The organism is Pseudoduganella sp. GCM10020061, from assembly GCF_042683405.1.
Taxonomy (GTDB): Bacteria; Pseudomonadota; Gammaproteobacteria; order Burkholderiales; family Burkholderiaceae_D; genus Telluria.
Map to the genome: position 1 here is coordinate 1 of NZ_JBHUJS010000012.1, position 57,671 is coordinate 57,671.

Below are 57,671 nucleotides of genomic sequence, written 5' to 3' on the forward strand. Positions count from 1 at the left end.
TATCTGCCGAACTACCTGGGATGGCGCTGGGCACTCGACAAGCATCGCATCGAAGATCCGCTGGTGATGTTGCGCGCCACAGTTGGCGTGTTCCCACACTTAACGTGGACATAGCCAAAAAAAACGGGCCGAGGCCCGTTTTCTTGTTTGCGCTTTCGATCAGCGCTTGTCGATCGACTGCACGTCGCGGGGCGCGGCGCCGATGAACAGCTGGCGCGGACGGCCGATCTTCTGCTCCGGATCGGAGATCATCTCGTTCCACTGGGCGATCCAGCCGATGGTGCGTGCCATCGCGAAGATGCCGGTGAACAGCGACACAGGGATGCCCAGCGCCGACTGCACGATGCCCGAGTAGAAGTCCACGTTCGGGTACAGCTTGCGCGACACGAAGTATTCGTCGTTCAGGGCGATCTTTTCCAGTTCCATCGCGAGCTTGAACAGCGGGTCGTCCTGCAGGCCCAGTTCGTTCAGCACTTCGTGGCAGGTTTCGCGCATCAGCTTCGCACGCGGGTCGAAGTTCTTGTAGACGCGGTGGCCAAAGCCCATCAGCTTGACGCCGGAGTTCTTGTCCTTGACCTTCTCGATGAAGGCAGGGATGTTCTCGACCGAGCCGATTTCCTTCAGCATGTTCAGCGCCGCTTCGTTCGCGCCGCCGTGTGCAGGGCCCCACAGGCAGGCGATGCCCGCTGCGATACATGCGAACGGGTTCGCGCCCGAGGAACCGGCCAGGCGGACGGTGGAGGTCGATGCGTTCTGCTCGTGGTCCGCGTGCAGGATCAGGATGCGGTCCAGTGCGCGCACCAGGACGTCGTTGACCTTGTACTCTTCGCACGGGTTACCGAACATCATGCGCATGAAGTTCGCCGAGTACGACAAGTCGTTGCGCGGGTAGACGAACGGCTGGCCGATCGAGTATTTGTAGGCCATCGCGACCAGGGTCGGCATCTTGGCGATCAGGCGGATCGCGGAGATTTCGCGCTGGTGCGGGTCGTTGATGTCGAGCGAGTCGTGGTAGAACGATGCCAGCGCGCCGACGGTGCCGACCAGGACCGACATCGGGTGCGCGTCGCGGCGGAAGCCACGGAAGAAGAACTGCATCTGCTCGTGCACCATGGTGTGCTTGGTGACGGTATCGGTGAACTTTTCTTTCTGCGCGGCGTTCGGCAGTTCGCCGTTCAGCAGCAGGTAGCAGGTCTCGAGGAAGTCGCAGTTCACCGCCAGCTGTTCGATCGGGTAGCCGCGGTACAGCAGTTCGCCCTTGTCGCCGTCGATGTAGGTGATCGACGAGTTGCACGATGCGGTGGACATGAAGCCTGGGTCGTAGGTGAACTTGCCGGTCTGCGCGTACAGCTTGCGGATGTCGATGACGTCAGGGCCGATCGTGCCTTTGTAGATCGGCATGTCCAGCGATGGGCTGCCATCGGAGAACGACAGCGTGGCTTTGGTATCAGAGATGTTCATAACACTTCCTTCTTGGGAGTGAGGCTACTAAAAATAAACGTTATGGAAATCAGGCCTGGCGCAGGCGGGCAAGCAGCGCGCGCACGTGCGGCACATCCAGCTCGCCTTCCGGCTCCGCGCGCGACAGCAGCAGGTCCATCAGCGCGTTGTCGGACAGGTCCAGCAGGCGGGTGAGCGCGTCCACCTCTTCGTCCGACATGCCCTCTTCATGCGCATCGAGGAAGCGCGTGAGGATCAGGTCGTTCTCGAGCAGGCCTCGGCGGCTGCGCCAGCGCAGGCGGGCGCGATTTGCCGGGTCGGATTGGTGTGCGTTCACTGCCTGGTTCCGTTTCTGGTCAACATGATACTCCGCGCTGCCGGTTCGGGCAGTACGGTACTTCTACTGTATTCACACACGATCGCCATCCCCGCGCGGGCGGGGACGACGGTTTGCCTTAGATGGCGCGGCGGACCAGCAGCTCCTTGATCTTGCCAATCGCGCGGTTCGGGTTCAGGCCCTTCGGGCACACGTCCACGCAGTTCATGATCGAGTGGCAGCGGAACAGGCGGTACGGGTCTTCCAGGTTGTCCAGGCGCTCGGCGGTGGCTTCGTCGCGCGAGTCGGCGATGAAGCGGTAGGCCTGCAGCAGGCCGGCCGGGCCGACGAACTTGTCCGGGTTCCACCAGAACGACGGGCACGAGGTCGAGCAGCACGCGCACAGGATGCACTCGTACAGGCCGTCGAGTTCTTCGCGTTCCGCAGGGGTCTGCAGGCGTTCTTTCTCGGGCGGGATCGAGTCGTTGATCAGGAACGGCTTGACCGAGTCGTACTGCTTGAAGAACTGGGTCATGTCGACGATCAGGTCGCGGATCACCGGCAGGCCTGGCAGAGGACGCAGCATGATCGGCTGCGTCAGCTCGTTCAGGTTGGTGGTGCAGGCCAGGCCGTTCTTGCCGTTGATGTTCATCGCGTCGGAACCGCACACGCCTTCGCGGCAGGAGCGGCGCAGCGCCAGCGAGTCGTCCACGTCGGACTTGATGCGCTGGAGCGCGTCCAGCAGCATCTTGTCGGTGTCCTGCAGCTCGACCGTCAGGTCCTGCATGTATGGCTTCGTATCCTTGTCCGGATCGTAGCGGTAGATGGAAAATTTAACAGTACGTGGCATATCAATGACCTTAGAAGGTACGTGCTTTAGGCTTGAACGTGTCGACGGTCAGCGGCTTGGTGACGACTGGCTTGTACTCGAGGCGGTTGCCTTCGGAGAACCAGAGGGTGTGCTTCATCCAGGTTTCGTCGTCGCGGTTCGGGTAGTCGCGGTGGGCGTGCGCGCCGCGCGATTCCTTGCGCGCCACGGCCGACGAGATGGTCGCTTTCGCGGTCTCGATCAGGTTGTCCAGTTCCAGCGCTTCCACGCGGGCGGTGTTGAACACCTTGGACTTGTCCTTGAACGAGACGTGCTTGCGGCGCTCGTCCAGCACCATGATTTCTTTGTAGCCCTGCTCCAGCAGTTCGTCGGTGCGGAACACGCCGCAGTACTTCTGCATGGTCGAACGGATGTCGTTGGCCACGCCCTGCACGCGCTCGGAACCGGTCGAGGTTTCCAGGCGGTTGAGGCGCTCCAGCGCCTGGTCGGCGGCGTCCGCAGGCAGAGGCTTGTTGGCCTTCTGCTTGAGGTTCTGCGCGACGACGTGGTTGCCGGCCGCGCGGCCGAACACCACCAGGTCGAGCAGCGAGTTGGTGCCCAGGCGGTTGGCGCCGTGCACCGACACGCAGGCGCATTCGCCGATCGCGTACAGGCCGTTGACGACTTTCTGCGAACCGTCCGCGGAAGGTGCGACGACCTGGCCGTGGATGTTGGTCGGGATGCCGCCCATCTGGTAGTGGATGGTCGGGACGACCGGGATAGGTTCCTTGGTCGCGTCCACGTTGGCGAACTTGTGGCCGATTTCGAGGATCGACGGCAGGCGCTTCATGATGGTCTCGGCGCCGATATGGCGCAGGTCCAGCAGCACGTGGTCCTTGTTCGGGCCGCAGCCGCGGCCTTCCTTGATTTCCTGGTCCATCGAGCGCGAAACGAAGTCGCGTGGCGCCAGGTCCTTCAGGGTCGGCGCATAGCGCTCCATGAAGCGTTCGCCGTTCGAGTTGATCAGGATGCCGCCTTCGCCGCGCACGCCTTCGGTGATCAGCACGCCCGCGCCGGACACGCCGGTCGGGTGGAACTGCCAGAACTCCATGTCCTGCAGCGGCAGGCCGGCGCGTGCCGCCATGCCCATGCCGTCGCCGGTGTTGATGAAGGCGTTGGTCGATGCGGCGAAGATGCGGCCTGCGCCGCCGGTGGCGAAGATGGTGGTCTTCGCTTCCAGGATCATGCATTCGCCGGTTTCCATTTCCAGCGCCATCACGCCGATCACGTCGCCTTCGGCGTCGCGGATCAGGTCGAGCGCCATCCACTCCACGAAGAAGTGGGTGCGGGCGCGCACGTTGCGCTGGTACAGGGTGTGCAGCAGCGCGTGGCCGGTACGGTCGGCCGCCGCGCATGCGCGCTGGACCGGCTTCTCGCCGAAGTTGGCGGTGTGGCCGCCGAACGGACGCTGGTAGATGGTGCCGTCAGGGTTGCGGTCGAACGGCATGCCGAAGTGTTCGAGCTCGTACACGACCTTTGGCGCTTCGCGGCACATGAATTCGATCGCGTCCTGGTCGCCCAGGTAGTCGCCGCCCTTGACGGTGTCGAACATGTGCCAGTACCAGTCGTCCTCGCTCATGTTGCCGAGCGAGGCGCCGATGCCGCCCTGCGCCGCCACGGTGTGCGAGCGGGTCGGGAATACCTTGGACAGGACCGCGACGTTCAGGCCGGCTTCAGCCAGCTGCAGCGAGGCGCGCATGCCGGAGCCGCCGGCGCCGACGATCACCGCATCGAAGCGGCGGGTTGGGATTGCAGATTTGATTGCTGCCACGATTAATAACTCCACAGAATCTGCGCGGTGTAGAAGGCGCAGGCGATCAGGTACAGCAGGGTTGCCGATTGCAGGACCAGGCGCAGGCCGGCCGGCTTGATGTAGTCCATCCAGATGTTACGGATGCCGACCCAGGCGTGGTAGAACAGCGCCAGGAAGGTCACCATGGTGAACAGCTTGAACCACTGCTTGGCGAACAGGCCGGCCCAGGCTTCGTAGCCGAAGGTTTCGGCGGTGAAGAACTGGTACAGCAGGATGAGGGTGAAGACCGCCATCACGATCGCAGTCACGCGCTGCGCCAGCCAGTCCTTGACGCCGTAGTGCGCGCCGACGACCAGGCGCTTCGGGCCGATACCGTTGTTATTGTGTGCCATCTCAGAATACTCCAAACAGTTTCAGTGCTACCAGCAGGGTCGTGATCGCGGTCAGGACCAGCACGGTGCCAGCGCTCTTGCGCGCGGACTGCTTGTCCAGGCCGATGTGGGTATCCATGACCAGGTGGCGGATGCCTGCGAAGAAGTGCTGCAGGTAGCCCCAGGCCAGCACCACCAGCACCAGCTTGGCGACAGGGTGTTCGATGACGCCGCCCATTTCGGCGTACGAGATCTCGGAACGGATGCTCAGCTCGAAGAGGTAGAGCAGGAACGGCAGGGCCAGGAACAGGACCGCGCCGCTGATGCGGTGCAGGATCGAGACGATGCCTGGCACTGGCAAGCGATAACGCATTAGATCCGTAATGTGGATGTTACGGATTTGAGGCCGCTCTTTTGTTGCGGTTTTCACGGCTTCGGACATACAGACCTCCCCATCTATGACTGCAAAAATGATGTAACCCGCAATTTTCGCCGATTTTTCCCTGCTGCACCAAGCGATCGGGACATGACGAACGAAAAACTTTGAGTTCCTTAAGACAACGTATTCAATTCACAACAGGCCGGCGGCCGTCAGGACAACTCGCTCAGGTAGTGGTGGTGGGCGGTCAGGTACAGGCCGCGGCGCAGCTCGACGGCCTTGTCACCGTAGGTGAACGAGACGCGCTCGGCGCACAGCAGCGGCGACCCTTCCGCGACTTTCAGGTGCTGGGCAGCGCCGGCGTCGGCCGCGATCGCGCGCAGCTTCTCGGTGGCGCGGATCATGCGCGTGCCGAACTCGGATTCGAACAGGCCGTACATCGGCCCCTTGTACTCGATCAGGCGCTCGGCGGTCAGGCCCTTGAACATCTGGCCGGGCAGCCACAGCTCCTCCAGGATGGTCGGCTCCTTGTCGAACGCCATCACGCGCTTGATATAGACGACCGCGTCGCCGGACTTCAGTTCCAGCAGGCGCGCCACTTCCGCCGGCGCGCGCATGCGTTTGACTTCGAGGATGCGGCTGTCGGGATGGTGGGGCACGCCCTCGTCCGGCACCAGGCGCAGGAAGCGGAAATGGGCACGCTCCTCGTGGTGGGTGGAGACGAAGGTGCCCTTGCCCTGGCGGCGCACCACCAGGTTCTCGGCGGCCAGCTCGTCGATCGCCTTGCGCACGGTGCCCTGGCTGACCTTGAAGCGGCCGGCCAGCTCGACTTCGCTGGGAATCAGTTCGCCCGGCTTCCACTCGCCCGATTGCAGGCTCTGCGTGATGAGCGCCTTGATCTGCTGGTAGAGCGGAGAAAAAGTCGGTGAAGCCGCGCCCGCTGCCGGGGTGTTCTGGTTATTCGTGGTCGGAACTTGGCTCATAGACCGCGATTTCACCACAAATACCTATGCGCGTCCAGTCGGCGGCCGGGTCAAAAGATGTCTTATATAAGACATATGATATGAATTGACAGATAGTGCTTGCGCGCCTACACTCGCGGTCGATCCGGGCGCCGTGCGCGTGTCCACCACAACGTCATCCCCGCCTCCGCGGGGACGATGTGGCGCACAGTGCCGCCGATGCGTTTTTGGTATCATAGATATCTTGACCAGGCCCCGCGTGGCCGCCAGACCAGTTTTCTTTCCCACTTTGGAGATTCATCATGGCTAAAACCCCAATGCGCGTCGCTGTGACCGGCGCCGCCGGCCAGATCGGCTATTCCCTGCTGTTCCGCATCGCCAGCGGCGACATGCTGGGCAAAGACCAGCCGGTCATCCTGCAGCTGCTGGAAATCGCTGACGAAAAAGCGCAGAAGGCGCTTAAGGGCGTGATGATGGAACTGGACGACTGCGCATTCCCGCTGCTGGTCGAAATGACCGCGCACTCGGACCCGATGACCGCGTTCAAGGACGCCGACGTCGCCCTGCTGGTGGGCGCACGCCCACGCGGCCCGGGCATGGAACGCAAGGACCTGCTGGAAGCGAACGCGCAGATCTTCACCGTGCAGGGCAAGGCACTGGACGCCGTCGCTTCGCGCAACGTCAAGGTCCTGGTGGTCGGCAACCCAGCCAACACCAACGCCTACATCGCCATGAAGTCGGCCCCTTCCCTGCCGGCCAAGAACTTCACCGCGATGCTGCGCCTGGACCACAACCGCGCCCTGTCGCAAGTCGCTGCCAAGACCGGCAAGCCGGTCGCTGCGATCGAAAAGATGATCGTGTGGGGCAACCACTCGCCAACGATGTACGCGGACTACCGTTTCGCCACCATCGACGGCCAGTCGGTGAAAGACATGATCAACGACGACGCATGGAACCGCGACACCTTCCTGCCAACCGTGGGCAAGCGCGGCGCCGCGATCATCGAAGCGCGCGGCCTGTCGTCGGCGGCATCGGCGGCCAACGCGGCCATCGACCACATGCGCGACTGGATGCTGGGCACCAACGGCAAGTGGACCACCATGGGCATTCCGTCGGACGGTTCGTACGGCATCCCTGAAGGCACCATGTTCGGCTTCCCGGTCACCACCGAGAACGGCGAATACAAGATCGTCCAGGGCCTGGCGATCGACGAGTTCTCGCAAGAGCGCATCAACCTCACCCTCAAGGAACTGACCGAAGAGCGTGATGGCGTTGCCCACCTGCTGAAGTAATCACCTGCCTGTCGTCCCCGCGCAGGTGGGGACGACGCTTTAACCGGTTTTTTCCCATGCACCCAACCGAGGTCTTGTTCCAGAATAAACGGCAGCCGCTGCTGCTCCCCGCCTGCGACCACTACGCCGGCTCGGAGAAGCTGATGCGCAAGTCGATGGCTCTGCAACAAGAGCTTGGCCCCGTATTCGACATCACGTTCGACTGCGAGGACGGCGCCGCCGCCGGCGCCGAGAAGGAGCACGCGCAGCTGGTCGCGCAGCTCCTCAACAGCGACGACAACCGCTTCAACCGCATCGGCGTGCGCGTACACGACGTCAACAGCCCGCACTTCGAGCACGACATCGAAATCATCATCGGCGCGGCCGCGGCGCGCATCGCCTACGTGGTGGTGCCGAAAGCCGAGTCGCTGGAAGACGCCGCCCGCGCCGCAGACGTGATCCACGCCCGCGCCGTGCGCGCCGGCCGCTCCCACATGCCGGTCCACATCCTGATCGAGACCCACGGCGCCCTGCGCGACGCCTACGACATCGCCGCCCTGCCGGCGGTCGAGTCGCTCTCGTTCGGCATCATGGACTTCGTCTCCGCGCACTACGGCGCGATTCCTGCCGCGGCGATGCGCACCCCGGGCCAGTTCACCCACCCGCTGGTGGTGCGCGCCAAGCTGGAAATCGCCGCCGCCTGCCATGCCCACGGCAAGGTGCCGTCGCATAACGTCACCACCGAGATCAAGGATTCGGCGGTGGTTGCCAACGACGCCCAGCGCGCCGCGGCCGAATTCGGCTACACCCGCATGTGGAGCATCCACCCGGACCAGGTCAAGCCGATCCTGAAGGCATTCACCCCGCGCCTGTCGGAAGTGGCCGAGGCCACCGCCATCCTGCAGGAAGCCATGACCGCCAATTGGGGACCAATTGCGCAACATGGCCGCTTGCACGACCGCGCGAGCTACCGATATTATTGGACCGTTTTGCAGCGTGCAAAACTGGCCGGACTGCCGCTGCCCGACGCAGCTGCCGCGCTGGTCAACCATGAACGTCCAACGGAACCTGCCTGATGTCATCCCTCCTCTCCAAGCCTCTCGCAGCCATCGCGCTTGCGTTTGCCGCCTCCGCGCTGTGCGCGTCCGGCGCCGCCCATGCCGTTGAACAGAAGCCTGCCGCCGTCAAGAAGAAGTCCGGCAAAAAGAACGCCGAGCCAGCCGCCGAACAGGGCCAGGATGCGGACGAACCGGACATCAGCGGCGCCACCGCGGTCGAGTACAAGTGCGAGCTTGGCAACACCCTGACGATCTACGAGAACAGCAGCGACACGGCCACCATCGCGCTGCGCTGGAAGAAAAAGCTGATCCGCCTGACGCGGGTCGGCACCACCACCGGCGCGCTGCGCTTCGAGAACCCGCTGCGCGGCCTGGTCTGGATCGGCATTCCGACCAAGGGCATCCTGCTCGACTCGAAGCTGGGCCGCCAGCTGGCCAACAACTGCAAAAACCCTGAGCAAGCGTCCCAGGGCTGACATCAAGATTTAATCGAATAACAAGTCCTAACGAAGGAGAGTTCATGTCCCGCAATACCCTCAACACGCTCAAGGATTTCAACCTTGCCGGCGGCAAGAAAGGCAAGTTCTACTCGCTGCCTGCCCTCGAGAAGAGCCTTGGCGTGAACATCTCGCGCCTGCCGGTATCGATCCGTATCGTGCTGGAATCCGTGCTGCGTAACTGCGACGGCAAGAAGGTCACCGAAGAGCACGTCAAGCAGCTGGCCAACTGGGGCGCGACTGCCGAGCGTACCGACGAGATCCCGTTCGTGGTGGCGCGCGTGGTGCTGCAGGACTTCACCGGCGTTCCCCTGCTGGCCGACCTGGCCGCGATGCGCAACGTCGCCGCCAAGATGGGCAAGAACCCGAAGAACATCGAGCCGCTGGTCCCGGTGGACCTGGTGGTCGACCACTCGGTCACCATCGACCACTTCCGCGAGCCGAAGGCGCTGGACCTGAACATGAAGCTGGAATTCTCGCGCAATAACGAGCGCTACCAGTTCATGAAGTGGGGCATGCAGGCATTCGACACCTTCGGCGTCGTGCCGCCGGGCTTCGGCATCGTCCACCAGGTCAACCTGGAATACCTGGCGCGCGGCGTGCACAAGGCCGGCGACGGCGTGTTCTACCCGGACACCCTGGTCGGCACCGACTCGCACACCACCATGATCAACGGCATCGGCGTGGTCGGCTGGGGCGTGGGCGGCATCGAGGCGGAAGCCGGCATGCTGGGCCAGCCAGTCTACTTCCTGACCCCGGACGTGATCGGCGTGAACCTGACCGGCGCCCTGCGCGAAGGCTGCACCGCGACCGACCTGGTGCTGACCATCACCGAACTGCTGCGCCGCGAAAAAGTGGTCGGCAAGTTCGTCGAATTCTTCGGCGAAGGCACCCGCACGCTGTCGCTGACCGACCGCGCCACCATCGCCAACATGGCGCCCGAATACGGCGCGACCATGGGCTTCTTCCCGGTGGACGAAGCGACCGTCGACTACTTCGAAGGCACCGGCCGCACCGCGGAAGAAATCGACGCGTTCGCGAGCTACTTCAAGGCGCAGAACCTGTTCGGCGTCCCTGCTGAAGGCGAGATCGACTACACCCGCGTGGTCAACCTCGACCTGTCCAGCGTGACCCCGTCGCTGGCCGGTCCGAAGCGTCCGCAGGACCGTATCGAAATCGGCAACGTCAAGAACAACTTCATCGAACTGTTCTCCAAGCCGACCACCGAAAACGGCTTCAACAAGAACCCGCTCGACCTGCACAAGACCTACACCACCACCAACGGCGTGGACGTGAAGAACGGCGACGTGCTGATTGCAGCGATCACCTCGTGCACCAACACCTCCAACCCGAGCGTGCTGCTGGCCGCCGGCCTGCTGGCCAAGAAGGCCGTGGAAGCCGGCCTGTCCGTCGCTCCGCACATCAAGACCTCGCTGGCGCCCGGCTCGCGCGTCGTCACCGAATACCTGCAAGCGGCCGGCCTGCTGACCTACCTGGAACAGCTGGGCTTTGGCGTCACCGCGTACGGCTGCACCACCTGCATCGGCAACGCCGGCGACCTGACCCCGGAACTGAACCAGGCGATCATCTCGAACGACATCGTCGCCTCGGCAGTCCTGTCGGGCAACCGCAACTTCGAAGCGCGTATCCACCCGAACATCCGTTCGAACTTCCTGGCATCGCCGCCGCTGGTGGTCGCCTACGCGATCGCCGGCAACATGACCCGCGACCTGATGACCGAGCCGGTCGGCGTGGGCAAGGACGGCCGCGACATCTACCTGGGCGACATCTGGCCGACCTCGCAGGAAATCGGCAAGCTGATGAAGTTCGCGATGAACTCGGACACGTTCAAGAAGAACTACGCCGACGTCAAGGGCAACCCGGGCAAGCTGTGGGAAAACGTCTCGACCACCGAAGGCCAGGTCTACAACTGGCCTGAGTCGACCTACATCGCCGAGCCGCCGTTCTTCGAAGGCTTCGAGATGAAGCCGAAGCAGGCAGCCGGCAACATCAAGGGCGCGCGCGCGCTGGGCGTGTTCGGCGACTCGATCACCACCGACCACATCTCCCCGGCCGGCTCGATCAAGGAAGACGGCCCGGCAGGCAAGTGGCTGCTGGCGCACGGCGTCCAGAAGGCGGACTTCAACTCCTACGGCTCGCGCCGCGGCAACCACGAGATCATGATGCGCGGCACCTTCGCCAACGTGCGCATCAAGAACAAGATGATCCCGGCCAAGGCGGACGGCTCGGCAGTCGAAGGCGGCATCACCATCCACCAGCCGACCGGCAAGCAGATGTCGATCTACGACGCGGCGATGCAGTACATCGGCGACGGCGTCCCGACCATGGTGTTCGGCGGCGAAGAGTACGGTACCGGCTCCTCGCGCGACTGGGCGGCCAAGGGCACCCAGCTGCTGGGCGTGAAGGCGGTCATCTGCCGTTCGTTCGAGCGCATCCACCGTTCCAACCTGGTCGGCATGGGCGTGCTGCCGCTGCAGTTCGTCGGCGACGATTCCGTGCAGTCGCTCGGCATCACCGGCGAAGAGACCTACGACCTGGTCGGCCTGGACGGCGAGATCAAGCCGCAACAGCTGTGCACCCTGGTCATCCACCGCAAGGGCGGCGAGAAGCAGGAAGTCACCGTCCTGCTGCGCATCGACACCCCGATCGAAGTGGACTACTACAAGCACGGCGGCATCCTGCCGTTCGTCCTGCGCCAGCTGCTGGCCGCGTAAGCGCCCTGCCCCGCAGACAAGAACGCCGGCTCAGCCGGCGTTTTTTTTGGGCTTGGCGGCTGGGGACCGTCCCCGCAGGGACCGCCTTCCGGTTTTTGGCCCGCGCCCTGCCTGCCCCGAAGATCCGGACACAGTCCCTTTCGGGACAGTCCCCCAGAATCAACTACAATATGGATTGTTAAGCTAACATCCCTCACCGAGAAAGAAATATGCGTCGTCCATCCAAAGATTCATCCCTCAAACTGTCTGCCGAAGGCCAGCGCCTGGCAGGCCTTGCACAGGCCATCGTGCAAGCCGCTAGCCGCGTCGAGGAACGGTCCTTGGAACACCACCTCGACAGCTCGCTGCAACGCCTGCTGCGCTCGGGCCACCAGGACACCATCGACAACGCCCTGAACAACCTGTTCAAGGACGACCTGCCCGCCTACGACGTGCTGATGGAGGGCGTGGAAGCGGTCAGCGAATCGTCCTTCCTGCTCGAACAGGAAGACGGCACCGAAAAGCGCTACGACGCCCTGCTGGTGGCCGCGCCGATCCTGGCCTGGACCCGCTTCTCGATCGCGTCCGGCCCGGTGCCGGCCGACCTGCTCTCGACCCTGTCCGCGCACTTCGCCGCCCACCTGCTGTCCGAGGGCACCCGCATGGCGATGGCGCCGATGCTGTTCTCGATCGACCAGCTGCCGCGCTCGCACTCCGAAACCTACGCCATGACGCACAAGCTGGCGCAGGCCGCGTACAAGCACGCCGCCGTCAAGCTGCAGCTCAAGGCGCCTGAAACGGCGCCCTTCCTGGCCGACACCCGCTACCTGCTGGTCGCCGTGGTGGTGCCGCACGGCGCCCCGATCTTCCGCTGGCAGGAGCCGGAGCACCAGGCCAGCTTCCAGGCCGTGCGTGCGAACTGCCTGGAGCAATGGCAGACGCAGGCCACGCCGAACGTCTCGCGCCTGATGCCGGGCTGCGGCGTCGAACTCCTGCTGCCGGAGGCGTACTACGTCGCCTGCCGCGAAGCCGACAAGCTGATCCGCCCGATCTCGATCCGCGCCGCCGTGCATTATCTGACCAACACGCTGGGCGTCGAGCCGAACGAGCTGCGCGCCGTGGTGGCCGGCTTCGGCGAAGAGGAAAGCGAAGCGCAGGTGGACGAATACCGTGTCGCCTTCACCATGCGCCAGAGCACCGATGTCGTCTATGGCATCGTGTGGCCGCTGTACGGCCAGGAGGATGAGGAAGGCACGCCGATCGAAGGACTGGTCGCGCTGGGCGAACTGGGCACGCAGCCCACGCCGTACGAAGAAATCGTGGCCTGCCTGAACGAGGCCGGCGTCATGCACATCAAGCGCCACAACGAGCGCTTCGTCGCCGAGTACTGCGACGACTGCGGCGCCCCGCTGTTCGCCGACCCTACCGGCGAACTGGTGCATCCCGAAATGCCGGAAGACGCGCCGGTCGGCTCCGAGCACTTCCACTAAGAGGCCAGGGGACTGCGCCGCTGTCCTTGCTGTTCTGGCGGAATCGGCCCAAACATGGCCGATTCCGCCAATTCCATCACTACTCGAGCCCGAGCCCGAACCGTTCGATCAGCCCCGCCTTGTTGATCCTGGCCGACACGATCATCGGATCCTTCTCGAACACATAGCGGTACCGGTACTGCCGCGACTCGCCCTCGTCCTTCACCGACAGCAGCGCGACCGAACGCAGCGCACCCAGTTCACGAATCCCCTTGCTGAAGTACTTCATCGCCGGCGTGAGCTTCGCCACCTGATCGTCAGTGAAGCCCTTCGGAAGCTTGTCCGCAGCGATGTCGGCGATCACCTCACGCAGCTGCGCCGTGAAGGCCGGATTGCTGTCCGCGATCGGCTTGGCCGGCACCGTGGCGAGCGCGGGAATATAGTGGCTCGCCACTATCTCCGCAAGCTTGCCCGGACGCGCATTGGTCGAATTGGCCAGCACGATGACCGTCAGCTTGTCGTCGACGAAGCGGTTCATCGTCGAGAGGAAGCCCTGCCATGCGCCGCCGTGGGAGATCAGCTTGTGGCCATTGTGTTTGGTGACGAACCAGCCGAACCCGTAAGTGGTATGCGATCCGTCGTTCAGCTTCGCCGGCGTGTACACGGCCTCCTGCAACTGCTTGCTGAGGATCTTCCCGCTGTGTAGTGCCTGGTCCCAGATGGCCAGGTCGCGCGCGGTCAGGTACAAGCTGCCGTCAGCCGTGGTGTTCAGCTTGGGCGCAACCCAATTCTGGTTCTTCAGATTCCCGTCCACGAACTCGTAGCCGGCAGCGCGGTGCGGGATGATGTCCGCCTCGTTGATCACGCGCGTGCTCATGCCGAGCGGTTCGAAGATGCGCTCGCGCAGCTGGTCGCCATAGAACTTGCCGCCCACCTTGTTGCAGATGAAGCCCAGCAGGTGGTAACCCATATTGCTGTACGAGAATTTCTCGCCGGGCGCGAACAGTACCGGAATGGTCGCCTCCAGCGCGATCAGCTCCTCGTCCGTATAGTCCTTGCGCATGTCAAGCTTGTCGTACGGGTCGCCCAGGCCCGAGGTGTGGGTCAGCAGGTGGCGGATGGTGATGGCCTTCCATGCGTCCGGCGTATTGGCCAGGTGCTTCGCCACCGGATCGTCGAGGGTCAGCTTGCCGTCCTGCGCCAGCAGCAGCACCAGCGCCGCGGTGAACTGCTTGCCGACTGAGCCGGACTGGAACACGGTCCTGGCGCTGACCGGCACCCTGTGCTCTATGTTCGCCAGTCCGTAGCCCTGCTCCCGGATGATCTTGCCGTCCTTGACGACGGCGATACCGACGCCCGCCACGTTACGGCGCTTGATCTCCGCGTTGATGGCGTCGTCCAGCGCATCGGCGTGCGCATTGCTCATCGCCGCGCAGGCGGCCAGCGCCAGCATGGCGCGGGCCTGCATCCCCATTTTTAACATTGTTATTGTCCTTATTTGTTTTAACGAATGGCGGCAATGACGCGCTTGGCCAGTTCCGCCGGATTGCCCGCGTGCCAGCGCCAGACGATGACAAGGTCATGGTCCGGCGAGACGACGATGGTATTGCTGCCCGCGCCCAGCGCCGCGTAGGCGTTCGCCGGAAGGCCCGGCAGGTTCTTGCCCTTCGTGTTCAGCCACCACAGGTAGCCGTAGTCCGGGCCGTTGGCGCTCGGCGTCAGCGCGTCCTTCACGTACGCCGGCGGCAGTACCTGCCTGCCGTTCCACGTGCCGCCGCGCAGCCACAGGTAGCCGAAGCGCGCCATGTCCCAGGAATTGATCCACATGCCGCCGCCCCAGCGCGTACCGCCGCTGACCGACTCGACCCGCTTGCCGCCATGCTCGACGTAGCTGTTGTGGTACGGGACCCACTTCCAGGAATTCGACGCGCCGATCGGGTCCATTACTTCCTGCTCGAATACCTGCGGCACGCTCTTGTCCATCGCGCGCAGCAGCGACAGCGCAAAGCGGTTGATGCGCACGTCGTTGTATTCGTAGAAGCTGCCCGGCGCCTTGCGTTCGCGCGGCTTGCGCTCTCCGGCACCGAATGCCGCAGTGCCGACGAAGTCGTCCTTCTTGCCCCACATATCGCCTTCCCACTCCGATTCCTGCTGCAGGTGCATCTTCCAGGTGATGCGGCCGTTGTGCGGGGACGCGTAGCCGCCGTCGGCGACGCGCCTGGCGACCGGCTCGTCCACCGCGATGCGGCCGTCGCGCACGCCGATGCCGGCGACGGTGGCGAGCATGCTTTTGGCGACCGAATAGGTCGGATCGACGGCCGTGGTCTCCCCGAACTCGGCGACCACGTAGCCCTTGTAGATCACCACCCCGTTGGTGCGCGCGCGCTTGGTCGGCATCGAACCGAGCAGCGTACCGAAAGTCTTTTCCTGGTCTGAGAAGTCGATGGCGCGTTCGGTTTCGCGGGACTGCGCATACGAAATGGCGGCTGCCAGCGCTGCCGGATCCATACCCATCTCGGCGGCGGATTTCCTCGCCCACGTGCCTTCAGGCGGAAAGTACGGCGCCTGGGCGGAGGCGGTGAAGGTGAATGCGGCGCATGCTGCGATCAGGCTCGTCTTGATGTACATGACTTCTCCAAAAAATGGGGACAGACCCCATTTTCGAAATGGGGTCTGTCCCCATTTCGGGGTTACCAGCGGGTGTAGGGGTGGCGCATGAGGTTGGAGTTGAAGTAGCGGGCGTCGTGCGTGACTTCGGCGCCGATCCACACGGGGCGCTCGAAGGCTTCGTCCTCCGTACGCAGTTCGATTTCGGCCACGACCAGGCCGGCGTTCGCGCCCAGGAATTCGTCCACTTCCCAAATATGGCCGGCGTGCGCGATGCGGTGACGGTACTTTTCGATGAGGGGCTGTTCGCACAGGCGGTCGAGCAGTTCGTTGGCCTCGTCCAGCGGGATGGGGTATTCCCATTCGCCGCGCGTGGCGCCCGTGCTCTTGCCCTTGATGGTGAGGGTGCCCTGCGAGCCCTCGACCCGCACGCGCACGACGCGCGACGGGTCGGAGCACAGGTAGCCCTGGCGCAGCAGGACACTGTCGCCCTGCCCGCGCCAGCCCTCGCCGGCGAGAAGGAACTTGCGTTCGATCTCGACGCCCACCGTCAGTCCAGCGACAGCAGGATCGGCTGCAGGATGGCCTTGCCCAGTTCGATGGAACGCGCGCCGTTCCAGCCGACGTGGTGGTCAGGCAGGTTGGCGTTGTCCTTGAACGGCATTTCCAGCGTCAGCGACAGGCACTTGAAGGTGTGGCCGATGTACTTGGACGCCAGCGTGAGCAGCTCTTCGTTGTACTTGCTCGCTTCGTAGCCGAACACGTTCTGGAAGTCCGGGCTCGATTCCATGTAGTGCTGGACGAACTTCTGCTGGCGCGCCATGCGCTCGGGCGTGAAGTCGGTCAGCATCTCGTTGCCGGCCACGAAGTTGTACGGCAGCGCTTCGTCGCCATGGATGTCGAAGAACATGTCGACGCCGGTCTCGTGGATCTTCTCCTTCACGCACAGCACTTCCGGGCTGCGCTCCTTCGATGGCGTCATCCACTCGCGGTTCAGGTTCGCGCCGGCCGCGTTGGTGCGCAGGTTGCCGCGCACGGAGCCGTCCGGGTTCATGTTCGGGACGATGTAGAAGACGGCGCGCTGCAGCAGCTTGCGCGATACCGGGTTGGCGTTGTCGAGCAGCGCATCCATCATGCCTTCGACAAACCACTCGGCCATCGTCTCGCCGGGATGCTGGCGCGCGATCACCCAGATTTTCTTTTCCGCCGCAGGATTGCCGATCACGACCAGGTTCATGTCGCGCCCATCGACCGTGCTGCCGATGTCGTGCACGCGCGCGACCGGGTTCTCGGCCACTTCGCCCAGCAGGCGCAGATGGCGCTCCCACGAATACGGCTCGAAGTACGCGAAGTACACGCTGTCGAGTTCCGGGGTGAAGTGCACGGTCATCACGTTGCCGTCGAAGCTGGTCGGCACGCGGAACCAGTTCTCGGTGTCGTAGCTCGCGCACACGCTGTAGCCGTCGAAGCCCGGCGCATAGGTCGCCTTGCCGGCGTTCAGGAAGCGGATCGTGCAGGCCTGTCCACGCGCACCCTGGAGGCGGAAGTGGAACCACTGATGGATGTCCGCATGCGAGTCGGAGCGCAGGTTCAGGTCGATGGCGTCGGCCTTTTCGGCCTTCACGACTTCAATCGACCCGGAGTCGAAATGCTGGCTGATCTTGATTGGCATGGCTGTCCTTTTTGTTTACTCGGCGTCGAGGTCCACCAGTTCGCTGGCGTAAGCGGAGAAGAAGCGGCGCATCAGTTCGATGTTGGTCCGGTTCAGCAGGATGGTGAGGTCAGGCTTGCGCGACATGTCCATCGTGATGCGCAGCGCGTCCTGGAACTGCTGGCAGTTCACGCTCATCACGCGCGGGGTATCGAGGTCCCAGTCTTCGCGGTACAGCTCCGGCACCTTGGCCGGCGGCGGCAAGTTGGGATCCTGGTTGACCGGCAGGTGACGCAACATCCAGAACACGACCGATGCCGGGATCAGCACGCAGACGTCCTGGCCCCCATGGAAGGAAAATTTTGCAAGCAGGAGGTTGCCCACGGAATCGAGGGCCATGTACATACTCTTGACTTCACGGAACACTACTTTTGCCACGATGGTCCTTCGGTAGATATTTTGAAAAAAGCGCTTCGGATTCTACCGCATAGTTTTGGCCCCGGGCACGATTTGAAAAGCAAAAGGGGAGCTTGCGCTCCCCTGTGTCATGACGTTGCCGCCCAGTCCCCCGCGGACCTGCGGCACGTAGTCAGTGCTTAGCGGTTGCCGCCGGATTTGTTGCCACCGCCGGAACCACCGCCCGAGCCGCCTTTGCCCGATTGCTGGCTGCCGCCGCCATGGCTCATCGAGCCTGCGCGACGTGCTTCCTCGGAAGTGAACTCGTGTGCAGTACCTTTTTCGTGAGCAGCCTTGCCGCCCTCCGAAGCGATTTCGCGCTGGCGTGCAGGGTCCATCGATGCAAAGCCGCGGTTGCTGGTGCCGCTCTGCTGGCTACCGCCCTTGCCCTGGCTGCCGCCCTGGTTACCGCCACTTTGCTGGCTGCCGCTGCGCTGGCCGCCGCCTTTATTGCCACCTTGGTTACTTGCCATGGTTATCTCCCATAATTGTTTTTCCGCCTGTGCGGAAGGTGATTTTCCGACCGCCAAAACGAACTCGACTGCTCGCGATGACGATCAGGCAGGACCATGTTAGTGAGCAGGGACAGGTGCAGGTATAGGACGCTACGCGATGCTCATGTAGGACTACTGGTCAGATTTTCGTACCCAAATTCAACACCGTAGAGCGGAGGAAATGCTGAGCCACTCAAAGTCAATGACCGCAGACAGGGTGGGCCCGCTCCTACAACCCTGTGGTCCCTGCGCCGATACTGCCGGACGCTCCTGCGGAGCATCATCGATGTGTGGACGCCGTACAGGCGTCGATTCAACCGGAGGGAACAAAAGATGAATTCGAACCAACGCAGTCAGGAGAACAACCAGACGGACAATATGGCGAACGAGAAATCGGTGTCGTCCGCACGCGGCGGCACGACCGAAAATTACAGCAAACAGTCCAGCGCCGAAGGCACCGGGATGCCCGGCGGCGGCAACAAGCAATCGGGCACCAAGCCATCGCAAGGCGCGGCACAGGGCGGGTCGCAACAGTCGCAGGGCGACATCGGATCGTCGCAGACCGAGCGCGGCGCCGGCACCGGCGGCGCAGGCCAGTCGCAGGGCGACCTGAGCGCCCAGCAGTCGCGGGTGGGCGAACAGGGTTCGCAGCAGTGGCAAGGCGACGCCGGCTCGCAGCAAAACAAACAGGGTTCCGGCCAGCAGCCGCTGGCCGACGGCCTGTCGCAGCAGTCGCAGGATCGTCCCGACCTGAAAACGGGCGGGCAGAACAAGGGCGGCTCGACCCTGTACGGCACCGGCCAGGGCCAGCATGCACAAAGCAGCGGCGGCCACGAGGGTGCCGATACCAGGCAGGGCCAGGGCAGCGGCCAGGGCAAGCGCGTGGTGAAGGAAGGCGCTGGCATGCCGGCGCAGGGTGACGTCGGCCGCTCGGCGCAGGAAGGCGGCAGCGGCAGCGGCCTCGAAGGCACCGGCCAATCCACCGGCACCAGGGAGTCCGGCCACCAGAATGCGCAGCGCGAGGTGGGGCAACAGTCCAGTGGCCCGGGTGGGCAATCGCACGGTGGCGGCCAGATGGGCCGGTCCTCGCTCAATAAGGGCGGTGACCGGTCGAGCCAGTCATCGCAGCAGCAAGGCGGCGCTGGACGCGACTCGTCGGCGGGCGGCTCGCAGCTCAGCGGATCGAGCGACAGCGCCAATACCGACAGCACCGGGCGTGCCGGCTCGCAGACGGGCCAGCAGTTCGGCCAGCAGCTCGGCAATGAACAGTACGACGATGTGGGCAACCAGCGCTACTCGAACGACTCGGCTGGCGGCATGCCGCGCAGCCCGGGCGGTTCGCGCATGAGCGCGGAGCAGGACATGAATGACGATACCGGCCTGTCGAACACGGCGAACCGCCAGGAGATCGACATGGGAACCAAGCAGGAGCAGCAAAGCAACGTGGGACGCCGCTCCGACATGACGCCTGATTAAACGGAGGGGACTGTCCTGCGAGGGACCGTCCCCTGAGCTTAACCGGAGCCGAGCTTGCTCGACGAAACAGGGGGCCCTGGAAAGGCCCCCTTTTTTACGCGGACGTGTAGGCCGTTTTCACGGTAGTGAAAAACTCGACCGCGGCACTACCCTGCTCGCGCGCACCATAGCTCGACCCCTTGGTGCCGCCGAACGGCACGTGATAGTCGACGCCGGCGGTCGGCAGGTTCACCATCACCATGCCCGCCCTGGCGTTGCGCTTGAAGTGCGTGGCGTGCTTGAGCGAGGTGGTGCAGATGCCCGCGGTGAGGCCGAACTCGGTGTCGTTCGCCAGTTCCAGCGCGTGCTCGTATCCCTTCGCCGGAATCACCGACGCCACCGGGCCGAAGATCTCTTCGCGCGCGTGACGCATCTGCGCGCTGCAGTCCGCGAACAGCGCCGGGCTGAGGAAGTAGCCGTCCGTGGCGCGCTGGAGGCGTTCGCCGCCGGCCACCAGGCGCGCGCCTTCCGCTTTCGCGATCTCGATGTAGCTGAGGTCCTGCTCCAGCTGCGAACTGTCCACGACCGGACCGATATCGATCCCCTCCTCCAATGCGTGCCCCACCTTGAGCGACTGCATCTTGCTTGCCATCGCGTCGACGAACCTGCCGTAGATGGACTCGTCCACGATCAGGCGCGACGATGCCGTGCAGCGCTGGCCGGTCGAGAAGAACGAGCCCTGGATTGCGGCATTGACCGCCACCTCCAGGTCGGCGTCCGCCAGCACGACGAGCGGGTTCTTGCCGCCCATCTCCAGCTGCACCTTGGCGCGGCGCCTGGCGCATGCGAGCAGCACGCGCTCGCCCGTGCCGGTCGAGCCGGTAAAGCTGATGGCGTTCACGCGGCTGTCGTTGGCCAGCGCTTCGCCGACGATGCGGCCGGGCCCCATCGCCAGGTTGAACACGCCGGCCGGCAGGCCCGCGCGGCTGATGATCTCGGCCAGCTCCCAGCCGCAGCCAGGCACCAGGTCGGCCGGCTTGAACACGACGGTATTGCCGTACGCGAGCGCCGGCGCGATCTTCCAGGCCGGGATCGCGATCGGGAAGTTCCACGGGGCGATGATGCCGACCACGCCGACCGGCTCGCGGGTGACGTCCACTTCGACATTGGGGCGCACCGACGCCAGCCGGTCGCCGCGCACGCGCAGCGCCTCCTGGGCGAAGAACTTGAAGATGGCGCCGGCGCGCGCCGCCTCGCCGATGGCCTCGGGCAGCGTCTTGCCCTCCTCCCGGGCCAGCAGGCGGCCCAGCTCGGCCTTGCGCGCGATGATCTCGGTGCCAATCGCATCCAGCGCGTCGGCGCGCTGCTGTACGCCCGACAGGGCCCAGCTCCTGGCGGCGCCGTGCGCGGCCGCGATGGCCAGCTCGGCCTCGGCCTGGCCGGCGCTGGCGTATTCGCCCACCACCTCGCTGCGGTCCGAGGGGCTGCGCGTCGTGGTCACGTTGGCGCCATCGCGCCATTCTCCGCCGATATAAAGCTGCTTCATGGGTGTGTCCTCTTGAGGTGCTGGATGCAAGTCCGGCAGTGTATCAAATGCCTGCCCACATGATTCAGGCAAGCCCCGCAAATTACACTCGTCGGTTTGTGCAGCCAACATTTTAGTGATTAAGCTCCCCCTCAGCTTGCTCCTGCACGCCGGCGACATACACTCAAAATGATCGACCGGCCATGACAAAGTCCCGTCGAGATGCGTAACACCCCAGACGCCGGCGCCGCTAACGCAACGCTGGCGGAACCTTTCGCACTGGAGAACTATCATGTTAAAACAAGCCTCCCTCATTGCTGCAGCTGCCGCGGGCCTGCTGTGCACCGCCACACCATCCTTCGCCCAGGATTACCGGCAGGTCCCGCAAGCCAGCTCCATGCAGAGCAGCGAAGTGATCACCGTTCGGCCGACCAAGCGCAGCTTCTTCATGCCGGCCCAGGATGTCGCCGAAGTCAGGGGCGAATACCTGATGGAGGACGGCAGCACCGCGATGGTCAAGAACCGCAGCCGCAAGCTGATCGTCGACTTCGACAACCGCCAGACCGTACTGCACGCAGTGGGCGCCTATGTGTTCGAGTCCGACCGTGACGACATGACGCTGGTGTACACCAAGGATGGCCTCGGCGCCGATATCATTGTCCTCAGCTATATCCCGCAACGTACCGTTGCAGGCGGGCCGCGCGAGCGTATCCTGCTCAGCTCCCGTTAGGGTTTTACGGGTCCGCGCCACGCCGGATTGTGCGCACCGGATCCGGCGCGAGTGCGACAATGCCTGCATTCGCCAGGACAGGTGCAGCATGGATACCGACCGAGACAATGAAGTCACCGTGTGGTGCGGCAGCATCGAGTTGGGCGGCTCGCTCGGGCTGCCCCAGGACGCCAATGGCGTGATCCTGTTTGCGCACGGTAGCGGCAGCAGTCGCCACAGCCCGCGCAACAACCAGGTCGCGCGCACCCTGCGCCAGCACGGGCTGGGAACCCTGCTGCTGGACCTGCTCACTCCCGAGGAAGACCGCGACGCGCGCAAGCGCTTCGACATCGCCCTGCTGACCGAGCGGCTGCGCGCCGCGCGCGAATGGCTGCGCGATGAACCGGATACGTCCAACCACCGCGTGGGACTGTTCGGCGCCAGTACCGGTGCCGCCGCTGCCCTGCAGCTGGCCGCCGCACTCGGCCACGACATCGCCGCCGTGGTATCGCGCGGCGGCAGGCCGGACATGGCGGGCGAAGCGGAACTGGACAAGGTCAGCGCGCCGACGCTGCTGATCGTGGGCGGTGAGGATGGCGTGGTGATCGACCTGAACCGCCAGGCCTTTGCTCAGCTGAACCACTGCGAAAAGGAACTGGTGATCATTCCGGGCGCCACGCACCTGTTCGAGGAACCGGGCAAGATGGACCAGGTGGCGGCGCTGGCCACCGACTGGTTTGCGCGCCACTGCCGCACACTCATCTAGCCCCAGGACCGACCGGACCCGGGAGTACGTGCGGCTACTAGAGCGGCGCGGCCATACGGGTGCCGGCCGTCAGCATCTCCACCAGTACCGCCGAATCCACCGGCTTGACCAGGAAGGCGTCGAAACCCGCTTCCAGCGCCTTCTCGCGATCCTCAGGCTGGCAATAGCCCGACAGCGCGATTGCATATGGCTGGCCGGCGCCACGCTGTTCGCGCAATTGCCTGATCAGCGCGTAACCGTCCAGGCCGGGCAGTCCAATGTCGCAAATCAGGAGGTCATAGTCCCCATCGAGGGCCAGCTTCAGCCCTTCCGCGCCGTCGTGCACCATGCGTACCTGGTGGCCGTGGCTGGACAGGAAGGCGTCCAGCGTGACGCAGGCATCGACATTGTCTTCGACCAGTAACACCCGGCAGCAGCGCCAGGGCTTTTCTTCCACCGGAGCGGCCTCTGCCACTTCGACCGCGCCGCGCGCCAGCGGCAGCACCACGGTGAACTCGCTACCCTGGCCGGGGCCGGGGCTGGCGGCACTGACTTCGCCGCCGTGCATGTGCACGACGTTGCGGACCACGTTCAGTCCCACTCCCAAACCGCCTTCCGAACGCGCGAGCGAGCGCGGCCCCTGCGTGAACAGGTCGAAGATGTGGGGCAGTACATCGGCCGCCATGCCGGTGCCGTTGTCCTTCAGGCAGACGCACACGCGCTCGCCTTCCACGTGGGCGGACACCACGATCTCGCCGCCGTCCTGGGTGTACTTCGAGGCGTTGGCGAGCAGGTTGGAGAACACTTGCGTCAGCCTGACCCGGTTGCCGTCCAGGACGACCGGATCCGGCGGCACCGCCAGGATCAGCTTCTGGCCGCGTTCCGCGATGCGCGGGGCAATCGTTTCGACCGCCCGTTCGATGAGGTCGGACAGCACCACCGGCTCCAGGGTCAGCGTGATCTTGCCGCTGCTGATGCGGGCGGCGTCGAGCAGGTCGTCCAGCAGGCGCGCCATCTGTTCCACCTGGCGGCTGATGACGCGCTGCAGGCTGCCCAGTTGGGGCGGCAGGTTGGGAGTGCGCTCGAGCAGCGTGGCGGCCATGGAGATCGGCGCCAGTGGATTGCGCAGCTCGTGCGCCAGCATCGCCAGGAATTCGTTCTGGCGGCGATTGGCCTCCTCGGCCTCGTCGCGCCGGTTGTCCGCGCTGATACTGGCCAGCACCAGGTGCTCGTTGGCTTCGCGCAGCTGGGCGACGCGTTGAGACAGTTCCGACTGCAAGGCCAGCTGCTCGCGCAGCGCCGACACTTCGCTGGTCAGCGCCGCCACCGTTGCGCGCAGTTGCGCTACCGGCACCGCCTCATCATCGAGGGAACGCCGCTGCTCACTTCTCTTAGTATCGCCCGACGGTCCCATAGCTGGCCTACCCCTTCCGTGCGGTATGCGTCGGCCGGCCTGACAACAAGCCTTCGAATCTGTGTGGCGACGCGCCGATTTCGATGCCCTTGTCGGTGATGACGTATTCGCGCAGGTCGGTGCTGTGCGCGCTGCCGCGCACCTTGATCACCGACATCACCTTGGCGATGCGCCCCTCCAGCTCCACGTACCGCATGATGAGGATCGCATCGGTCAGGAACGAGACGTTGGCCTCGCTAAAGCGCAGCTCGGTGAACATGTCGATCTGCCCCACCGTTGCGATCACGGTGACGCCGAGCGACGAGAGTGTCGCCAGGATGCTGAAGACGGTGGTGCGGAAGTCCTCGCGGAACTCCGGCGCCAGGTGCAGTTCGAATTCCGACAGCGAATCGATCACCACTCGTCTCGCGCCGATGCGCTTGATCTCGTGCACCAGCTCGTCCAGCATTTGTTCGACCGTCAGGTCGAGCGTTTCGCTGTCGATGACCGAGACGTGACCGGATTCCACCAGCCGCGCCAGGCGCACGTTGCGCATGCGCGAAGTACCCTTTTCGAAGTAGATCGCCACGCTCTTCTCGCCCTGGCGCGCGCCTTCTTCCAGGAAGCTGTTGCACAGGATGGTCTTGCCGCAGCCGGAAGAACCGCTCACCAGCAGCGAATGCCCGCGTGGCAGTCCACCGCCGAACATCTCGTCCAGCGTGGCCACGCCAAGCGACACGCGCTCGGTAATGTGGTCCTTGCTGGGCCCCGTTTTCAATCGTGGAACCACGCGCGGATACACGCGCAGGCCATCGTCGGAGATACGGAAGCTGTGGGCGCCTGTCATATGGCCTTGCCCGCGCATCTTGATGACGCGCATCTTGCGCACCACGGCATTGCCTTGCTGGACCTGGGCCAGCGAGATGACGCCATCGGCGACGGTCATGATCGGATTGGCCTCGACGTCGGCGTGCAGGTACTCCCCGATCAGGAATGTGGTTGCCTGCCAGCTGGTCATGCGGGTGCCGAGCTCCTGGACGAAATACTGCAGGTCGGCGATGCCTTCATTGCCCGCGCGGCCAGTCTGCACCACGGAACGGAACGAATCGACAAACACCAGGCTGGGGCCGAAATCCTCGACTTCGCGCATCACCCGTTCGAGTACGCCGCCAAAATCGCCGCTGCGCAGGTCCTCGGCCAGGTTCACGTAGCGGATCGACTCGCCGACCTTGTCCAGGTCGAAGAACGAGAATTGCTGCTGGTAGCGCAGCATCTTGAGCGGAGGTTCACCCAGCACGGTGAAGAACAGCGCCTTGCATTTCGGGCCGGCAAGCGAGAACATCATCTGGTGCGCCAGCGTGGTCTTGCCGCTTCCCGGCGCGCCGGCAATCAGGTTGAACGAGAATTCGGGCAAACCGCCCCCGAGGAGCACGTCAAGGCCCGGCACGCCAGTCTCCAGGGTTCCCAGTGATACTTTGTCGCTCATGATTGTTCCCGTACCTTCGCATTCTCAGGAGCGCCGCTCCACGCGGCGTTGAGAAGTCGAACTGTTAATGCTTCGCCGATCAGGCCAGAAAGCAGCTTGGTGAAAGTAATGAGTAATGCGGTGTTGGCTTCCTCCGCTTGGCCGGGCCCGACTGCAGCCAGTTGGTCCTTCAGTGCCTGGAGCAATTCGTCCGCCGTGGACGACGCGTGCGATGCGTCCAGCCAGTCAAATCGCACCGATTCGATCCGTACGGTGCGCCTGTACAGTGCGGCAAAGCCGCTGTCCCCTATCAGTGGGCTGAGATGCGCTGACAATTGTCGCCAAGGCTGGACCACTGGACCGTCCATGGCCTGACCGTAAGCGCTGCCGGCAGTCGCCTGTGCAATCAGCGCCTGCCGCTTGTCGTCATTGGAATCCATTTACGGTGTCAGAATAATAGGAGTGTCCGAAAATCGGTAGTCGGGGAAAGTGCTACAAAAGCAGCGTGAATTATAGCCGTTTGGCAAGCGGGTGGGATTTTCAATCGTACAGCCCCCGGATCAGGGGTGCAAGGTCCGGTCTTGACACATTCCGGCGCGGCCAGGCGGTTCTCTTACGCGCCCTCAAGAAGAATGGCAGTGACGCCAGGAACATGGCAAAAACGAAATCTCGTCTGCTATAATCCGGCTGCGTCGGGGCGTAGCGCAGCCTGGTAGCGTACTTGCATGGGGTGCAAGGGGTCGGAAGTTCGAATCTTCTCGCCCCGACCAATGAATCACGGACAAAGGCCAGCCTTCGCGCTGGCCTTTGTTTTTCATCCTGGGCAAGGCGCGCCGCCCTTCCGTTATACTCCCGCGCAGGCGATCACGCCCCCTCCTTCAATAGAAAGAACGACATATGATGGAACTCCTTTCCGACCCGCAGGTGTGGGTCGCTTTCGCCACGCTGACCGCGCTGGAACTGGTGCTCGGCATCGACAACATCATCTTCATCTCGATCCTGGTCGACAAGCTGCCGGTGGAACGCCGCGAATTTGCGCGCAAGCTGGGCCTGTTCATGGCCATGTTCATGCGCATCGGCCTGCTGCTCATCCTGTCGTGGATCGTCGGCCTGACGCAGCCCCTGTTCACCCTGCCCTTCTTCGATCGCGGCGTTTCCGGACGCGACCTGGTCCTGATCCTGGGCGGACTGTTCCTCCTCTATAAGAGCGTGGGCGAGATCCACGAATCGCTGGAAGGCGCGGAAGGTTCCGCATCGAGCGCCGTCAAGGCGACCTTCACCGCCGTGATCCTGCAGATCATGGTGGTCGACCTGGTGTTCTCGCTCGACTCGATCATCACCGCCGTGGGCATGGTGGACGAGATCGCGGTCATGATCGCCGCCGTGATCGTCTCGGTCGGCCTGATGATGCTGTTCGCCGGACCGATCGGCCGCTTCGTGTCGGACCATCCGACGGTCAAGATGCTGGCACTGGCGTTCCTGGTCGTGGTCGGCGTGGTGCTGATCGCGGAAGGCTTTGGCCACCACGTGCCGAAGGGCTATGTGTACACCGCGATGGCGTTCTCGCTGGTGGTGGAGATGCTCAACATCCGCCTGCGCAAGCGCGCCGCCAAGCCGGTGCACCTGCGCTCCGAGTACGTCGAAGAAGGCAAGCTCCCGGAGTAAGCGGTTGCAAAGGGACTGTCCCCGCAGGCCGCTTGCGGGCAGTACCGTCCCTCGATCTTGAGCCTGCGATACCTGAGAGCCTGCCAAATGCAAAGGGGACAGACCGCAAGGACTGTCCCCTTTTTCATTGGTTCCGGGCAAAAGACCGGGGTCCCCGGCCGGGGCGGCCCCTTCCCCGCCTATTTCCAGTCGCCGCGCAGCGCGAGCACGCGTTCACGCAGGTATTCGGGCGTCGCTTCCTGCGGCGCCACCGGCGCACCGACCGCCAGCGCCAGCTTCGAACGCAGGCCGCGCGTGAACGAGCGCTCGAACACATTGGTCTTGTCGCGCGTAAGCAGGCTGCCCCACAAGCCGCGCAGCGCCATCGGAATGACCGGCACCGGCGTGCGTTCCAGGATCTTGGCAATGCCGCCCCTGAACTCGGCCACGTCGCCGGTGGAGGTCAGGCGCCCCTCCGGGAAGATGCACACCAGGTCGCCGTCGTGCAGCGCGTGCGCGATGTCCACGAATGCCTTCTCCATCAGCCATGGATCTTCCTTCGCCGGCGCGATCGGGATCGCGCGCGCGGTGCGGAAGATCCAGCCCAGCAGCGGCAGTTTGAAGATGCGGTGGTCCATCACGAAGCGGATCGGGCGCGGGCTGGCGGCCCCGATCACGATCGCATCGACGTAGCTCACGTGGTTGCACACCAGGACCGCCGGCCCCTCGTCCGGGATGCGGTCGGTGTCGATGGTGCGCACGCGGTGGATGGTGTGGATCAGCAGCCAGGCCAGGAAGCGCATCAGGAACTCCGGCACCAGCGAGAAGATGTACAGCGCCACCAGCGCATTCAGGATCGCCGTGGTGAGGAAGATCTCCGGAATGGTGAAGCCGGCGCTGAGCAGCACCATCGCCACGCCCGCCGACGCCACCATGAACAGCGCATTGAGGATATTGGTGCCGGCGATCGTGCGCGAGACATGCTTGGGATCGCAGCGCGTCTGGATCAGCGCGAACAGCGGGACGATGAAGAAGCCGCCGAATACGCCGAGCAGGACGATGTCGGCCAGGATGCGCAGCGCGCCCTCCTGCGCCAGGAAACCCGCCACGCTGACGGCGGCGGTGTTGGTGTACGCCAGGCTGGCGAAGTACAGGTCGATGCCGAACACCGACAGGCCGATCGAGCCGAACGGCACCAGCCCGATCTCGACCTTGCGGCCCGAGAGCTTCTCGCACAGCAGCGAGCCGACGCCGACGCCCACCGAGAACACGGTCAACAGCAGCATGAACACGCGCTGGTCGCCGTGCAGGTAATCCTTGGCGTACACCGGAAACTGCGCCAGCACCATCGCGCCGTAGAACCAGAACCACGAGTTGCCCATCATGGACAGGAATACGGTGCGGTTCTGTCGCGAATAGGACAGGTTGCGGACCGACTCCGTGATCGGATTCCAGTTGATCCTGAGCTCGGGCGCAGGCGCGGGCGACAGCGGAATGCCGCGGCTGGCCAGCCAGCCGATGACGGCGGTGATGAGCGCGCCCGCGGCCACCAGTTCCACGCCCATCTCGCCATACGCCACCAGCAGCGTGCCGGTGACCTGGCCGAGCAGGATGCCGACAAAGGTGCCCATCTCGATCAAGCCGTTCCCGCCCACCAGCTCTTCCTGCTTGAGGTGCTGCGGCAGGTAGGCGTATTTGACGGGACCGAACAGCGTCGAATGCACGCCCATGCCGACAATCCCGGCGATTAGGATCCACAGCGTGTGGGTCAGCCAGCCGACCGCGCACACGCCCATGATGGCGATTTCAAGCGCCTTGACGAAGCGCGACAGGCGCGCCTTCTCCACCTTGTCCGCGATCTGGCCGGCGGTGGCGGACAGCACCACATACGGCAGGATGAACAGCCCCGGGATCAGGTTGCTCAGCATCGAGGGACTCATCGTCGTCCAGCTCAGCGCGTCGTACGTCAGCACGACGATCAGCGCAGTCTTGAACAGGTTGTCGTTGAACGCGCCGAGGAACTGGGTCCAGAAGAACGGGCCGAAGCGGCGCTGCGTCATCAGGCTGAATTGGCTGGTATGGCTCATGAAGCTCCCTGCATAAGATTTGTTATTTCTTGGTTACGCCATCAGCGGCGGCGCAGCGCCTTGAACGCTTGCGGAACCCATGGCCGCACCGCCACCATCAGGCTGATCGCCTTGCGGTCTTCCAGCGGCAGCCTTGCCTCGTGCTGGTGCTGGTGCGCGAAGTCGCTCGCCACCTGCTTCAGGCGCTCCAGCAGCGCCGCACTGCTCTGCTTCGTCAGCATCATGTTCACCAGCTTCATCATCTCGAACTCGCCGTCGAAGCGCGAGTTCAGGTAATCATGTGCCGCCTCGCGCCGGAAGTAGCCCTGGATCGGCCCGTCCGCCAGCCAGCTGAAGGTGCGCGAGATCAGCAGCTTCACCCGGTTGTTCGGCAGCAGCTCCAGGAAGCCGATCTTGTCCAGCCGGACCAGGTAGCCCGTCACTTCCGCCTCGGTCAGGTCGTACTCGCGCACGATGTCGGCGTAGCCGATGTGGTTCATCGCCGAGACAGCCACCACCAGCAGGCGCGGATCCTCGATCAGCTCCTTCTCCTGCGCCAGCGTCAGCTGCGACACCAAATTCGGCTCGCGCTGCGCGGCGCTCAGCTCGTCGAACTCGATGCCCGCGGCCAGCAGGATCTCGTCCAGCCGCTCCAGCGTGAAGTTCCGCTGCGAGAACATGCGCTTGACGCTGGCCTCGGACATGCCGATCTTTGCCGCCAGCTCCGCGTAGGTGACGCCGCGCGCCTTCAGCAGCCGCTTCAAGGTGTCGACAAGTGTAATCGCGTGCGCCATGACCAGTCCATTTTGAATTTGAGTATCGGATACTAATACTTTTATGATGTAAAAGCGATACTGTCTAGCAATTGATTGATCTCCGAATGCGAATGGTCAATCATGCGATCCATGCCAACGACGGCACACCTGAAAGGAACAAGAACATGAAGAAGATCACCGCCACCGCCCTCCTTGCCATCGCCCTGGCCGCAGCGCCAGCTTTCGCGGCCGACGGCGCCTCGCAAGCCTCCACCGCCTCCGCCCTGTCCGCCGACGGCGCGGCCATGGTGGTCGACGGCTCCCTGCTCGCCGCGGCGGGCTCCGGAGTGGTCGTGGTAAAGAGCGTCGAAGCGAGCGCCGAGGCGCTGGTGTTCGTGGTGGAAGGCTCGGCGAACGGCGTGAGCGCCACGGTGCGCCTGAGCGGCCGCGCGGCCAAGGAAGCGTCGCTCGCCACCGGCCAGATGATCCAGGCGACCACCGTCTCCACCGGCGTGATGCTGGTCGCGCTGGGCAAGGTCATCGCCTTCATCCCGAACGAGACGGGCAAGGCGCTGCTGCACCACTCCCGCGTGGGCGCCTGAGATGTTGCGCGCGCTCCTGCTGTCGCTGCTCGTCCTTGCCGTTCCAGCGCGGGCGGGCACGGAATGTTCCGAGAAGCCGCTTGCGCCCAATACCGTGGCCGCCGCCATGAACCTGGCGCAGGCCACGCGTGAAGCGCTCGACGCCTCCGGCGCGCAGGTGGTGCTGATCGCCCGCGCCGGCCAGGACCTGTCGCGCTACGGCCTGCGCTACTCGCACCTGGGCTTTGCATGGCGCGATCATCCTAAGGGCCGCTGGGTAATCCGCCATGAGCTGAACGACTGCGGCACCGCCACGTCCGCGCTGTACGACGACGGGCTGGCCAACTTCTTCCTCGACGATATGTTCGAGTACCAGGCGCTGCTGCTCATCCCGAACAGCGCGGACCAGGAGCGCCTGGCGGCCACGCTGGCGTCCGGCGTGCCCGCCCGGCTGCATGCGCCGGCCTACAACATGCTGTCGTATCCGTTCTCGACCCGCTTCCAGAATTCGAACCAGTGGGTGCTGGAGACCTACGCCGCCAGCCAGTCCGACCGCAGCATTCCCGTGCGCGACCGCGAGCAGGCCCAGGCCTGGCTTCGGCTGGCCGGCTACAAGCCGATCACGGTCGAGATCCCGGCGGTCGTGCGCCTGGGTGCGCGGGTGTCGCGCGCCAACGTGACGTTCGAGGACCAGCCGTTCGACCGCCGCATGGCGGGCAAGATCGATACGGTGACGGTGGATTCGGTGGTGCGCTTTGTGCGGGAACGCGACCAGCTGTCGCGCGAGCAGACCGTCCGCGCGCAATGATCGGGTAATCCAAAGGTTTCCCCCCGCGCGTCGTTCGCGTGATGACCGCGGTGGATTTCATCCGGCGACCGTTCCCAGGGGGCGGTCGCCTTCCCTACGGCAGCGTGGTTTCGTCCTCGCGCTTGTCGGCGCGCACGGCGGCCACCGCCGCGATGTCGATCAGGCCCTCCCCCGCCGCGTGCGTCGCGGCAGCCACGCTGTCCGGCGTCAGGATCAGCTGCGCGCCGGTGGCGCTCACTTCGGCCACCAGCTTGTCGATCGCGTCGATCCGCGCCGGGTCCGGATTGACGTTGCGGATGTAGATCACGCGGATCGCCTGCGGATGCCTGCGCACCGCCTCCGAATACAGTTCCGGGTCCTGCTCCCCGCTATCCCCCATCAGCACGAACTTCATGTTCGGGTAGAAGCGCAGGATCATTTCGATCTTTTCCAGCTTGTGCGTGTGGTGCCGCCCTTCGCCGAACACCTGGCGCATGCCCAGCTCCTTCAGCAGCAGCGGCCCGAGCGGGATCCCCTGCAGCTTGAAGAACTCCGTGAGCGGCCCGTACAAATGCCACGGACTGCTGGAGACATAGAACACGGGATTGCGCTCGCCGCCGCTGGCGCCCGCATGCAGCGCGCGGTAGAACGCGCCGACGCCCTTGAACGGCTTGCGCGTGTGCGAGTTGGATCGGGCCAGCATGCGCATCATGTTGAGCTTGTTGGTCACGTTGGACCACAGGACCGTATCGTCGATGTCGCTGATGACGCCGAAGCGCGCGGTCGGCGGCGGCACCAGCACTTGCGCGGTCGCGGTCACGCGCGCGGTGCCGCGCCCGGCCGGTTCGTCCAGCTCCAGCTCCACGTTGATCCAGCCGTCGGTGTCGAGCTCCTTCGCCAGCTCGATCTCCAGGTTGAAATAGCCGCCCGCGTCGGTCACCGCGCGTTGTTCCTGCCCCTGGAAGCGGGCGATCACGCCGGCGCCCGCCACCTCGTCCGATTCGAGCCGCTTGTACAGTTCGACCATGTTCCGCCAGCGGGTGTCGGTGGCCGCCTGGGTGCGAAAGTTCTCCATTTCCAGCACGCGCCCGCGGACCAGCAGGCGGTGGAAGCTGCCGAAGCTCGCGTAAGGGACGATCATCAGCTGCCTTCCCTGGCCCAGCCGGCGTCCGGCGCGCTTGATGGCTTGCAGGGCGAATTTGCCTGCGCTTTCGGCGAAGCTGCGCACCGGCGAGGCGGTGCCCTCTTCCTCCTCGACCGGGGTTGGGGCGACCGCAGGCTGCGCGGCAGCGGCGTATGCGCCCGACTCGACCCACACCGGCCCGGCGGCTGCGGTGGCGGCATAGGTGACGGCATCGTCGACCTGCTGGCGGGCCTTGGGGTCGACGTCGGCCGACAGCAGCTGGACCTCAGCGCCGGCGGCACGCAACTGCTCGATCTCCGCGGGAGCCAGCAGCGACGGGTTGATGTACAAGGTGGCGCCAGCCGCATTCGGCAGGATGTGCTCGAAGCCGGCGCGGGTGAGGATCAGGAATGGCATCGCCATGGGACATCGCCTCGATCAATTCGATGAGCATGTTGTACCACAGCGGATGGGGGAAGTTCGGGGCGCTGCCCAACAGTGCGCCCCCGCTCGCGCGGGGACGGCGCCGGACTAGTTCAGGGATTCGAGTCGGATGCGGGTGACCGGACCCACGACGGTCTCCAGCGCTTCGATCAGCGCGATCGCCGCGTCCATCTTCTTCTCCTGCGTCTGGTGCGTCAGCAGCACGATGTCCAGGCGCGTCGCGTTCTCTGCCGGCTCCTTCTGCAGCACCGCGTCGATCGAGATGCGCGCATCGGCGAGGATGCGCGTCAGGTCCGCCATCACGCCCAGGCGGTTCTTGACGTACACGCGCAGGTAGTAGCTGGTGGTGATCTCCGCCATCGGCAGGATCGGCACGTTGGTCAGCTGGTTCGGCTGGAATGCCAGGTGCGGCACGCGGCTCTCCGGGTCGGCCGTGGCCAGTCGCGTCACGTCCACCAGGTCCGCGATCACGGACGATGCGGTCGGCTCGGCGCCCGCGCCCTTGCCGTAGTAGAGCGATTCGCCCACGGCGTCGCCGCGCACCATCACGGCATTCATTGCGCCTTCCACGTTGGCGATCAGGCGCTTGTTGGGGATCAGGGTCGGGTGCACGCGCAGCTCGATGCCCTCCTCGCCGTTGACCAGCGCGCGCCGCGCAATGCCCAGCAGCTTGATGCGGTAGCCCAGCTGCTCGGCATAGCGGATGTCGACTGCCTTCAGGCTGCTGATGCCTTCCACGTAGGCCCGTTCGAACTGCATCGGGATGCCGAAGGCGATGGCCGCCATGATGGTCGCCTTGTGCGCAGCGTCCACGCCCTCGATGTCGAAGGTCGGATCGGCTTCGGCATAGCCCAGCTCCTGCGCCTGGCGCAGCACGGTCGCGAAGTCGAGCCCCTTGTCGCGCATTTCGGACAGGATGAAGTTGGTGGTGCCGTTGATGATGCCGGCGATCGACTGGATGCGGTTGGCGGTCAGGCCCTCGCGCAGCGCCTTGATGATGGGGATGCCGCCCGCCACCGCCGCCTCGAATGCCACCATCACGTCGTGTTCCTGGGCGGCGCCGAAGATCTCGTTGCCGTGCGTGGCCAGCAGCGCCTTGTTCGCGGTGACGACATGCTTGCCTTTGGCGATCGCGCGCATCGCAATCTCGCGCGCCGTCTCGATGCCGCCAATCAGTTCGACCACGATGTCGATGTCCGGGCTGTCCACCACTTCGGTCCAGTCGGTGACGATGCGGCAGCCCTCGTCCACGATGCCGCGCGCGCGCTCCGGCGCGCGCACCGCCACCATCGCGATATCGATGCCGCGCCCGGCCCTGCGGCGGATGTCCTCCTGGTTGCGCTTGAGGACCTGGTAGGTCCCGGTGCCCACGGTGCCCAGGCCGATCAGCCCGACTTTGATTGGTTTCATTCTTGTTCCTTCGGTTGGCACGCCCCGGCCGTCGCCGGGGCGGCGGCATTATGCGGTTCCGTGGCGGCGGCGGTAGCCATCCAGGAAGCGCGCGATCCGGCCGAACGCATCGGCCAGGTCGTCCTGGTTCGGCAGGAACACCACGCGGAAGTGATCGTGGTTGACCCAGTTGAAGCCGGTGCCCTGCACGATCAGCACCTTTGCCTCGGCCAGTAGCTCGTAGGCGAACTGCTGGTCGTTCGCGATCGGGTACACCTTGGGGTCGAGGCGCGGGAACATATACAGCGCGGCCTTCGGCTTGACGCAGGTGACGCCCGGGATGTCGGTCAGCAGCTGGTGCGCAAGGTCGCGCTGCCTGGTCAGGCGCCCGCCGGGCGCGACCAGGTCGGCGATGCTCTGGTGTCCGCCCAGCGCGGTCTGGATCGCCAGCTGGCCCGGCGTGTTCGCGCACAGCCGCATCGAAGCCAGCATGTTCAGGCCCTCGATGTAGTCGCGCGCGTGCTTCTTCTCGCCCGACACCACCATCCAGCCAGCCCGGTAGCCGCACGAGCGGTAGTTCTTCGACAGCCCGTTCAGGGTAATGAACAGGACGTCGTCCGCCAGCGAGGCGATCGACACGTGCTCTTCCTCGTCGTACAGGGTCTTGTCGTAGATTTCGTCGGCGAACACGATCAGCTGGTGCTGGCGCGCCAGCTCCACGATCTCCAGCAGCACCTCGCGCGGATACAGCGCCCCGGTCGGGTTGTTCGGGTTGATGACGACGATCGCGCGCGTGTTCGGCGTGATCTTGCGACGCATGTCCTCGATGTCCGGGTACCAGTTGGACGATTCGTCGCACACGTAGTGCATGGGCGTGCCGCCCGACAGGGTGACGGCCGCGGTCCACAGCGGATAGTCGGGCGCCGGCACCAGCACTTCGTCGCCGCTATTGAGCAGCGCGTTCATGCCCATCACGATCAGCTCGGAGGCGCCGTTGCCCAGGTAGATGTCGTCGATGGTGACGCCGGAGATGCCCTTCTCCTGGGTGTAGTGCATGACCGCCTTGCGCGGCGCGAACAGGCCCTTGGAGTCGGTGTAGCCGGCCGCGCCATGCAGGTTGCGGATCATGTCCTGCACGATCTCGTCGGGCGGGTCGAAGCCGAATACGGCCAGGTTGCCGATATTGAGCTTGATGATCTTGTGGCCCTCGTCTTCCATCTGCCGGGCTTTTTCCAGCACGGGACCACGGATGTCGTAGCAGACTTCTGCCAGCTTTCTTGATTTATGTACCGGTCGCAAGATGGGCTCCAGGGGATCAGCAATGTTGCAGTGCGCAAAATACCATTCTGCCCAATCACAGCCTTTTATGCAACGACGCCGCGCAGGCCACAAAATGTGCGCCGCCGGCCCGGATTCGCAGCACTGGCGGGCTCAAACAAATCGCCACGTTGTACAATCGGCCATCCATTCCTTATTTGCATCTCCATGAAGCTCCACAACGCCACCAATGCCGCCTACCAGACCGTCACCGCGTACGACGACAAGGGGGTCGAAATCAACGCGGTCCGCTATGAGCACAGCCTGTTGGTGATGCCGGAGAGCCCGCCCGTCCCCTGGCCGGTGACCTCGTTCGAGCAGCTGGGCGCCGGGTCGTTCGACGCCATTGCGGCGCTGCAGCCGGACGTGGTCCTGCTGGGAACGGGCGAACGCCAGCGCTTCGCGCATCCTTCGCTGATCCGCCCGCTCATGGAAAAAGGCATCGGCGTCGAGTGCATGGACAGCCATGCCGCCTGCCGCACCTACAATATCCTGATGGGCGAGGGCCGCAAGGTCGCGCTCGCGCTCATCATCGCCTGACCACACAAGGAGAAACCATAGTGGCTGACAGCCCATCTGCCCTCCCGCTGGCCGATTTCACGGCCCCGATGACCGGCAACGGCACATTCCGCCTGCAGGGCCGCCCCGCCAAATACACCGTGCTGTACTTCTACCCCAAGGACAATACGCCCGGCTGCACCACCGAGAGCATTGCGTTCCGCGACCTGCATGAGCAGTTCCTGGCGGCCGGGGCCGAGCTGTACGGGATCAGCCGCGACTCCATGCGCTCGCACGAAAGCTTCAAGCAGAAGCTCGGCCTGCCCTTCGAACTGATCTCCGACCCGGAAGAAGCGGTGTGTAACCAGTTCGGCGTCATGAAGATGAAGAACATGTACGGCAAACAAGTGCGCGGCATCGAGCGCAGTACGTTTATCATTGACGATGCCGGCCGAGTGGTGAAAGAATGGAGAGGCGTAAAAGTTCCTGACCACGCCGGGGAAGTCCTCAAATTCGTGACTGGCCAGGGCGCAGCGTGATGCCCTGTCGATCAACTCTTTATTGATTGCATCAGCTATCTTGAGTCGTACGGAAATTCTTCCTTCCACCGCGTTCCACGGTTCCCGGCCCAGCCGCCGGGCCTTCCAGCGCATCAGCCGTTTTCTCCCAGATCAGCAGTACCATCGCCTCGCCGTCAGAGGCTCGCCAATTCTTTTGAAATGAGATCCTGATGCCACTGCCAAAAATGCCTGCCAAGCCAGCCACGCTGCTGCTGGCCAAAGATTATCCGACCGCCGATCCGGCCGACCTGGAAAAAAGCCGGGCCGCTGCCAAGGCGACACCCAAACCACAACTGGCCGCCGTTGCCGAAGCGCCTGAAGCCAGGCCCGCCAAGGCGAAAGCCGGCGCCCGGGGCAAGGCCGAAGCTGCGCCCCAGCCTGCCGAAACGCCCGCAGCCAAGCCGGCCCGTTCGCGCGGCAAGCTCGAAGCCGAAGCGGCCACTCCGCATCCGGCCAAGCACAAGCTGGTCGAAGTGCCGGTCAAGTCGCCTGCCAGCCGCGCCGCCGACAAGTCCGGCGCGACCAAGATGTTCGTGCTCGACACGAACGTGCTGATGCACGACCCGACGTCGCTGTTCCGCTTCGAGGAACACGACATCTACCTGCCGATGGTCACGCTCGAGGAGCTGGACAACCACAAGAAGGGCATGACCGAAGTCGCCCGCAATGCGCGCCAGGTCTCGCGCTCGCTGGACGCGCTGGTTGGCGCGATCGGCGACGACGGCATCGAACAGGGCGCCCTGCTCAGCAAGCTGGGCAACAAGGACGCCAAGGGCCGCCTGTTCTTCCAGACCCGCCTGCAGGAAGCCAGCCTGCCGGAAGGCCTGCCGCAGGGTAAAGCCGACAACCAGATCCTGGGCGTCGTGCGCGCGCTGGAGCAGGAATATCCGGGCCGCGCGATCGTGCTGGTGTCCAAGGACATCAACATGCGCATCAAGGCGCGTGCGCTCGGCCTGCCGGCGGAAGACTACTTCAACGACCATGTGCTGGAAGACACCGACCTGCTGTACTCGGGCATCGTCCAGCTGCCGGACGATTTCTGGAACAAGCATGGCAAGGACATGGAGTCCTGGCAGGAGAACAAGCACGGCAACTCGGCGACCTACTACAAGGTCACCGGTCCCTTGATTCCATCGCTGCTGGTGAACCAGTTCGTGTTCATGGAACCGAAGAATGGCGAAGCGCCGTTCTACGGCCAGGTCAAGCAGATCAACGGCAAGACAGCCGTGCTGCAGACCCTGCGCGACTACAGCCACAACAAGAACAACGTGTGGGGCATCACCGCGCGCAACCGCGAGCAGAACTTCGCGCTGAACCTGTTGATGAATCCGGAGTGCGACTTCGTCACCCTGCTCGGCCAGGCCGGCACCGGCAAGACCCTGCTCGCGCTCGCGGCGGGCCTGGCGCAGGTGCTTGAGACCAAGCTGTATAACGAGATCATCGTCACCCGCGTCACCGTGCCGGTCGGCGAGGACATCGGCTTCCTGCCGGGCACCGAAGAAGAGAAAATGGGTCCGTGGATGGGCGCCTTCGACGACAACCTCGAAGTGCTGAACAAGTCCGATTCGGATGCCGGCGACTGGGGCCGTGCGGCGACGCAGGACCTGATCCGCTCGCGCATCAAGATCAAGTCGCTCAACTTCATGCGCGGCCGCACCTTCGTCAACAAGTTCCTGATCATCGACGAGGCGCAGAACCTGACGCCGAAGCAGGTCAAGACGCTGGTCACGCGCGCCGGTCCCGGTACCAAGATCATCTGCCTTGGCAATATCGCGCAGATCGACACGCCGTACCTGACCGAAGGCTCGAGCGGCCTGACCTATGTGGTCGACCGCTTCAAGGGCTGGGCGCACAGCGGGCACGTGACGCTGGCGCGCGGCGAGCGTTCGCGCCTGGCCGACTACGCCAGCGAAGCGCTGTAAGGGTTCTTCGCCCGCCCGCGCATTGACATGCTGGGGACGGTCCCTACCGGGAACCGTCCCCTTTTTTCGTTAACTGCAGGCATTTGCGCGAAACATACGGAATCGTCACCGATTGTCGTTTATTTGAATCCTTCCGCATACATCTTCGCTCTACCGGAATGTTTTGTTCGAAAATACAGCGATCAAGCATAAAAAGGAGGACTACCACATGAAACTGACCCACTTCCTGGCTGCCGCCACGCTGGCCCTGGCCGTTTCCGCCCCGGCGCTGGCAGTATCGGACAAGGACGCCGACACCTTCCTGCTGACGCCCGCGCTGTTCGAAAAGATGAAGAAAGCCGAACCTGAACTCAAGGCGCTGAACATCAAGGACGACTCGGAATCGGACGAGGAATCGACGGTCGACGACATCATCAAGAGCATCGAGCGGCACCCGAAAGCCAAGGCGGTGCTGGCCAAGCACGGCTTGACGAGCAAGGAAGTGGCGCTGGCATCGGTCGCGATGATCCACGCCGGCATGTACGTCGCACTGGAGTCGCAGATGGACAAGAAGGGCGCCGCCGACCTGATGGCCGGCTATACCCGCGAACAGCGCGCCAACATCGCCCTCATGCGCACCATGGCCAAGTCCAGGTAGGGCATGGCATCCCCATGACAGGGGAACGCCTGCCGCTCGGCGCACCGCAATCGCAAGACAAAAAAAAGGGGACTACGAAGTCCCCTTTTTCACATCTCCACCCCGGCATCAGCGCACGATGCAGTCCGTCGCATCGCCCTGCCCCGGCGTATTCGACGCCGTCGGACCGCCGCTGCCCGCATTGAACGACGGTGGCGGCACGAACTGGATGTTCGGATTCGACGGCACGATGACCGGCGGCTGGTTCACGTTCGGCACATAGCCGAACTGCCCCGCCTGGAAGCCCATCGAGCCCCCGTTGTTGGTCACGATGATCGCGCCATCGGCCACGGTCAGGTGCAGGCCCGGCATGAGCGATGGCCCCGCCGGCGTGGGCGGAGCAGGCGACTTGCCGACCGGGTTACCCGCCGCAGGCGGCAGCAGGCCCGCCGGCGGCTTCGTCGCGGAAGCGCTGTTCATCAGGTCCGTCACCGTCGGGCCGGCCCCAACCCTGCCCGGTGGCGCAGGCGGAGGCGGCACGTAGTGTGCGATGAAGGTCGTGCCGCGGATGCCGATCGTCGCGGTCGGCGTCTTGAGCGAGAACTTCTCCTTGCTGCGCTTCCCCAGCAAGCCGGTCACCTGGCGCAGTCCGCCCTTGACCAGGTTGAAGGTCGCGGTGTCGCCATCGGGCTTGCCCTCGTCGAACGCGAAGCTCTCGATCTTGAACGAGCTGTCCGGACGAAGCGTGATCTCGCTGTTGTCGATGAACTTGATCAGCGCGTAGGTGTTCTTCTCGGACACCAGCGTGTCGCCCTGCTCGACTTCCGAGCGCAGAGCCAGCACCTTGACCTTGCCGTCCGCCTTTTTCGCGATCAGTGGACCCGACAACTGGCGCACCGTGCCCACCACCTGGCCTGCCCACGCGAACGTGGCAGACCACATCAGGGCAGCGAAGACCAGCGCCTTAATTGCAGTAGAGTTTCGTGGCTGGCTTTTCATTCTTTGCTCCTGAGTTTTCCTTGCCTTCTGCTGGCGGCGTGCCTTCGGCAGGCTCCTTCGCATCGGGCTTCTTCGAATCGTTCGCCGAACCGCTGCCGGTGGTGGTGCCGGGGCCCGGCGAGACCACCGAACCGGTGTTCACCAGCGTGATCGTGGTCTGTTCCACGCTTGCCACCGGTGACTTGGAGGTCTGCGGCGAGGTCGGATTGAACGCCACGCAGCTCGGATCCAGCGGATGGGTCGAGCAGAAGTCCGGCTTCGGCAGCACCGCAACGCAGCCTTGCAGGTTCGGGTTCACCGCGCACTGCTCCAGCTTAGGCAGGATGACGCCGCAGCCCGGCAGGGATGGCGAACCGATACACTCGGCCATGGTGGGCAGCACCACCGCGCAACCGGTTATGGTCTTGTCGGCGATGCACTGCTCCAGCTTCGGCAGCACGGCGACGCAACCGGCCAGGGTCGGATTGACCAGGCACTGCGCCATCTTCGGCAGCACGCCTTCGCAACCGTAGGTCGACGGCGCAGCGACGCACACCGCCATCGAAGGCAGGCGAACGGCGCAACCCAAGGTCGACGGTGCGGCGATACACGCTTCCATCTTCGGCAGCACGCCCTCGCAGCCGTAGGTCGACGGGCTGGCGATACACTGCGCCATCTTCGGCAGCACTGCTTCGCAGCCGGTCGTGGCAGGGGTGACGATACATGCTTCCATCCTCGGCAGCACGGCCTCGCAACCCACGGTGGACGGCGCTGCGATACAGACCGCCATCTTCGGCAGCACTGCCTCGCATCCGGTGGTCGACGGCGCGACGATACATGCGGCCATCTTCGGCAGCACGCCTTCACAGCCGTAAGTCGACGGCGCGGCGATACATTGCGCCATCTTCGGCAGCACCACTTCGCAGCCGGTCGTTCCCGGGGCGACGATACATGCCTCCATCTTCGGCAGCACGCCTTCGCAGCCGTAGGTGGAAGGTGCGGCGATACACTGCGCCATCTTCGGCAGCACCACTTCGCAGCCGGTCGTGCCCGGCGCGACGATACATGCTTCCATCTTCGGCAGCACGCCTTCGCAGCCGTAGGTCGACGGCGCGGCGATACACTGCACCATCTTCGGCAGCACCACTTCGCAGCCGGTCGTGCCCGGCGCGACGATACATGCCTCCATCTTCGGCAGCACACCCTCGCAGCCGTAGGTCGACGGCGCGGCGATACACTGCGCCATCTTCGGCAGCACCACTTCGCAGCCGGTCGTGCCTGGAGCGACGATACAGGCCTCCATCTTCGGCAGCACACCCTCGCAGCCGTAGGTCGACGGCGCGGCGATACACTGCGCCATTTTCGGCAACACCACTTCGCAGCCGGTCGTGCCTGGAGCGACGATACATGCCTCCATCTTCGGCAGCACGCCTTCGCAGCCGTAGGTCGACGGGGCCGCGATACATTGCGCCATTTTCGGCAACACCACTTCGCAGCCGGTGGTGCCCGGGGCGACGATACATGCCTCCATCTTCGGCAGCACACCCTCGCAACCGTAGGTGGACGGCGCGGCGATACACTGCGCCATCTTCGGCAGCACGACTTCGCAGCCGGCGGTGCCCGGGGCGACGATACATGCCTCCATCTTCGGCAGCACGCCTTCGCAACCGTAGGTGGACGGCGCGGCAATACACTGCGCCATCTTCGGCAGCACCACTTCGCAGCCTGCAGTGCCTGGCGCGACGATACACACTTCCATCTTCGGCAAGACGCCTTCGCAACCGTAGGTGGATGGCGCAGCGATACATTGCGACAGTTTTGGCAGCACTACTTCGCAACCGGCGGTGCCTGGTGCGACGATACACACTTCCATCTTCGGAAGGACGCCTTCGCAACCGTAGGTGGATGGCGCCGCGATACATTGCGACAGCTTGGGCAGAACCACCTCGCAGCCGGCGGTCGACGGCGCCGCGATACATGCTTCCATCTTCGGCAGCACGCCTTCGCAACCGTAGGTCGACGGGTTGGCGATACATTGCGACAGCTTCGGCAGTACCACTTCGCAGCCGGCGGTCGATGGCGCCGCGATACAGGCCTCGATCTTCGGCAGCACGCCTTCGCAACCGTAGGTCGACGGGTTGGCGATACATTGGGACAGCTTAGGCAGCACTACTTCGCAGCCGGCGGTCGATGGCGTCACCACGCACACTTCCATCTTTGGCAGCACGCCTTCGCAACCGTAGGTCGACGGATTGGCGATACATTGGGACAGCTTAGGCAGCACCACTTCGCAGCCGGCGGTCGATGGCGTCACCACGCACACTTCCATCTTCGGCAGCACGCCCTCGCATCCGTATGTGGACGGGTTGGCGATACATTGCGACAGCTTCGGCAGCACCACTTCGCAGCCAGCGGTCGATGGCGTCGCCACGCACACTTCCATCTTTGGCAACACGCCTTCGCAACCGTAGGTGGACGGATTGGCGATACATTGCGACAGCTTCGGCAGCACCACTTCGCAGCCAGCGGTCGATGGCGTCACCACGCACACTTCCATCTTCGGCAGCACGCCTTCGCAACCGTAGGTGGACGGATTGGCGATACATTGCGACAGCTTCGGCAGCACCACTTCGCAGCCGGCGGTCGATGGCGTCACCACGCACACTTCCATCTTCGGCAGCACGCCTTCGCAACCGTAGGTCGACGGATTGGCGATACATTGCGACAGCTTCGGCAGCACCACTTCGCAGCCGGCGGTCGATGGCGTCACCACGCACACTTCCATCTTCGGCAGCACGCCTTCGCAGCCGTAGGTGGCCGGAGCAGCGATACACTGCGACAGTTTCGGCAGGACGGCATCGCAGCCTGCGGTGGACGGCGAAACGATACACACTTCCATGTTCGGCAGGACGGCCTCGCAACCATAGGTCGCCGGGGCGGCGATACATTGCGCCAGCTTCGGCAGCACGTATTCGCAGTTGGTCGTGGCCGGGTTGGCGATACAGGCGGAGATGCTCGGCAGGACCACTTCGCAACCGGAGGTCTGCGGATTTGCGACGCACTGCTCGATCTTCGGCAGCACCGCCTCGCAGCCGGCAGTCGACGGTGCAGCAACGCAGGTCGCCAGCTTCGGCAGCACGGCATCGCAACCGGTCGCGGACGGGGTCGCGATACATTGCGCCAGGGTCGGCAGCACCACTTCGCAACCCGGGGTCGCCGGCTGGGCCACGCAGACTTCGATCTTCGGCAGCACCGCTTCGCAGCCGGCAGTCGACGGTGCAGCGACGCAGGTCGCCAGCTTCGGCAGCACGGCATCGCAACCCGTCGCGGACGGGGTCGCGATACACTGCGCCAGGGTCGGCAGCACCACTTCGCAGCCCGCGGTCGCCGGCTGGGCCACGCAGACCTCGATCTTCGGCAGCACGGCTTCGCAGCCTGCCGTCGCCGGCGCGGCGATACAGGTCGCCAGCTTCGGCAGCACGTATTCGCAGTGCGTCGCGGACGGCGACGCGATACAGGTTTCGAGGCTCGGCATGACCGCTTCGCAGCCCGGAGTCGCGGGCTGCGCGACGCAGACCGCCACTGGCGGCAGCACCGCCTCGCAGCCGGTTGCCGACGGGGTCGCGATACACTGGGCCAGCGTCGGCAGCACTACCTCGCAACCCAGGGTCGACGGAGCGGCAATGCAGGTGTCCATCTGCGGCAGCAGCGCGTCGCAGCCCGGCAGGGAGGGTTCGGCGATGCACTGCTCGATGGTCAGCACAGGCCCGGTCACGACACCGGCCTGCTTGTCGATCACGCCGCCGGTCATGATGGCGCCTTCTGGCGCCGTGATGGCGCCGCCCGCGCGCAACGAGATGTCGCCGCTGGACGAGGTCACGGAGCCGCCTTCGGACACGGTGATGTCGCCATCCGCGCCGGTCGCTTCCAGCTTGATCGCGCCGCTTTCGGAGCGCACCGCGCCTTCGATCGTCATCGGGCTGTGCGTGGTCAGGCTTATGTCGCCCGACGTGGTGGTCGCCGACTGCACAGTCATGCCGCCATGGTTCTCGACGCTGATCGACCCGCTGCTGTCGCCGTGCTGGCGCACGTCAACCGCGAGTTCGCCCGGCGCGCCGGCATTGTTGACGACATTGATCGGCGAACCGCCTTCCGAGTACGGGTCGTAGTTGGATGCGGTCAGGACCGAGGTCTCCGTATTGAGCGGCGCGGTCATGGTGCCGATGCCGCCCTCGGAGTACAGCGTCAGCATCGGCGCCTTGAGCAGTCCGGAGCCGAGGATGCGGCCCGCGTCGATGTACACCTCGCGGGTCATCGCTTCGACCGGCGCGTTCAGGAATACGCCGCCCGACGTGCCGATGCTGATCCCGTGCGGCATGCGCATCGCGGCATTAATGTTCACGCCCTGCGCGCCGCCGTACATGCCAAAGCCGAGAATGCCCGTGCCGGTCAGGTCAAGCGCGCCGACCACGTTCACACTGTTGTTGTTGGAGTAGCCGTCGCCGAAATTACCGACCGAAACCCAGGGAGCGTCGATGATCGACAGCTCGTCCTGCGACAGGCCGAGCGCCTCGCCTTCGATGTCGACGGCGCCCTGCCCGACGTTGATCGCCAGGTCGGAATACGTGGTCAGTTCGACGTCGCCTTCCGAGAACGTCGCGATGCTCGCCAGCGGCGAGAAATGCATGCTGTCCGCTTCCAGGTTCACGCTGAACGCATCGATGCGCGCCCGGTCGAGCAGCTCGATCGAGCCGCCGCGCGCCTGCGCGTACACGTAGCGCGCAAAGATGCTGGCTGATGCGCTTTCCGTCTCACCGCCGTAGCTGCCCGAGAACGATTGCACAACGTCGTCGCGGCCAATCACGACCGACGTGCCGCCCAGGCGCACCACGCCGCCAGGGGCGACGATCGGTCCGGCCACCGTCAACTTGCCGGTCGTGTCGAGATCGATCCAGGTGTCGTAGTCGTCGGCCATGCTAATGCCCTGCGTGCTGCTACCCACTTCCAGGTCGCCCTGGTTGCCGAAGACAAGGGTACGCACGCCGCTGGCGACCAGCTTGCGCACATTATTGATGGCGCTGTCGCCGCCGAGGTAGACGTCGGCCGGAGCATTGATGTCGGAACTGATGGACAGGACGTCGGCAGTGATACCGCCGTCCAGGCTCTGCGTGATCTGGCCCGAGCTGCCCAGCATGATGTGGTCGGAGCGCAGCGGCGCATTGATCTCGATACCGCCTGCGCCGCCGTGCAGCGCCAGCATTGCGCCGGAGCCCGGGTTGCCGAACGAGGTATCGCCCACGACGCTGATCTTGCTGTTGCTTTCCCCCGAGGTGCCGATCGACAGCGCCGTGGAACTGATGCGGCCGATCTCGTCCTGGTCGATCGCCAGCACGCCCTCGCCATCCGTGGCGCCGGCGCCGACGTGCACGCCGACCTCGGCCGAATCGGCGGTGATCGAGGTCATGAAGGATTCGATGGAACCCTGCAGGTCGAGACGGTCCGCGCGCAGATGGACGTAAGGCGCCAGGATCTTGCCGTTGCCGCGCACGCCCAATGCTCCTCCGCCGAAGGCGCTTGCCATCAGCGTGCCTTCCGGGTGTGTCATCTCGATGGTGCCGTTGAAGTCGAAAGCGCCGCCCGTGTTCAGGCTGAGCGAGCGCACGTCATGCAGCAGCGCCCACGTGCCCTCGGCGACCGTCAGGCCGCCCAGGTTGCCGCTGTGACCGATGATCAGGTTGCCGCCGCTGATCCGCGCCAGCTCGGCCGGGGTCAGCACCAGCGCATCCGGGTTCTTGTCGTTGGCGATCTCGATCGGCGTGCCTGGCATATTGTTGAAGATGGCGACCACGCCGCTGCCATTGGCGCCACCGGCGCTGACCTGCCCGTTGATATTGAGCTTGTCGGCCGTAAGCTGGATGAAGCCGCCCGCATCGCCGGCGCCGCTCGAAATGCTGCCCGTCGATGCGACGTTGATGGTGTTACCCGTCAGGGAGACGGTCCCGCCGCCGCTGGAGACGATCGGCGCGTCGACATCGATCGAGCCGGGGCCGTCCGATGCGGTAAAGCCGGTGTAGCTGTTCGCGCGCAGGACAATGTTGCCGGTCGTGGTCGTGATCGAGCCCTTGACGTTGATGCTGCCGCCCGCGCTGGCGTCCAGGCTGTACTCGCCCAGGGTCAGCGGTGCGTTGAACGTGATGTTGTTGACCGCCTGCAGGGTGACGTCGGCGCCCGAATTCATGATCTGGGTCGGCGACAGGTACACGGACTGGCCGGGCAGCACTTCGAACAGGCGCGCATCCACCAGCGGATTCAGCGAAGCGGAGCCGACGATGATGTTGAGCGGATCGAGCAGCCACTGGCCGCGCGCTCCATGCGACGCGCCAGCGTCGACCACCAGGCCGTTCACGTCCAGGTAGACGGCCGAGGTTTCGACGAAGCCGCCGTTGCCCGACTGCGCGCCGCCGCGCGCCGAGATCTGGCCAAAGGCGCGGGTCGCGCCGGTGGCCCACAGGATGACCTTGCCGCCGTTGCCGCTCTTGCGCGCGTCGGCGCGGATGCTGGCGTCCTGGCCCAGCCAGGTCTGCTCCGCATTCTGGACCGCGGCATTCTTGCCGAGGTAGTCGCCGCCCATCAGGACGGTGCCGCCACCGGTGTCACCGCTCACGTCGACCGATGCATTGCCGGTCATCGCGACGCGATTGCCCAGCAGGTGCACGGCGCCGCCCGTGCCAGCGCCAGTCGCGGTCGTGGTGCTGCCCGCCTCGAGGATGGTGTCGCCGCTCGCCTTGAGCACAATCTTGCCGTTCTGGCCGACCACCGCGCTGTTCGCATTGAGCGCGCCGCGCTGGTTGACCAGCGCACCGTAGATGCCGATGCGGCCGCCCTGCGTGATCACCTGGCCCAGGTTGACCGCCTTGTCGGCAGGCGCCGACACGACCACGTGCAGGTCAGGATTGCGCGAGTCCACCAGCTGCACTTCGCGGCCGGCGGCCAGCACCACGTCTCCCTGCGGCGACGTGATGATGCCGTTGTTCTCCACGTTCGGCGCGATCAGGAACACCTGGCCGCCGGACGGCGTCGCGATCGTGCCCCGGTTGTCGACATTGCCCGCCACCGGGCCGGCGCTGAACTTCCTGCGCCCCGCCAGGAAGTCGGCGTCGCTGATGTTGAGCGTGGAGGCGGTCAGGCCTGCGACATCGACGCGCGAGCCTTCGCCGAACATCACGCCGTTCGGGTTGATCAGGAAAACGTGGCCGTTCGACTGCAGCGCGCCCAGGATCTGGGTCGGATCCTGGCCGAGGATGCGGTTCAGCACCGCGCTCGATGCGCTCTGCTGCACGAACTGCGTCACCTCGCCCGGCGCAACCGAGAAGCTCTGCCAGTTGATGATGGTGTTGGGTGTGTTCGTGATGGTGAACACGTTGCCGTTCTGCGAGAACGTGGCCTGGCCGCTCACCACCACCGGCGACGTCGGCGATGCGACGGCGGCGGTAAAGGCGCACGCGAGGACTAAAGGTAGCAATCTCTTCATGATATCCCTCATCCTCAGTAGGCAAAGCCCATGCGGACATGAACACGGTTCTTATCGTTGACGGCAAGTTCGCCCTGCTCCACCACATGGCCCCAGTCCAGCTGCAGGGTCATGGTGTCGCCGAAGGCCATGCGCACGCCGAGGCCTGCGCTGGCGATGGTGGTGCTACGCAGTTCGCCCGGCAGCGCGTGGTTGCGCCTGACCCAGGCGACGTCGACGAAGCCCACGCCGCGGCATTGCCAGTTCGCGCGCTGGCACAGGTTAGGGCTGTACATTTCCAGGTTGGTGTTGACGCCGCTGTCGGCCGACAGCTCGCGCTCCGCAAAGCCGCGCACCGAGGTCGAGCCGCCCGCGCCGAACTGCTCGCCCGGCACCAGCGCATCGTCGGTCAGCTGGGCGTTGAGCACCACGCGCGACTGCCAGCCGGCCAGGCTGCCCGGCAATGCATGGGTGGCCGACGCCGACAGGCGCACCACGTCGTAGGAAGGATCGGCATGCATGCGCGCTGCGCGGAATGCGCGTTCGCCGCCACGCTCGCCGCCCGGGAAGTTGTGCGCGTAATTGATCGACACGCCGTACTCGCCAGCGCCATAAGAAATGGTGCCGAGGTAGCCGACCGACACCGGATGCACGGTGACGTTGTTACCGAAGTCCGCGCCCGCGAACAGCACGCTGTTCTTGAATGCCTTGTAGTCCACGCCATAGGTGACGCGGTGTTCGTAGTCGCCGACCCGCGGCAGCACCTGGTTGTAGCGCGCGCCGTACACAGTGCCGCGGCCGCTCACGGCCAGGTCGAAGATGCCCGCCGTGACCACGCCCGAATCCACGTCCGAGTAGTTCGCGAACAGGTCGATCGAGTCGCCCAGCGCATACAGCGGAATGTGGTAGCCCATGCCGTACACGGCCACCTGGTCGGGCTGCTCCGCGGTGGTGGTGTACTGGATGCTGCCCACATGGTCGCGGCCAAACAGGTTGGCGTGCTGCAGCGAGGCCGATACGTGGGTCTTGCCGGTCGAGCCGGTGCCCGTGTTGTCCAGGTTGAGCGCTGCGCGCCAGAAGCGCTGGTCGAGCACCTCCAGGTTCGCATCCACCTCGTCGTTCTCGCCGCCCTGCAGCTTGAGCGTGACCTTCTTGGCCGGATTCTCGTTGGCGAGCTTGAGCTGGGTGGAGATCCGTCCGATGTTTGGCGTCTGGCCTTCCATCAGGGCCGGCAGGCTGCGGCGGATGTTCGCTTCGTCGAACACCGTGTTGCCGCTGACGCGCACGCGGCCGATCCTGGCCTGGTTCACCACCAGACGCACAACGCCGGCGTCCAGTTCCTGCTCGGGCAGCTGCACCGTCACCACGTTGTAGCCGCGCGCGTGGAAGGCCGCTTCCAGCGCCTCGAGCGCGCGCTGCACGTCGCCGAAATCGCGGCCGCTGCCGGTGAACGGCGTCACGGCGGCGTCCACCACCTCTTGCGGCAGCAAGGTATTGCCGCTCACCTCGAAGCGCTGGATGGCGAAACGCAGCGGCTCGTCGGCCAGCGCCTGCGCGTCGGCTGCCCACGCGGATGCGACGGCAAGGGCCAGCACCGGGCCTGCGAACAGGCGTGCATAGCGAAGTCTCATGTTTTGGACCTGTTTATTTATTGTTGTTGGCTTGATTCCGGCCCCTCGCCGGAATTGCAACGTTGGAATATCAGAAGTGTAAAGGGATTTCCTGAACAGAACTGTCTTCGAAATGTATTTCAGTTACATCCGTGACTTTGTCACGCGCGCGAGGGGGCAACCTGTTGCAGCTGGCACACAGCTTAATAAACAGTCATCGAAATTGTTACTTTGTATCGAAGGTCGTTACACCATCCCAGTCCGCGCCCGGAGGATGGGCACGGTAGTGCGCGATCCGGTCCAGGTACAGCCGGTACAGACCGGATGAGGGATCCGCTCGGCGCAGCGTCTCGATGGTTTCCTGCGCCTCGTCCCAGCACTGGACGCGCACGAGCGCGAGGGCGCCGTTCCACGCAGCAACCTCGGCGACGAGTTCCGGGGTGGCCTCGGCTGCGCGGCAGAGCGGCTCGAAGATCGCCACCGGTTCGTTCTTGCCCTTGACGCGCACCAGGTCCAGCTCGCGGTACAGGAATTCAGGCGCGGCGGCGCGCGTGGCTTCGCCGACGCAAATACCGACCCCGTACAACTTGGTGATCCCTTCCAGGCGCGAGCCCAGGTTCACCGCGTCGCCCATGACGGTATAGGCCTTGCGGATGGCCGACCCCATGTCGCCGACATGCATCATGCCGCTGTTGACGCCGATGCCGATTTTCAGCTCAGGCCAGCCGCGCGCCAGGAAGTCCCCGTTCAGGCGCTGCGCCGACTGCTGCATCAGCAGCGCGGTGGCCACGCCACGGCTGGCGTGGTCGGGGAACGCGACCGGCGCGCCCCAGAACGCCATCACGGCATCGCCAATGTACTTGTCGAGCGTGCCGCGGTAGGCGCCGCGGATGTCTTCCGACATCGCGGTGAGGTACAGGTTGATGTACTCGCGCAGCTGCTTCGGGCTCAGTCCTTCCGAGATGGTAGTGAAGCCGCGCACGTCCACGAACATCACGGTCAGCTCACGGCTCTCCCCTTCCATGCTGTACTTGTCCGGGTCCTCGGCCATTTCGGCGACCAATTCCGGCGCGACGTATTCGCCAAAGCGCGACACCAGCGCGCGGCCCTTGCGGAACTCGAACAGGTAGCCCCAGCCCAGGTTAAACACGAACAGCGACCCCGCCAGCACGAGCGGCATCGCCATCGACAGGGTCCAGCCGGCCGCCGCATAGGCCCAGTAGTTCAGCGCGATGACGCCAGCCGACACGCCCAGCGCCAGCAGGATCGAATACAGCGGCGAGAGCACCGCGAGCGCCAGCGCCAGCACGATGCCGACCAGCGCGACCTGCAGCACCTCGATGCCGTCCGCAAAGTCCGGCCGCTGCTTGAAGTCCCCGTCGAGGATCGACCTGATCAGGTTCGCGTGCACCTCCACGCCGGGATATTGCGCATCGACCGGCGTGGCGCGCAGGTCCTGCAGGCCCGGGGCGGTGGTGCCGACCAGCGCGATCGCACCCGCGAGCGTTTCCTTCGGCGCCTTGCCCGACAGGACATCGGCCGCCGACACGTAGCGGAAGGCGCCGCCGTCCGGTCCGCCCGTGCCGCGGTACTCGATCATGTTCATCAGCTTCTCTCCGACCGGAATGCGGATCGGCTCGCGCTGCACGGCCGTGAACATGAGCAGCGAATCGAGGCCGCCGTGGGCGCGCTCGCTTTCGCTCAGCTCATCGGCGGCGGTGTCGAAACTGGGCGCGATCGCGCGCGCGTCCAGCGCGGCGGCGACGGTAGCCAGCGACAGCGCGGGATAGTAGGCGTCGCCAATCTTCATCAGGAGCGGCGAGCGGCGCAGGATGCCGTCGGCGTCCGGCACCGCCGTGAAGATGCCCGCCCCGCGCGCCGCTTCCTGCAGGCGCGGCAGGTTGGCCAGGAAGCCTTTTGCTTCCACCGCATGCACCACGCGCCCGTTCAGGTCTTCCTGCGTGAACGCGGGCGCCGGCAGGGTGCCCTTGCGCTGGTCCGCGATGTTGTAGCCGAGGACGACGTTCCGCCCTGCCATCGCGCTGGCCATCAGCCCGTCGTAGTCGAGCGACGCGCGCATCGACGCGACCTTGTCGCCGAAGCCCGGCACCGCGCGCAGCTCGCCGCGCGCGAGCGAATCGAGCACGTCGTAGCCGGAGCTGTCGTCCGCTTCCGCGAACACGATGTCGAAGCCGGCGGCGGCCACTTCGTAGTCCGTGGTCAGGCGCGCCACCAGTTGGGCCATGACCTTGCGGTTCCAGGGAAAGTGCCCGATCTCGGCGATGCTGCGCTCGTCGATGTCGACGATCACCACGCGCGGGTCGAGCTCCGGCTCGCCCATGCGCAGGCGCAAGTCGGCGAAGAAGGTGTCCATGCGGTCGATCGGATCGAAGCACAGGTCGCCCGACACCTGCAGCGCCGCGGCGATGGTCAGCAGGATGCCCAGCAGCCAGCGCGCGCCGTGCCGTGCAAGCAGGCGCTTCATGGCACGTAGCCCGGGATGGCCGATTCGTCCACTGCGTCGACCTGGGACGGGTGCATGTGCTTGTGCGCGAACTTCAGGTACACCTTGCTGCGCACGAAGACGTCGAACAGGTCGGGGTCGATATGGCCGTTCAGCGAGAAATTGCCGAGGATGCGCATCGACTCCGACAGCGTCTTGCCCTTCTTGTAGGGGCGGTCGCGCGCGGTGAGCGCTTCGAAGATGTCGGCCACCGCCATCAGGCGCGCCTGCACCGACATCTGCTCGCCGGTGAGTCCGCGCGGGTAGCCCTTGCCGTCCATGCGCTCGTGGTGCCCGCCCGCGTACTCGGGCACGTTGCGCAGGTGCTTCGGCCACGGCAGCGACTCGAGCATTTTCACCGTCATCGAGATGTGGTTATTGATAATGCGGCGCTCGGCGTCGTTCAGGGTGCCGAAGCGGATTGTCAGGTTGGCCACCTCGTCTTCGTCCAGGAAGTCGCGCTCCACGCCATCCGGCCCGGTCCAGCGATATTTGGCGATGCTGCGCACGCGGTCCTGGTCCGCCTGCGACATCGATTCCGATCCCGCGTTCGCCTCGCGCAGGAACTGGCGGTCCGCGCGCAGCGTGGCGGCCAGCTGCGCGTACGCCGTGTCGACTGCGCGCGGATCGGCGCCGGCCGCCTTGGCGCGCAGCGCGCGGAGCTCGGCATCGCGCAGCAGCACCTCGAAGCGGGTATCGATGAGATGCACGCGGTCGAACAGCGTCTGCAGCTTGCTGGCCTTGTCCACCACATGCACCGGGGTCGTGATCTTGCCGCAGTCGTGCAGCAGGCCGGCCAGCCACAGCTCCTTGCGGTCGGCATCCGTCATGCGGAAGCCGGCGAGCGGGCCGCGCGCGGTGTCGTGCACCGCCTCGGCCAGCATCATGGTCAGTTCCGGCACGAACTGGCAGTGGCGTCCGGTGTACGGCGACTTCTCGTCGATGCCGATGTTGATCAGGTTGACGAGCCCCTCCAGCAGGTTCTCAAGCTGTGCGATCAGCTGGCCGTGGGTGATCGCGACCGCGGCCTGCGCGGCCAGCGCCTCGATGAAGCGCTGGTCGGTGGCCGAAAACGCGTGCACTGCCCCGGTCTGGCCGTCCCGCGCATTGACCAGCTGGAGCACGCCCACCAGCTCGCCCTCGTGGTCGCTCATCGGCACGGTCAGGAAGGACTGCGAGTGGTAGCCGAACTGCGCATCGAAGCTGCGCATCCCGGAAAAATTGAACCCGTCGGCGCGGTACACGTCCTCGATGTTCACCGATACGCGCCGGTTCGCCGCGTACGCCGCCACCGATGAGGCATTCGGCTCGCCGTGCTCGTCGAACAGCGGCACCGGCGGGATCTCGATGCGCGCGTTCCCGGCGCCGCCCTGGCGGATGCCCAGCGTGTCGTTGACGGAAATGTGAAATTCCAGCGAACGCCGGTCGGCGCTCGGGCGGTACAGCGTGCCGCCGTCCGCCCCGGTCAGCGATTTCGCCGTGTGCAGGATGCGTTCCAGCAGCGTGCCGGTCTCGGGCGCATTGCCGAGCGCCACACTGAGCTCGGTGAGCTGGTGCAGCCGCTGTGCGACTTGAGCGGGATCGAGATCGTGCATGGCGGGGGTGTTGTTTCCGTTCATCAACTTACAAGTGTAGCGCCCTGCGCAGCGCCTGTACACGGGAAAAGTAAGAGCCATTTCCTATGAAAAACATATATCATCGCGTAAATAAACATGTCAAAAAAGATCGTCCGAGGGAGTGGCTGAATGAAATTCCGGTTCTGGGGGGTGCGCGGTTCGATTCCGTCACCCGGTCCGCGCACGGTGCGCTACGGCGGCAACACCACCTGCATCGAGGTGGGCACCGACGACGGCACGCTGATCGTCCTCGACGGCGGAACCGGCCTGTTCGCGCTGGCCCAGGACCTGATCGCGCGCGGCCGCCCGGTCGACGCGAACATCTTCATCACCCACAGCCACTGGGACCACATCCACGGCCTGCCGTTCTTTTCGCCGCTGTTCGTCCGCGGCAGCCGCGTGTGCCTGTACGGCGCAACCGACCCGGCGACCGGCCACGGCATCGAACATGTGATGGGCGTGCAGCTGCAGAACAGCTATTTCCCCGTCAGCGAAACGCAGATGGACGCCACCATCGAATACCGCACGCTGGACTTCGACGAGACCGTACAGGTCGGCGAAGCGCAGGTATGCAATGTCTTGATGAACCATCCCGTCACCAACCTGGGCTACCGCATCAGCGCCAACGGCAAATCGATGTTCTTCACCGGCGACCACGAAGCCTTCCACAACCCGTACCCGCAGGACGATCCGCGCCACGCCGCCTGCGCGCGCCACATCGACGAGCGCATGGGCGCGATCGACCGCTGCATGCAGGGCGTGGACGCGCTGGTGATGGACTGCTCGTACACGCGCGAGGAATATCCGTCCAAGCAGGGCTGGGGCCACGGCACCTTCGATGCAGCGCTGGAGACGGCCGTACGGGTCGGCGCCAAAGCGCTGTACTGCACCCACCACGAACCCACCCGCAGCGACGACGAACTCGAAGCCGTATTCGCGCAGGCGCTCGCGCGCCACCCCGGCCTGCCCGCGGGCCTCCAAGTCAAGCTGGCCTACGAAGGCCTGGAAGTCGAACTATGAGCACCCATCCCATCGCCCCGGCGAGCGGCAGCGCGAGCGAAACCGACCTGCGGCTCGCATTCTTCCGCAAGCTGCAGGCGGTCACCACCAAGATTCACGCCACCAGCAACCTGGACGAGATCATGCTCGACCTGGGAATGGAGTTCTGCGACCTGTTCAACTGCGACCGCTTCACGCTGTATGCGGTCACGCCCGAGAAGGACCACATCGTCTCCAAGGTCAAGACCGGCCTGACCTCGTTCCGCGACCTGAAGCTGTCGATCGGCCCCTCCTCGATCGCCGGCTGGGTAGCGCAGACCCGCCGCACCATCAACATCGCCGACGTGTACGACGACGCGGAACTCCGGCGCCTGTCGCCGGAGCTCTCGTTCCAGCGCGGCGTGGACCAGCGCACCGGCTACCGCACCCGCGAGATGCTGGTCGCGCCGCTGGTGGCGGTGCAAAACGGCGAGCTGCTGGGCGTCATCCAGTTCATCAACAACCGCGCGAAAGGCCCGTTCTCGGACATCTGCCTGGAAGGCGTGAAGGAACTGTGCGAGACGCTCTCGGTGGCGCTTAGCCAGCGCATGAAGCCGGCGCAGCTGGTGCGCACCAAGTACGATGCGCTGGTGGCCGATGCCGTCATCTCCCCTTCCGAATTCGAACAGGCGCAGCGCAGCGCGCGCAAGGAAAGCGTGGACATCGAGGAAGTGCTGGCGCGCGACCTGGACGTGGGCGCTGCCGCCATCGGCAGCGCGCTGTCGAAGTTCTTCGGCGTGCCGTACGAGCCGTTCAAGCCGGACCGCATCAAGCCGCACGACCTGCTGCGCAACCTGAAGGTCCAGTACATCGAAGAGAACCTGTGGATGCCGCTGGAAGACGGCAAGGACGGGCTGGTGGTGCTGGCGATCGACCCTGACCGCGTGGCGGCCAGCCGCATCGTCAACCAGATCTTCCAGACCACCAAGGTTGCGTTCCGCGTGACCACCCGCGCCGAGTTCCGCCAGACCCTGGACCAGTTCTACGGCAGCGCCGACGCCGGCGGCACGGTTGGCGAACTCCTGTCCGGCATGGAAGGCGACGACGAGGACAGCGACGCCCCGCAGGACGTCTCAGAGGCGGTCGAGAACGAGCTGGTCAAGCTGGTCAACAAGGTGATCGTCGACGCGCACCGCCAGGGCGTCTCGGACATCCACATCGAACCGCTGCCCGGCAAGGGCAAGACCGGCATCCGCTTCCGCAAGGACGGCACGCTGGTGCCGTACATCGAGATCCCGGGCAGCTACCGCAGCGCGCTGGTCGCGCGCATCAAGATCATGTGCGACCTCGACATCTCCGAGCGCCGCAAGCCGCAGGACGGCAAGATCAAGTTCAAGAAGTTCGGCCCGCTCGACATCGAACTGCGCGTCGCCACCATCCCGTCCACCGGCGGCGTGGAGGACATCGTCATGCGCATCCTGGCCGCCGGCGAGCCGATCCCGCTCGACAAGCTGGGCGTGCTGCCGTTTAACCTCGACCGCCTGAAGAGCGCAGTGGAAAAGCCGTACGGCCTGTTCTTCGTGTGCGGCCCGACCGGTTCGGGCAAGACCACCACCCTGCACTCGGTGCTGAGCTACCTGAACACGCCCGAGACCAAGATCTGGACGGCGGAAGACCCGGTCGAGATCACGCAGAAGGGCCTGCGCCAGGTGCAGGTCAACCGCAAGGCGGGCCTCGACTTCGCGACCGTGATGCGGGCCTTCCTGCGCGCCGACCCGGACATCATCATGGTCGGCGAGATGCGCGACAAGGAGACCGTCAGCACGGGCATTGAAGCGTCGCTGACCGGCCACCTGGTGTTTGCCACCCTGCACACCAACAGCGCGCCGGAGTCGATCGTGCGCCTGCTGGACATGGGCATGGACCCGTTCAACTTTGCCGACGCCCTGCTGGGCATCCTGGCGCAGCGCCTGGCCAAGCGCCAGTGCACCGCCTGCAAGGAAGCCTATCACCCGAGCGACGAGGAAGTGCAGCTGCTGCTGACCGAGTTCTGCGAAGAGCTGAACAACACGCAAGCCTTCAAGAGCGACCCGCAAGGCGCGCGCCAGGCGGTGCTGGACGGCTGGCAGGAGCGCTACGCCGACGGGCAGGGACGCTTCACCCTGTACCGCACGGTGGGCTGCGGCGAGTGCAACAAGGGCTACCGCGGCCGCGTAGGCCTGCACGAACTGATGCTGGGTTCGGAGAAGATCAAGCGCCTGCTGACCGAGCACGCGCGCGTGGCGCAGCTGCTGGCGGCGGCGCTGGAAGACGGCATGATGACGCTGAAGATGGACGGCATCGAGAAGGTGCTGGCCGGGATCACCGACATCAAGGCCATCCGCCAGGTCTGCATCAAGTAGGCCCGGCCTTCGGGGACTGTCCCCAACGGGGACCGTCCCCGATTTTTAAAACGCAGCACCGATAAAAAAAACGGACCCGAATGAAGGTCCGTTTTTTTTTGCGTGCCAGGATCAGGAAACGGTGCTGCCGCCATGGCGCCAGCGTTCCCACTATCCCCTACATCAGAACAGCTGGGTACCCACGTACCAGCCGATCGCCGCCATGAACGCCGACGCCGGAATGGTGAAGATCCATGCCCACACGATGCTGCCCGCCACGCCCCAGCGCACGGCCGACATCTTCTGCGCCGAACCGACGCCGACGATCGCGCCGGTGATGGTGTGCGTGGTCGAGACCGGGATACCCCAGAAGCTCGACATCATGAGCGTGATCGCGCCGCCGGTCTCCGCGCAGAAGCCGCCGACCGGCTTGAGCTTGGTGATCTTCTGGCCCATGGTCTTGACGATGCGCCAGCCGCCGAACAGCGTGCCGATCGAGATCGCCGCGTAGCACGAGACGATTGCCCAGCTTGGCGGTTCCTTCGCGTCTGCGCTCAGGTAGCCGCCAGCGATCAGCAGCATCCAGATGATGCCGAGGGTCTTCTGCGCGTCGTTGCCGCCGTGGCCCAGGCTGTAGCTGGCCGCCGACACGAGCTGCAGCCGCCGGAACCAGCTGTCCACCTTGCGCGGATGCGATTTGACGAACAGCCATGACACAATGAGCATGATGAACGCCCCCAGCACGAAGCCCAGCAGCGGTGCGATGACGATGAACTGCACCACGCGCAGCAGGCC

General features: G+C 64.8%; 45 protein-coding genes, 1 tRNA gene and 1 pseudogene (1 of these 47 running past the window's edge). 19 read left to right on the plus strand and 28 right to left on the minus strand.

Features of this window, described 5'->3' with window-relative positions; genetic code table 11:
• Positions 1–114: pseudogene (locus ACFSQR_RS15720) on the plus strand (IS1595 family transposase); the annotation flags it as partial.
• Between the two features lie 45 nt (positions 115–159).
• On the opposite strand, the gene ACFSQR_RS15725 reads toward ACFSQR_RS15720, so the two are convergent.
• The 7 genes from ACFSQR_RS15725 to ACFSQR_RS15755 form a co-directional block, all read right to left on the minus strand.
• Positions 160–1,461: a citrate synthase gene (locus ACFSQR_RS15725; protein ID WP_377730912.1), complete on the minus strand. Its 1,302-nt coding sequence runs from the start codon at positions 1,459–1,461 to the stop codon at positions 160–162.
• A gap of 49 nt (positions 1,462–1,510) precedes the next feature.
• Complete coding sequence (locus ACFSQR_RS15730; RefSeq protein ID WP_377730913.1) at positions 1,511–1,777, minus strand: succinate dehydrogenase assembly factor 2; 267 nt, start codon at positions 1,775–1,777, stop codon at positions 1,511–1,513.
• 118 nt (positions 1,778–1,895) lie between these two features.
• A complete protein-coding gene (locus ACFSQR_RS15735; protein ID WP_377730914.1) occupies positions 1,896–2,606 on the minus strand; it encodes a succinate dehydrogenase iron-sulfur subunit in 711 nt (236 codons plus the stop codon).
• A gap of 10 nt (positions 2,607–2,616) precedes the next feature.
• Positions 2,617–4,395 carry a succinate dehydrogenase flavoprotein subunit gene (sdhA, locus tag ACFSQR_RS15740; protein WP_377730915.1) on the minus strand — a complete coding sequence of 593 codons (1,779 nt, stop codon included), beginning with the start codon at positions 4,393–4,395 and terminating at the stop codon, positions 2,617–2,619.
• Between the two features lie 2 nt (positions 4,396–4,397).
• Positions 4,398–4,769 (minus strand): succinate dehydrogenase, hydrophobic membrane anchor protein, encoded by a 372-nt coding sequence (sdhD, locus tag ACFSQR_RS15745; RefSeq protein ID WP_377730916.1) that lies wholly within the window; start codon positions 4,767–4,769, stop codon positions 4,398–4,400.
• 1 nt (position 4,770) lies between these two features.
• Positions 4,771–5,190 (minus strand): succinate dehydrogenase, cytochrome b556 subunit, encoded by a 420-nt coding sequence (gene sdhC, locus ACFSQR_RS15750; RefSeq protein ID WP_377730917.1) that lies wholly within the window; start codon positions 5,188–5,190, stop codon positions 4,771–4,773.
• Positions 5,191–5,339: 149 nt separating this feature from the next.
• Positions 5,340–6,110 carry a GntR family transcriptional regulator gene (locus tag ACFSQR_RS15755; RefSeq protein ID WP_377730918.1) on the minus strand — a complete coding sequence of 257 codons (771 nt, stop codon included), beginning with the start codon at positions 6,108–6,110 and terminating at the stop codon, positions 5,340–5,342.
• Between the two features lie 281 nt (positions 6,111–6,391).
• On the opposite strand from ACFSQR_RS15755, the gene ACFSQR_RS15760 reads away from it, so the two are divergent.
• The 5 genes from ACFSQR_RS15760 (at position 6,392) to ACFSQR_RS15780 (ending at position 13,119) form a co-directional block, all read left to right on the plus strand.
• Positions 6,392–7,381, plus strand: coding sequence for a malate dehydrogenase (locus ACFSQR_RS15760; RefSeq protein WP_377730919.1), 990 nt, complete (start codon positions 6,392–6,394; stop codon positions 7,379–7,381).
• A 56-nt stretch (positions 7,382–7,437) separates the two neighbouring features.
• Positions 7,438–8,436 (plus strand): HpcH/HpaI aldolase/citrate lyase family protein, encoded by a 999-nt coding sequence (locus ACFSQR_RS15765; RefSeq protein ID WP_377730920.1) that lies wholly within the window; start codon positions 7,438–7,440, stop codon positions 8,434–8,436.
• Positions 8,436–8,894, plus strand: coding sequence for a hypothetical protein (locus ACFSQR_RS15770; protein WP_377730921.1), 459 nt, complete (start codon positions 8,436–8,438; stop codon positions 8,892–8,894). The genes ACFSQR_RS15765 and ACFSQR_RS15770 overlap by 1 nt, the downstream gene beginning before the upstream one ends.
• Positions 8,895–8,938: 44 nt before the next feature.
• The gene (gene acnA, locus ACFSQR_RS15775; protein ID WP_377730922.1) at positions 8,939–11,650 is read left to right on the plus strand and encodes an aconitate hydratase AcnA; all 2,712 of its coding nucleotides are present in this window, start codon (positions 8,939–8,941) and stop codon (positions 11,648–11,650) included.
• A gap of 209 nt (positions 11,651–11,859) precedes the next feature.
• Positions 11,860–13,119, plus strand: coding sequence for a DUF2863 family protein (locus ACFSQR_RS15780; RefSeq protein ID WP_377730923.1), 1,260 nt, complete (start codon positions 11,860–11,862; stop codon positions 13,117–13,119).
• 79 nt (positions 13,120–13,198) lie between these two features.
• Here ACFSQR_RS15780 and ACFSQR_RS15785 read toward each other — a convergent pair whose 3' ends face one another.
• From ACFSQR_RS15785 to ACFSQR_RS15810, 6 genes are all read right to left on the minus strand, one after another.
• Positions 13,199–14,581, minus strand: a complete 1,383-nt coding sequence (locus ACFSQR_RS15785; RefSeq protein WP_377730924.1) for a serine hydrolase domain-containing protein — start codon at positions 14,579–14,581, stop codon at positions 13,199–13,201.
• A gap of 20 nt (positions 14,582–14,601) precedes the next feature.
• Entirely contained in the window at positions 14,602–15,726 is a 1,125-nt protein-coding gene (locus ACFSQR_RS15790; RefSeq protein WP_377730925.1) for a serine hydrolase domain-containing protein, read from the minus strand.
• Positions 15,727–15,788: 62 nt separating this feature from the next.
• Positions 15,789–16,253: a CYTH domain-containing protein gene (locus ACFSQR_RS15795; RefSeq protein ID WP_377730926.1), complete on the minus strand. Its 465-nt coding sequence runs from the start codon at positions 16,251–16,253 to the stop codon at positions 15,789–15,791.
• Between the two features lie 2 nt (positions 16,254–16,255).
• Entirely contained in the window at positions 16,256–17,377 is a 1,122-nt protein-coding gene (locus ACFSQR_RS15800) for a M14-type cytosolic carboxypeptidase (RefSeq protein WP_377730927.1), read from the minus strand.
• Between the two features lie 15 nt (positions 17,378–17,392).
• Complete coding sequence (locus tag ACFSQR_RS15805) at positions 17,393–17,755, minus strand: hypothetical protein (protein ID WP_377730928.1); 363 nt, start codon at positions 17,753–17,755, stop codon at positions 17,393–17,395.
• Positions 17,756–17,952: 197 nt separating this feature from the next.
• Entirely contained in the window at positions 17,953–18,285 is a 333-nt protein-coding gene (locus tag ACFSQR_RS15810; RefSeq protein ID WP_377730929.1) for a KGG domain-containing protein, read from the minus strand.
• 354 nt (positions 18,286–18,639) lie between these two features.
• On the opposite strand from ACFSQR_RS15810, the gene ACFSQR_RS15815 reads away from it, so the two are divergent.
• Positions 18,640–19,782 carry a hypothetical protein gene (locus tag ACFSQR_RS15815; protein WP_377730930.1) on the plus strand — a complete coding sequence of 381 codons (1,143 nt, stop codon included), beginning with the start codon at positions 18,640–18,642 and terminating at the stop codon, positions 19,780–19,782.
• Between the two features lie 94 nt (positions 19,783–19,876).
• On the opposite strand, the gene ACFSQR_RS15820 is transcribed toward ACFSQR_RS15815, so the two are convergent.
• Positions 19,877–21,307, minus strand: a complete 1,431-nt coding sequence (locus ACFSQR_RS15820; RefSeq protein WP_377730931.1) for an aldehyde dehydrogenase family protein — start codon at positions 21,305–21,307, stop codon at positions 19,877–19,879.
• A gap of 271 nt (positions 21,308–21,578) precedes the next feature.
• Between ACFSQR_RS15820 and ACFSQR_RS15825 the strand changes: the two genes are divergently transcribed.
• Together ACFSQR_RS15825 and ACFSQR_RS15830 are read left to right on the plus strand one after the other, a co-directional pair.
• A complete protein-coding gene (locus tag ACFSQR_RS15825; RefSeq protein WP_377730932.1) occupies positions 21,579–22,016 on the plus strand; it encodes a hypothetical protein in 438 nt (145 codons plus the stop codon).
• A gap of 88 nt (positions 22,017–22,104) precedes the next feature.
• Positions 22,105–22,761: a dienelactone hydrolase family protein gene (locus tag ACFSQR_RS15830; protein WP_377730933.1), complete on the plus strand. Its 657-nt coding sequence runs from the start codon at positions 22,105–22,107 to the stop codon at positions 22,759–22,761.
• Between the two features lie 37 nt (positions 22,762–22,798).
• Here ACFSQR_RS15830 and ACFSQR_RS15835 read toward each other — a convergent pair whose 3' ends face one another.
• The 3 genes from ACFSQR_RS15835 to ACFSQR_RS15845 all read right to left on the minus strand — a co-directional run bounded on the left by ACFSQR_RS15835 (position 22,799) and on the right by ACFSQR_RS15845 (position 26,038).
• The gene (locus ACFSQR_RS15835; RefSeq protein WP_377730934.1) at positions 22,799–24,094 is read right to left on the minus strand and encodes an ATP-binding protein; all 1,296 of its coding nucleotides are present in this window, start codon (positions 24,092–24,094) and stop codon (positions 22,799–22,801) included.
• A 67-nt stretch (positions 24,095–24,161) separates the two neighbouring features.
• Positions 24,162–25,619, minus strand: coding sequence for an RAD55 family ATPase (locus ACFSQR_RS15840; protein ID WP_377730935.1), 1,458 nt, complete (start codon positions 25,617–25,619; stop codon positions 24,162–24,164).
• Entirely contained in the window at positions 25,616–26,038 is a 423-nt protein-coding gene (locus ACFSQR_RS15845; protein WP_377730936.1) for a hypothetical protein, read from the minus strand. Before ACFSQR_RS15845 ends, ACFSQR_RS15840 begins: the two co-directional genes overlap by 4 nt.
• A 253-nt stretch (positions 26,039–26,291) precedes the next feature.
• Here ACFSQR_RS15845 and ACFSQR_RS15850 point away from each other — a divergent pair.
• Positions 26,292–26,368, plus strand: a tRNA-Pro gene (locus ACFSQR_RS15850).
• Positions 26,369–26,495: 127 nt separating this feature from the next.
• Entirely contained in the window at positions 26,496–27,263 is a 768-nt protein-coding gene (locus ACFSQR_RS15855) for a TerC family protein (protein WP_377730938.1), read from the plus strand.
• A 179-nt stretch (positions 27,264–27,442) separates the two neighbouring features.
• Here the strand turns inward: ACFSQR_RS15855 and ACFSQR_RS15860 are convergent, their stop codons facing one another.
• Both ACFSQR_RS15860 and ACFSQR_RS15865 read right to left on the minus strand, forming a co-directional pair.
• On the minus strand, positions 27,443–29,329 hold the full coding sequence (locus tag ACFSQR_RS15860) for an MFS transporter (RefSeq protein ID WP_377730939.1): 1,887 nt from the start codon (positions 29,327–29,329) through the stop codon (positions 27,443–27,445).
• A 41-nt stretch (positions 29,330–29,370) separates the two neighbouring features.
• Complete coding sequence (locus ACFSQR_RS15865; RefSeq protein WP_377730940.1) at positions 29,371–30,102, minus strand: helix-turn-helix domain-containing protein; 732 nt, start codon at positions 30,100–30,102, stop codon at positions 29,371–29,373.
• 146 nt (positions 30,103–30,248) lie between these two features.
• Between ACFSQR_RS15865 and ACFSQR_RS15870 the strand changes: the two genes are divergently transcribed.
• Entirely contained in the window at positions 30,249–30,665 is a 417-nt protein-coding gene (locus tag ACFSQR_RS15870) for a hypothetical protein (RefSeq protein ID WP_377730941.1), read from the plus strand.
• A gap of 1 nt (position 30,666) precedes the next feature.
• Positions 30,667–31,452, plus strand: coding sequence for a DUF2145 domain-containing protein (locus ACFSQR_RS15875; protein WP_377730942.1), 786 nt, complete (start codon positions 30,667–30,669; stop codon positions 31,450–31,452).
• A 94-nt stretch (positions 31,453–31,546) separates the two neighbouring features.
• Here the strand turns inward: ACFSQR_RS15875 and ACFSQR_RS15880 are convergent, their stop codons facing one another.
• The 3 genes from ACFSQR_RS15880 to ACFSQR_RS15890 form a co-directional block, all read right to left on the minus strand.
• Positions 31,547–32,977 carry an App1 family protein gene (locus ACFSQR_RS15880; RefSeq protein ID WP_377730943.1) on the minus strand — a complete coding sequence of 477 codons (1,431 nt, stop codon included), beginning with the start codon at positions 32,975–32,977 and terminating at the stop codon, positions 31,547–31,549.
• 108 nt (positions 32,978–33,085) lie between these two features.
• A complete protein-coding gene (locus ACFSQR_RS15885; protein ID WP_377730944.1) occupies positions 33,086–34,408 on the minus strand; it encodes a homoserine dehydrogenase in 1,323 nt (440 codons plus the stop codon).
• Positions 34,409–34,456: 48 nt separating this feature from the next.
• A complete protein-coding gene (locus tag ACFSQR_RS15890) occupies positions 34,457–35,686 on the minus strand; it encodes a pyridoxal phosphate-dependent aminotransferase (protein ID WP_377730945.1) in 1,230 nt (409 codons plus the stop codon).
• A gap of 186 nt (positions 35,687–35,872) precedes the next feature.
• Here ACFSQR_RS15890 and ACFSQR_RS15895 point away from each other — a divergent pair, with 186 nt between their 5' ends.
• From ACFSQR_RS15895 to ACFSQR_RS15910, 4 genes are all read left to right on the plus strand, one after another.
• On the plus strand, positions 35,873–36,244 hold the full coding sequence (locus ACFSQR_RS15895) for an Mth938-like domain-containing protein (RefSeq protein ID WP_377730946.1): 372 nt from the start codon (positions 35,873–35,875) through the stop codon (positions 36,242–36,244).
• A 20-nt stretch (positions 36,245–36,264) separates the two neighbouring features.
• Positions 36,265–36,741: a peroxiredoxin gene (locus tag ACFSQR_RS15900; RefSeq protein WP_377730947.1), complete on the plus strand. Its 477-nt coding sequence runs from the start codon at positions 36,265–36,267 to the stop codon at positions 36,739–36,741.
• Positions 36,742–36,932: 191 nt separating this feature from the next.
• A complete protein-coding gene (locus ACFSQR_RS15905) occupies positions 36,933–38,684 on the plus strand; it encodes a PhoH family protein (protein ID WP_377730949.1) in 1,752 nt (583 codons plus the stop codon).
• A gap of 208 nt (positions 38,685–38,892) precedes the next feature.
• Positions 38,893–39,321, plus strand: coding sequence for a hypothetical protein (locus ACFSQR_RS15910; protein WP_377730950.1), 429 nt, complete (start codon positions 38,893–38,895; stop codon positions 39,319–39,321).
• Positions 39,322–39,429: 108 nt separating this feature from the next.
• Here ACFSQR_RS15910 and ACFSQR_RS15915 read toward each other — a convergent pair whose 3' ends face one another.
• The 5 genes from ACFSQR_RS15915 to ACFSQR_RS15935 form a co-directional block, all read right to left on the minus strand.
• Positions 39,430–40,242: a FecR domain-containing protein gene (locus ACFSQR_RS15915; protein WP_377730951.1), complete on the minus strand. Its 813-nt coding sequence runs from the start codon at positions 40,240–40,242 to the stop codon at positions 39,430–39,432.
• Positions 40,243–40,264: 22 nt separating this feature from the next.
• Positions 40,265–47,809, minus strand: a complete 7,545-nt coding sequence (locus ACFSQR_RS15920) for a filamentous hemagglutinin N-terminal domain-containing protein (RefSeq protein ID WP_377730952.1) — start codon at positions 47,807–47,809, stop codon at positions 40,265–40,267.
• 14 nt (positions 47,810–47,823) lie between these two features.
• Positions 47,824–49,419, minus strand: coding sequence for a ShlB/FhaC/HecB family hemolysin secretion/activation protein (locus ACFSQR_RS15925; protein ID WP_377730953.1), 1,596 nt, complete (start codon positions 49,417–49,419; stop codon positions 47,824–47,826).
• 205 nt (positions 49,420–49,624) lie between these two features.
• A complete protein-coding gene (locus ACFSQR_RS15930) occupies positions 49,625–51,883 on the minus strand; it encodes a CHASE2 domain-containing protein (protein WP_377730954.1) in 2,259 nt (752 codons plus the stop codon).
• Complete coding sequence (locus tag ACFSQR_RS15935; RefSeq protein ID WP_377730956.1) at positions 51,880–53,496, minus strand: HD domain-containing phosphohydrolase; 1,617 nt, start codon at positions 53,494–53,496, stop codon at positions 51,880–51,882. Before ACFSQR_RS15935 ends, ACFSQR_RS15930 begins: the two co-directional genes overlap by 4 nt.
• A gap of 150 nt (positions 53,497–53,646) precedes the next feature.
• Between ACFSQR_RS15935 and ACFSQR_RS15940 the strand changes: the two genes are divergently transcribed.
• Together ACFSQR_RS15940 and ACFSQR_RS15945 are read left to right on the plus strand one after the other, a co-directional pair.
• Entirely contained in the window at positions 53,647–54,537 is an 891-nt protein-coding gene (locus tag ACFSQR_RS15940) for an MBL fold metallo-hydrolase (protein ID WP_377730957.1), read from the plus strand.
• Positions 54,534–56,897, plus strand: a complete 2,364-nt coding sequence (locus tag ACFSQR_RS15945) for a GspE/PulE family protein (protein WP_377730958.1) — start codon at positions 54,534–54,536, stop codon at positions 56,895–56,897. Before ACFSQR_RS15940 ends, ACFSQR_RS15945 begins: the two co-directional genes overlap by 4 nt.
• Before the next feature lie 162 nt (positions 56,898–57,059).
• On the opposite strand, the gene ACFSQR_RS15950 is transcribed toward ACFSQR_RS15945, so the two are convergent.
• Positions 57,060–57,671, minus strand: partial view of an anion permease gene (locus ACFSQR_RS15950; protein ID WP_377730959.1) — the 3' portion only. 399 nt of this gene lie beyond the right edge of the window; the window shows 612 of its 1,011 coding nt (coding positions 400–1,011); its start codon lies off the right edge, out of view; its stop codon occupies positions 57,060–57,062.

Coding starts and splice junctions, on each gene's coding strand:
- ACFSQR_RS15725 (WP_377730912.1), bottom strand. CDS start 1,461: ATGAACATCTCTGATACCAAAGCCACGCTGTCGTTCTCCGATGGCAGC.
- ACFSQR_RS15735 (WP_377730914.1), bottom strand. CDS start 2,606: ATGCCACGTACTGTTAAATTTTCCATCTACCGCTACGATCCGGACAAG.
- sdhD (WP_377730916.1), bottom strand. CDS start 4,769: ATGGCACACAATAACAACGGTATCGGCCCGAAGCGCCTGGTCGTCGGC.
- sdhC (WP_377730917.1), bottom strand. CDS start 5,190: ATGTCCGAAGCCGTGAAAACCGCAACAAAAGAGCGGCCTCAAATCCGT.
- ACFSQR_RS15755 (WP_377730918.1), bottom strand. CDS start 6,110: ATGAGCCAAGTTCCGACCACGAATAACCAGAACACCCCGGCAGCGGGC.
- ACFSQR_RS15760 (WP_377730919.1), top strand. CDS start 6,392: ATGGCTAAAACCCCAATGCGCGTCGCTGTGACCGGCGCCGCCGGCCAG.
- ACFSQR_RS15765 (WP_377730920.1), top strand. CDS start 7,438: ATGCACCCAACCGAGGTCTTGTTCCAGAATAAACGGCAGCCGCTGCTG.
- ACFSQR_RS15770 (WP_377730921.1), top strand. CDS start 8,436: ATGTCATCCCTCCTCTCCAAGCCTCTCGCAGCCATCGCGCTTGCGTTT.
- acnA (WP_377730922.1), top strand. CDS start 8,939: ATGTCCCGCAATACCCTCAACACGCTCAAGGATTTCAACCTTGCCGGC.
- ACFSQR_RS15780 (WP_377730923.1), top strand. CDS start 11,860: ATGCGTCGTCCATCCAAAGATTCATCCCTCAAACTGTCTGCCGAAGGC.
- ACFSQR_RS15785 (WP_377730924.1), bottom strand. CDS start 14,581: ATGTTAAAAATGGGGATGCAGGCCCGCGCCATGCTGGCGCTGGCCGCC.
- ACFSQR_RS15790 (WP_377730925.1), bottom strand. CDS start 15,726: ATGTACATCAAGACGAGCCTGATCGCAGCATGCGCCGCATTCACCTTC.
- ACFSQR_RS15800 (WP_377730927.1), bottom strand. CDS start 17,377: ATGCCAATCAAGATCAGCCAGCATTTCGACTCCGGGTCGATTGAAGTC.
- ACFSQR_RS15805 (WP_377730928.1), bottom strand. CDS start 17,755: ATGGCCCTCGATTCCGTGGGCAACCTCCTGCTTGCAAAATTTTCCTTC.
- ACFSQR_RS15810 (WP_377730929.1), bottom strand. CDS start 18,285: ATGGCAAGTAACCAAGGTGGCAATAAAGGCGGCGGCCAGCGCAGCGGC.
- ACFSQR_RS15815 (WP_377730930.1), top strand. CDS start 18,640: ATGAATTCGAACCAACGCAGTCAGGAGAACAACCAGACGGACAATATG.
- ACFSQR_RS15820 (WP_377730931.1), bottom strand. CDS start 21,307: ATGAAGCAGCTTTATATCGGCGGAGAATGGCGCGATGGCGCCAACGTG.
- ACFSQR_RS15825 (WP_377730932.1), top strand. CDS start 21,579: ATGTTAAAACAAGCCTCCCTCATTGCTGCAGCTGCCGCGGGCCTGCTG.
- ACFSQR_RS15830 (WP_377730933.1), top strand. CDS start 22,105: ATGGATACCGACCGAGACAATGAAGTCACCGTGTGGTGCGGCAGCATC.
- ACFSQR_RS15840 (WP_377730935.1), bottom strand. CDS start 25,619: ATGAGCGACAAAGTATCACTGGGAACCCTGGAGACTGGCGTGCCGGGC.
- ACFSQR_RS15845 (WP_377730936.1), bottom strand. CDS start 26,038: ATGGATTCCAATGACGACAAGCGGCAGGCGCTGATTGCACAGGCGACT.
- ACFSQR_RS15855 (WP_377730938.1), top strand. CDS start 26,496: ATGATGGAACTCCTTTCCGACCCGCAGGTGTGGGTCGCTTTCGCCACG.
- ACFSQR_RS15860 (WP_377730939.1), bottom strand. CDS start 29,329: ATGAGCCATACCAGCCAATTCAGCCTGATGACGCAGCGCCGCTTCGGC.
- ACFSQR_RS15865 (WP_377730940.1), bottom strand. CDS start 30,102: ATGGCGCACGCGATTACACTTGTCGACACCTTGAAGCGGCTGCTGAAG.
- ACFSQR_RS15870 (WP_377730941.1), top strand. CDS start 30,249: ATGAAGAAGATCACCGCCACCGCCCTCCTTGCCATCGCCCTGGCCGCA.
- ACFSQR_RS15875 (WP_377730942.1), top strand. CDS start 30,667: ATGTTGCGCGCGCTCCTGCTGTCGCTGCTCGTCCTTGCCGTTCCAGCG.
- ACFSQR_RS15880 (WP_377730943.1), bottom strand. CDS start 32,977: ATGGCGATGCCATTCCTGATCCTCACCCGCGCCGGCTTCGAGCACATC.
- ACFSQR_RS15885 (WP_377730944.1), bottom strand. CDS start 34,408: ATGAAACCAATCAAAGTCGGGCTGATCGGCCTGGGCACCGTGGGCACC.
- ACFSQR_RS15895 (WP_377730946.1), top strand. CDS start 35,873: ATGAAGCTCCACAACGCCACCAATGCCGCCTACCAGACCGTCACCGCG.
- ACFSQR_RS15905 (WP_377730949.1), top strand. CDS start 36,933: ATGCCACTGCCAAAAATGCCTGCCAAGCCAGCCACGCTGCTGCTGGCC.
- ACFSQR_RS15910 (WP_377730950.1), top strand. CDS start 38,893: ATGAAACTGACCCACTTCCTGGCTGCCGCCACGCTGGCCCTGGCCGTT.
- ACFSQR_RS15915 (WP_377730951.1), bottom strand. CDS start 40,242: ATGTGGTCTGCCACGTTCGCGTGGGCAGGCCAGGTGGTGGGCACGGTG.
- ACFSQR_RS15920 (WP_377730952.1), bottom strand. CDS start 47,809: ATGAAGAGATTGCTACCTTTAGTCCTCGCGTGCGCCTTTACCGCCGCC.
- ACFSQR_RS15925 (WP_377730953.1), bottom strand. CDS start 49,419: ATGAGACTTCGCTATGCACGCCTGTTCGCAGGCCCGGTGCTGGCCCTT.
- ACFSQR_RS15930 (WP_377730954.1), bottom strand. CDS start 51,883: ATGAAGCGCCTGCTTGCACGGCACGGCGCGCGCTGGCTGCTGGGCATC.
- ACFSQR_RS15935 (WP_377730956.1), bottom strand. CDS start 53,496: ATGCACGATCTCGATCCCGCTCAAGTCGCACAGCGGCTGCACCAGCTC.
- ACFSQR_RS15940 (WP_377730957.1), top strand. CDS start 53,647: ATGAAATTCCGGTTCTGGGGGGTGCGCGGTTCGATTCCGTCACCCGGT.
- ACFSQR_RS15945 (WP_377730958.1), top strand. CDS start 54,534: ATGAGCACCCATCCCATCGCCCCGGCGAGCGGCAGCGCGAGCGAAACC.